This window comes from Cyanobium sp. Tous-M-B4 (genome assembly GCF_024345395.1).
Lineage (GTDB): Bacteria > Cyanobacteriota > Cyanobacteriia > PCC-6307 > Cyanobiaceae > Cyanobium_A.
On the sequence record NZ_JAGQBA010000002.1, the window covers coordinates 435424 to 491309 of the forward strand.

Annotated in this window: 53 protein-coding genes and 1 tRNA gene (1 of these 54 running past the window's edge); 20 read left to right on the forward strand and 34 right to left on the reverse strand. The window is 61.2% G+C overall.

From position 1 onward, the window contains the following. Positions 1-361 precede the first annotated feature (361 nt). Positions 362-2242 carry a carbon-nitrogen hydrolase family protein gene (locus tag KBY73_RS05485; RefSeq protein ID WP_254936068.1) on the forward strand — a complete coding sequence of 627 codons (1881 nt, stop codon included), beginning with the start codon at positions 362-364 and terminating at the stop codon, positions 2240-2242. After that, complete coding sequence (locus KBY73_RS05490) at positions 2239-3576, forward strand: chloride channel protein (RefSeq protein WP_254936069.1); 1338 nt, start codon at positions 2239-2241, stop codon at positions 3574-3576. The genes KBY73_RS05485 and KBY73_RS05490 overlap by 4 nt, the downstream gene beginning before the upstream one ends. Here KBY73_RS05490 and KBY73_RS05495 read toward each other — a convergent pair. Both KBY73_RS05495 and KBY73_RS05500 read right to left on the reverse strand, forming a co-directional pair. Continuing rightward, entirely contained in the window at positions 3543-5159 is a 1617-nt protein-coding gene (locus tag KBY73_RS05495) for a gamma-glutamyltransferase family protein (protein WP_254936070.1), read from the reverse strand. The genes KBY73_RS05490 and KBY73_RS05495 overlap by 34 nt on opposite strands. A gap of 436 nt (positions 5160-5595) precedes the next feature. After that, positions 5596-5718, reverse strand: coding sequence for a hypothetical protein (locus KBY73_RS05500; protein WP_254936071.1), 123 nt, complete (start codon positions 5716-5718; stop codon positions 5596-5598). 176 nt (positions 5719-5894) lie between these two features. Between KBY73_RS05500 and KBY73_RS05505 the strand changes: the two genes are divergently transcribed. Beyond that, positions 5895-6377, forward strand: a complete 483-nt coding sequence (locus KBY73_RS05505; protein WP_254936072.1) for an MgtC/SapB family protein — start codon at positions 5895-5897, stop codon at positions 6375-6377. Here the strand turns inward: KBY73_RS05505 and KBY73_RS05510 are convergent. The 3 genes from KBY73_RS05510 to KBY73_RS05520 form a co-directional block, all read right to left on the reverse strand. Continuing rightward, a complete protein-coding gene (locus tag KBY73_RS05510; protein WP_254936073.1) occupies positions 6359-7282 on the reverse strand; it encodes an LCP family protein in 924 nt (307 codons plus the stop codon). The genes KBY73_RS05505 and KBY73_RS05510 overlap by 19 nt on opposite strands. Positions 7283-7483: 201 nt before the next feature. Further along, complete coding sequence (locus KBY73_RS05515; RefSeq protein WP_254936074.1) at positions 7484-8152, reverse strand: MarC family protein; 669 nt, start codon at positions 8150-8152, stop codon at positions 7484-7486. A gap of 150 nt (positions 8153-8302) precedes the next feature. Continuing rightward, positions 8303-8647: an RNA-binding protein gene (locus KBY73_RS05520; RefSeq protein ID WP_254936075.1), complete on the reverse strand. Its 345-nt coding sequence runs from the start codon at positions 8645-8647 to the stop codon at positions 8303-8305. A 251-nt stretch (positions 8648-8898) separates the two neighbouring features. Between KBY73_RS05520 and KBY73_RS05525 the strand changes: the two genes are divergently transcribed. Next, the gene (locus KBY73_RS05525; RefSeq protein ID WP_254936076.1) at positions 8899-9102 is read left to right on the forward strand and encodes a hypothetical protein; all 204 of its coding nucleotides are present in this window, start codon (positions 8899-8901) and stop codon (positions 9100-9102) included. Positions 9103-9109: 7 nt separating this feature from the next. Here the strand turns inward: KBY73_RS05525 and KBY73_RS05530 are convergent, their stop codons facing one another. From KBY73_RS05530 to KBY73_RS05560, 7 genes are all read right to left on the reverse strand, one after another. Beyond that, positions 9110-9346 (reverse strand): hypothetical protein, encoded by a 237-nt coding sequence (locus KBY73_RS05530; protein WP_254936077.1) that lies wholly within the window; start codon positions 9344-9346, stop codon positions 9110-9112. An 82-nt stretch (positions 9347-9428) separates the two neighbouring features. Further along, a complete protein-coding gene (locus KBY73_RS05535) occupies positions 9429-11324 on the reverse strand; it encodes a DEAD/DEAH box helicase (RefSeq protein WP_396096638.1) in 1896 nt (631 codons plus the stop codon). A 219-nt stretch (positions 11325-11543) separates the two neighbouring features. Then, positions 11544-11909, reverse strand: coding sequence for a phosphomannose isomerase type II C-terminal cupin domain (locus KBY73_RS05540; RefSeq protein WP_254936078.1), 366 nt, complete (start codon positions 11907-11909; stop codon positions 11544-11546). Next, a complete protein-coding gene (locus tag KBY73_RS05545) occupies positions 11906-13483 on the reverse strand; it encodes an ATP-dependent RecD-like DNA helicase (protein ID WP_254936079.1) in 1578 nt (525 codons plus the stop codon). The genes KBY73_RS05540 and KBY73_RS05545 overlap by 4 nt, the downstream gene beginning before the upstream one ends. Beyond that, positions 13480-17259 (reverse strand): UvrD-helicase domain-containing protein, encoded by a 3780-nt coding sequence (locus KBY73_RS05550; RefSeq protein WP_254936080.1) that lies wholly within the window; start codon positions 17257-17259, stop codon positions 13480-13482. Before KBY73_RS05550 ends, KBY73_RS05545 begins: the two co-directional genes overlap by 4 nt. After that, positions 17256-20513, reverse strand: coding sequence for an exodeoxyribonuclease V subunit gamma (locus KBY73_RS05555; protein WP_254936081.1), 3258 nt, complete (start codon positions 20511-20513; stop codon positions 17256-17258). Before KBY73_RS05555 ends, KBY73_RS05550 begins: the two co-directional genes overlap by 4 nt. A gap of 23 nt (positions 20514-20536) precedes the next feature. Next, a complete protein-coding gene (locus tag KBY73_RS05560; protein ID WP_396096641.1) occupies positions 20537-21163 on the reverse strand; it encodes a metallophosphoesterase in 627 nt (208 codons plus the stop codon). Between the two features lie 146 nt (positions 21164-21309). Between KBY73_RS05560 and KBY73_RS05565 the strand changes: the two genes are divergently transcribed. Next, positions 21310-21633 (forward strand): hypothetical protein, encoded by a 324-nt coding sequence (locus KBY73_RS05565; RefSeq protein ID WP_254936083.1) that lies wholly within the window; start codon positions 21310-21312, stop codon positions 21631-21633. On the opposite strand, the gene KBY73_RS05570 is transcribed toward KBY73_RS05565, so the two are convergent. Beyond that, positions 21630-21950 (reverse strand): MgPME-cyclase complex family protein, encoded by a 321-nt coding sequence (locus KBY73_RS05570; protein ID WP_254936084.1) that lies wholly within the window; start codon positions 21948-21950, stop codon positions 21630-21632. The two genes, KBY73_RS05565 and KBY73_RS05570, sit on opposite strands and share 4 nt — an antisense overlap. After that, positions 21947-22696 (reverse strand): pyridoxine 5'-phosphate synthase, encoded by a 750-nt coding sequence (locus tag KBY73_RS05575; RefSeq protein ID WP_254936085.1) that lies wholly within the window; start codon positions 22694-22696, stop codon positions 21947-21949. Before KBY73_RS05575 ends, KBY73_RS05570 begins: the two co-directional genes overlap by 4 nt. 179 nt (positions 22697-22875) lie before the next feature. Here KBY73_RS05575 and KBY73_RS05580 point away from each other — a divergent pair, with 179 nt between their 5' ends. The 4 genes from KBY73_RS05580 to grxD all read left to right on the forward strand — a co-directional run bounded on the left by KBY73_RS05580 (position 22876) and on the right by grxD (position 24736). Further along, positions 22876-23568, forward strand: a complete 693-nt coding sequence (locus KBY73_RS05580) for a 1-acyl-sn-glycerol-3-phosphate acyltransferase (RefSeq protein WP_254936086.1) — start codon at positions 22876-22878, stop codon at positions 23566-23568. Positions 23569-23639: 71 nt separating this feature from the next. Then, entirely contained in the window at positions 23640-24137 is a 498-nt protein-coding gene (locus KBY73_RS05585) for a hypothetical protein (RefSeq protein ID WP_254936087.1), read from the forward strand. Between the two features lie 37 nt (positions 24138-24174). Next, positions 24175-24408, forward strand: coding sequence for a BolA family protein (locus KBY73_RS05590; protein WP_254936088.1), 234 nt, complete (start codon positions 24175-24177; stop codon positions 24406-24408). Between the two features lie 4 nt (positions 24409-24412). After that, positions 24413-24736 (forward strand): Grx4 family monothiol glutaredoxin, encoded by a 324-nt coding sequence (gene grxD / locus KBY73_RS05595; protein WP_254936089.1) that lies wholly within the window; start codon positions 24413-24415, stop codon positions 24734-24736. A gap of 24 nt (positions 24737-24760) precedes the next feature. Here grxD and KBY73_RS05600 read toward each other — a convergent pair whose 3' ends face one another. Next, positions 24761-25027, reverse strand: a complete 267-nt coding sequence (locus KBY73_RS05600) for a DUF6761 family protein (RefSeq protein ID WP_254936090.1) — start codon at positions 25025-25027, stop codon at positions 24761-24763. A gap of 177 nt (positions 25028-25204) precedes the next feature. On the opposite strand from KBY73_RS05600, the gene KBY73_RS05605 reads away from it, so the two are divergent. Then, the gene (locus KBY73_RS05605; protein ID WP_254936231.1) at positions 25205-25966 is read left to right on the forward strand and encodes a response regulator transcription factor; all 762 of its coding nucleotides are present in this window, start codon (positions 25205-25207) and stop codon (positions 25964-25966) included. Here KBY73_RS05605 and KBY73_RS05610 read toward each other — a convergent pair. The 7 genes from KBY73_RS05610 to KBY73_RS05640 all read right to left on the reverse strand — a co-directional run bounded on the left by KBY73_RS05610 (position 25950) and on the right by KBY73_RS05640 (position 33057). Next, a complete protein-coding gene (locus tag KBY73_RS05610; protein ID WP_254936091.1) occupies positions 25950-26486 on the reverse strand; it encodes a hypothetical protein in 537 nt (178 codons plus the stop codon). The two genes, KBY73_RS05605 and KBY73_RS05610, sit on opposite strands and share 17 nt — an antisense overlap. Continuing rightward, positions 26483-26767, reverse strand: coding sequence for a hypothetical protein (locus tag KBY73_RS05615; protein ID WP_254936092.1), 285 nt, complete (start codon positions 26765-26767; stop codon positions 26483-26485). The genes KBY73_RS05610 and KBY73_RS05615 overlap by 4 nt, the downstream gene beginning before the upstream one ends. 27 nt (positions 26768-26794) lie before the next feature. Further along, complete coding sequence (locus tag KBY73_RS05620) at positions 26795-29242, reverse strand: EAL domain-containing protein (RefSeq protein WP_254936093.1); 2448 nt, start codon at positions 29240-29242, stop codon at positions 26795-26797. Positions 29243-29422: 180 nt separating this feature from the next. Further along, entirely contained in the window at positions 29423-30952 is a 1530-nt protein-coding gene (gene crtH, locus KBY73_RS05625) for a carotenoid isomerase (RefSeq protein ID WP_254936094.1), read from the reverse strand. Positions 30953-30979: 27 nt separating this feature from the next. After that, the gene (gene trmFO, locus KBY73_RS05630; RefSeq protein ID WP_254936095.1) at positions 30980-32353 is read right to left on the reverse strand and encodes an FADH(2)-oxidizing methylenetetrahydrofolate--tRNA-(uracil(54)-C(5))-methyltransferase TrmFO; all 1374 of its coding nucleotides are present in this window, start codon (positions 32351-32353) and stop codon (positions 30980-30982) included. 4 nt (positions 32354-32357) lie between these two features. Next, positions 32358-32480 carry a photosystem II protein Y gene (locus KBY73_RS05635; RefSeq protein ID WP_106632785.1) on the reverse strand — a complete coding sequence of 41 codons (123 nt, stop codon included), beginning with the start codon at positions 32478-32480 and terminating at the stop codon, positions 32358-32360. 73 nt (positions 32481-32553) lie between these two features. Further along, on the reverse strand, positions 32554-33057 hold the full coding sequence (locus tag KBY73_RS05640; protein WP_254936096.1) for a gamma carbonic anhydrase family protein: 504 nt from the start codon (positions 33055-33057) through the stop codon (positions 32554-32556). A 97-nt stretch (positions 33058-33154) separates the two neighbouring features. Between KBY73_RS05640 and KBY73_RS05645 the strand changes: the two genes are divergently transcribed. Next, positions 33155-33226: transfer RNA gene (locus tag KBY73_RS05645), tRNA-Lys, on the forward strand. Between the two features lie 704 nt (positions 33227-33930). On the opposite strand, the gene KBY73_RS05650 is transcribed toward KBY73_RS05645, so the two are convergent. After that, positions 33931-34206 (reverse strand): ribbon-helix-helix domain-containing protein, encoded by a 276-nt coding sequence (locus KBY73_RS05650; protein WP_254936097.1) that lies wholly within the window; start codon positions 34204-34206, stop codon positions 33931-33933. Between the two features lie 1014 nt (positions 34207-35220). Between KBY73_RS05650 and KBY73_RS05655 the strand changes: the two genes are divergently transcribed. Beyond that, positions 35221-36063 (forward strand): sigma-70 family RNA polymerase sigma factor, encoded by an 843-nt coding sequence (locus tag KBY73_RS05655; RefSeq protein ID WP_254936098.1) that lies wholly within the window; start codon positions 35221-35223, stop codon positions 36061-36063. A 24-nt stretch (positions 36064-36087) separates the two neighbouring features. On the opposite strand, the gene KBY73_RS05660 is transcribed toward KBY73_RS05655, so the two are convergent. Beyond that, positions 36088-36357 carry a ribbon-helix-helix domain-containing protein gene (locus tag KBY73_RS05660; RefSeq protein ID WP_254936099.1) on the reverse strand — a complete coding sequence of 90 codons (270 nt, stop codon included), beginning with the start codon at positions 36355-36357 and terminating at the stop codon, positions 36088-36090. 475 nt (positions 36358-36832) lie between these two features. On the opposite strand from KBY73_RS05660, the gene KBY73_RS05665 reads away from it, so the two are divergent. Beyond that, positions 36833-37087: a ribbon-helix-helix domain-containing protein gene (locus KBY73_RS05665; RefSeq protein ID WP_254936100.1), complete on the forward strand. Its 255-nt coding sequence runs from the start codon at positions 36833-36835 to the stop codon at positions 37085-37087. Positions 37088-37299: 212 nt separating this feature from the next. On the opposite strand, the gene KBY73_RS05670 is transcribed toward KBY73_RS05665, so the two are convergent. Beyond that, positions 37300-37734 (reverse strand): Hsp20/alpha crystallin family protein, encoded by a 435-nt coding sequence (locus KBY73_RS05670; protein WP_254936101.1) that lies wholly within the window; start codon positions 37732-37734, stop codon positions 37300-37302. Between the two features lie 855 nt (positions 37735-38589). On the opposite strand from KBY73_RS05670, the gene KBY73_RS05675 reads away from it, so the two are divergent. Next, positions 38590-40086, forward strand: coding sequence for a diguanylate cyclase (locus tag KBY73_RS05675; protein WP_254936102.1), 1497 nt, complete (start codon positions 38590-38592; stop codon positions 40084-40086). A gap of 1282 nt (positions 40087-41368) precedes the next feature. Further along, complete coding sequence (locus tag KBY73_RS05680; protein ID WP_254936103.1) at positions 41369-41689, forward strand: hypothetical protein; 321 nt, start codon at positions 41369-41371, stop codon at positions 41687-41689. A 1183-nt stretch (positions 41690-42872) separates the two neighbouring features. Here KBY73_RS05680 and KBY73_RS05685 read toward each other — a convergent pair. The 3 genes from KBY73_RS05685 to KBY73_RS05695 form a co-directional block, all read right to left on the reverse strand. Beyond that, complete coding sequence (locus KBY73_RS05685) at positions 42873-43973, reverse strand: glycosyltransferase family 2 protein (protein WP_254936104.1); 1101 nt, start codon at positions 43971-43973, stop codon at positions 42873-42875. 479 nt (positions 43974-44452) lie between these two features. Beyond that, the gene (locus KBY73_RS05690; RefSeq protein WP_254936105.1) at positions 44453-44674 is read right to left on the reverse strand and encodes a hypothetical protein; all 222 of its coding nucleotides are present in this window, start codon (positions 44672-44674) and stop codon (positions 44453-44455) included. Positions 44675-44714: 40 nt separating this feature from the next. Beyond that, positions 44715-45572, reverse strand: a complete 858-nt coding sequence (locus tag KBY73_RS05695) for a cupin domain-containing protein (protein WP_254936106.1) — start codon at positions 45570-45572, stop codon at positions 44715-44717. Positions 45573-46158: 586 nt separating this feature from the next. Here KBY73_RS05695 and KBY73_RS05700 point away from each other — a divergent pair. Beyond that, complete coding sequence (locus KBY73_RS05700) at positions 46159-48348, forward strand: beta-glucosidase (RefSeq protein WP_254936107.1); 2190 nt, start codon at positions 46159-46161, stop codon at positions 48346-48348. Here the strand turns inward: KBY73_RS05700 and KBY73_RS05705 are convergent, their stop codons facing one another. From KBY73_RS05705 to KBY73_RS05720, 4 genes are read right to left on the reverse strand one after another with little or no spacing between them, the layout of a single operon-like run. After that, a complete protein-coding gene (locus KBY73_RS05705) occupies positions 48349-48819 on the reverse strand; it encodes a hypothetical protein (protein WP_254936108.1) in 471 nt (156 codons plus the stop codon). Next, entirely contained in the window at positions 48819-49388 is a 570-nt protein-coding gene (locus KBY73_RS05710; protein WP_254936232.1) for a triacylglycerol lipase, read from the reverse strand. The genes KBY73_RS05705 and KBY73_RS05710 overlap by 1 nt, the downstream gene beginning before the upstream one ends. Positions 49389-49439: 51 nt before the next feature. Further along, on the reverse strand, positions 49440-49877 hold the full coding sequence (locus KBY73_RS05715) for a molecular chaperone DnaJ (protein WP_254936109.1): 438 nt from the start codon (positions 49875-49877) through the stop codon (positions 49440-49442). A gap of 33 nt (positions 49878-49910) precedes the next feature. Next, positions 49911-50360, reverse strand: a complete 450-nt coding sequence (locus KBY73_RS05720; RefSeq protein ID WP_254936110.1) for a PilZ domain-containing protein — start codon at positions 50358-50360, stop codon at positions 49911-49913. Positions 50361-50472: 112 nt separating this feature from the next. On the opposite strand from KBY73_RS05720, the gene KBY73_RS05725 reads away from it, so the two are divergent. Both KBY73_RS05725 and KBY73_RS05730 read left to right on the forward strand, forming a co-directional pair. Then, complete coding sequence (locus KBY73_RS05725; protein WP_254936111.1) at positions 50473-51114, forward strand: DUF3721 domain-containing protein; 642 nt, start codon at positions 50473-50475, stop codon at positions 51112-51114. A gap of 94 nt (positions 51115-51208) precedes the next feature. After that, entirely contained in the window at positions 51209-51496 is a 288-nt protein-coding gene (locus KBY73_RS05730) for a hypothetical protein (protein WP_254936112.1), read from the forward strand. A gap of 9 nt (positions 51497-51505) precedes the next feature. On the opposite strand, the gene KBY73_RS05735 is transcribed toward KBY73_RS05730, so the two are convergent. Next, complete coding sequence (locus KBY73_RS05735; RefSeq protein WP_254936113.1) at positions 51506-51709, reverse strand: hypothetical protein; 204 nt, start codon at positions 51707-51709, stop codon at positions 51506-51508. Positions 51710-51990: 281 nt separating this feature from the next. On the opposite strand from KBY73_RS05735, the gene KBY73_RS05740 reads away from it, so the two are divergent. Continuing rightward, positions 51991-52704 (forward strand): hypothetical protein, encoded by a 714-nt coding sequence (locus KBY73_RS05740; RefSeq protein WP_254936114.1) that lies wholly within the window; start codon positions 51991-51993, stop codon positions 52702-52704. A gap of 16 nt (positions 52705-52720) precedes the next feature. Here KBY73_RS05740 and KBY73_RS05745 read toward each other — a convergent pair whose 3' ends face one another. Further along, on the reverse strand, positions 52721-54889 hold the full coding sequence (locus tag KBY73_RS05745; RefSeq protein WP_254936115.1) for a glutamine synthetase III: 2169 nt from the start codon (positions 54887-54889) through the stop codon (positions 52721-52723). Between the two features lie 177 nt (positions 54890-55066). Here KBY73_RS05745 and KBY73_RS05750 point away from each other — a divergent pair, with 177 nt between their 5' ends. Next, a protein-coding gene (locus tag KBY73_RS05750) for a glycogen/starch/alpha-glucan phosphorylase (protein WP_254936116.1) crosses the window boundary here: on the forward strand, positions 55067-55886 show its 5' end (the start). The gene runs 1580 nt beyond the window's last position; only the first 820 of its 2400 coding nucleotides appear in the window; it begins with the start codon at positions 55067-55069; its stop codon lies beyond the right edge, outside the window.

Sequence of the window (55886 nt, forward strand, 5' to 3'; positions counted from 1 at the left end):
AGCACAGAAAGACATTCATTAGCTGCTCGGTCTCCTTTGGATCCAGCCAACCAGAAAACTGATGCGTTCGATGTCTATCGCCAGAGCCAGATTCATCAGGCGCACTCCCAGTTCCAGGAGCGCCTGGTTCTGCAAGAGAAGAGCCGGTGGCTGACCGCCTTGCTGCACCCCCTCCAGAGGAAGCTGTCGACATTGATGTCGGTTTCTTGGCCCAGGGTGCTCTGCGTTGAACCATCAGGGACAAATAATTCCTTGCTAAGTGCGAAGAAGTGCCTGATCTCTCCTCCCCCTCGCCTGGCGCCAGGTGATTGCATTCTTAGGTGGGTAAAGCGCCTCTTACTGAATGTCGGCCCGATCTCACTTGCGCCTTGCTACCAGTTCCCTTGGCCTAGTGCTATCCGGCCTGCTGAGCAGTGGGGTGATGCTGCCGGCACGTGCCCAGGTGGACAGAGCCCAACTGGGCAGCCGTCCGGTGAAGGTGGCCGCAGTCGACTTCATCCCCGCCTGGGGCGACCTTGACGGCAACATTCGCCGCCTCGTGCAGGCGGCCGAGCGCGTGGCGGCCGAGGGCGTGCAGTACTCCGTCTTTCCGGAAACGGCGATCAGCGGCTACGACTTCGCCGATCCCGCCCAGTTGGCTCCCTTTGTGGACACCATTCCAGGCAGGGCCACCGACGCATTGCTGCCGGTGCTCAAGCGCACCGGGATGCTCATGAGCGTTGGCATCGCCGAAAAGGACGCTTACACCGGGATTTTTTACAACACTGCTGTGTTGCTGGGGCCTGAGGGGATCATCGGCAAATACCGCAAAAACGGCCTCAATGGTCAGGACGTGCAACTGTTCGGCCCGGGCGACACCGATGTCGGCGTGTTTGACACACCGATCGGCCGCATTGCGCTGATCATTTGCTACGACGACACCTACTGGCAGTACGACCGTTTGGCCGCCCTGCGTGGAGCCCAGATCATCGGTTGGCATTCCGTATCGGATCGGGTGATGCCTGGCACGCCAGCGGCTCAGGCGAAGGGCAATCACTCCACCGTGGCCAGCGTGCAGCACATGAGCGCCCTCAACGGTTTGTGGGTGATCGGCGCCACCCGCAGCGGCATAGAGCGCAATCCGATCAATGGCAGCCAGCTTTATTACAACGGCGGCTCCAGCATCTGGTCACCCCAGGGCCGCAAGCTGGTGCAGGCGCCGGTGGTGCCACCCGAGGTGCTGCCGCCGGGATTGAACGGTTTCTTTGCTACCACGATCATTCCGGCGGAAGCCGATGCGGTGCGCGAGCAGCGCTTGGCGGCCCGCCGGCCTTCGCTCTACAACCCGCTGCTGGCCCTGCGCCGGGCCCCTTTGGACAGCACCGCCACCGCGACACCGCGACCGGTGCAGTTGGCCGCCGCCCAGTGGACGGGTAACGCCTCGCGCCTCAGCAGCAGCCAACCCCAGCTCCAGGAGCTGCTGGTGCTCCCCGAGCTCTCCAGTTTGCCCAGCGGCCTAAACGCCGCTGAGATCAGCCGCCGAGCGGAGCGGCGTGGCGGCGCCTTTGAGCAGCCGTTGGCCCGGCGCGCCAAGGCCGGCAGCGGCTACCTAGTGGGGAGCTATCCCGAGCGGGATGGCTCCAAGGTGTTTCACACCGTGGCCTTGGCCGGTCCGGCCGGCACCGTGCTCGGCCGCTACCGCGCCACCCACCTCAGCGCCGCCGAGCAGACCTGGGCCAGTCCTGGGAATGCCCCCATGGTGTTGAGCACGCCGCTGGGGCGCATCGGCCTGGCCACAGCCGCCGACCTCGCCGTAACCGAGGTCACAGGGCTTTACCAGAGCCTGCGTACCGATGTGCTGGCGGTGCCCTCCGGGGATCCTGCGGCGTTGAAGGTAGAGATCGATCCCAGGCTCTATGCAGTGAGCGATCCCCCCACTGGCCGCGCCGACCTCCATCCCTACCTGGCCGCCAAGCTCGGTCAGTTCTGGCTGGTGAGTGCTGGCCGGCGCGTTGGAGCGTCCACGGCCGCGGGGATCTATGGCCCTGAACCCGTGGTGCAAACCCCCACGCTCACGGCTGCCCCTGGCGCGGATGCGGTGCGGCACCGCACGGTGGTGCCGGCACCGGGCACCTGGATCAACCAGCAGCAGCTTATTGATGGCCAGCGCAACGACCTGTTCAAACCCCTGGTGCTCGATCCCGCCAACCCTTGCTTCCAGAGCTGGAAGCGGGCGGGCCATGGCCCGGTGAGCTGCCCGTGACCCCGGTTCGTGTCCAGGCAGCGGCTGCCCTTGCTGGCTGGTTGCTGCTGGGGCTGCTGTTTGGGCTCCTGATGGGGCCCTATCAGGCCATCTCCGAACTCGGTTTCCGCTTGCAGCGGGGGCTCTGGCTGGCGGCTCAGCCCCAGCCCTTGGTCGGCTGCGTGGTGGTGTTTGCGGCCACGAGCCTGCTGGTGCTGCTGGCCTGGGGGCCGCTGGCCGCGGGCCGCGGTGGCGGCACAACGGCCCTGCTCGCCCTCGATCGCGCACCCCAGGCTGAGCGCAGCGCCAAGGAGGCGCTCTGGCTTCAGCAGCTCAGCCTCGCTACCCAGCTGCGGCGGCTGCCCCTGATGCTGCTCACCCACCTCGCTGGCCTGGCGGTGGGGGTGGAGTCGCCCTCGGTGGCGCTGGGAGCCAGCGTGCTGCTGGCCATCCGCCGTCGCTGGCCTCGTTTTCAGCTGCTGGCTGCCCTGTCGCCCGAGCTGGTGGCAGTGATCGGCGGCGCGGCCGGGTTGGGGGCGGCCTTTCGCTCGCCCCTGCTGGCGGTGGCCTACGGCCTGGAAGAGCTGGGCCAGCGCAGCGGCCTGCCGCTGGTGCTGCCGGCGCTGCTGCTGGCGGGCAGTGGCACCCTGCTGGCCACCACCATGGGCCAGCCGGCCCGTCTGCCTGGTCTGGATCTCGGGGCCCCGGCACCGGAGCTGTGGGGCTGGGTCGTGCTGCTCACCCTGGTGGGGGCTGCTGGCGGAAGCCTGTTTGTGCGCCTGCTGCTGCCGGCGGCGGCCTGGGTAAAACGCCTGCTGGCCAAGCGGCTGCTCGTGGGCGCCCTGCTGCTGGCCGCCAGCCTCACGCTGCTGGCGTTCGTGAGTGGCGGCCTCAGCCTCAATGACGGCTCCCTGTCCCTGGCGCCGGCACTGAGTGGTAACTCAGTGGGCTCTCCGTTCCTCTGGCTCTGGCGCCTGCTTGCCAGCGTGCTCAGCCTGGCCCTGGGGGCTCCTGGTGGCCTGATGCACGACAGCACGAGTCTGGGCGCCCTGCTGATCAGTCCGCTGCAGGGCCTGCCAGGGCTCACCAGCAACGACCTGGCCCAGTTGGCTGCGGTGGGGGCCACGGCCCTGTTCGCAGCGGCCCATGGTGCGCCACTGTTCTGCGCTGCCTTCGTCTTTACACTTCAGGGTGATCCAGCCCTGCTGCCACTGCTAATGCTGGTGGCAGCTATTGCGGCAGCCCTGGGTGAGCGCTGGCGCGGCGAGGGCTGGAATGACCACCAGGTGCGGGTGTTGCTGGAAGCGATGCCCAGCGCCCCTCAGAACCCGAGCGCCACGCCATCGAGCCGGTGATCCACGCCGGCCTCGAGGCTGGTGCACTGGCCCCTGGCGTCGCGATGAATGCGCAGCATCTGGGCTGCCCCTTGGAAGCTCACGAAGCTGTAGGAATCGCCAAGTTGATGGCCGCGGGCCACCAGTTCGTTGCCCACCTCGACGCTGAACTGCGGATCGATGTGCACCTCCCCGCTGTGCATGATCAGCTTGAAGCGCGGCGCGTCCACGGCCTGCTGGGGATTCATGCCCCTATCGAGGGCGTTCACCAGGATCTGGGTGAGCCCCTGGGGGTGGGCATTGCCGCCGATCACGCCCATTAAAAATTCGGGCAGGCCCTCGCGCAGCACCATCGCCGGCAGGATCGAGTGGCGCGGTCGATGGCCGGGCGCCAGGGCATTGGGATGGCCCGGCTGGCTGGAAAACTGCGCGCCCCGGTTGTTGAGTACCACCCCCGTGTCGCTCGCCACCAGCCCCGAACCGAACGGCCCGCAGATGCTGGTCATCAGCGACACGGCGTTGCCCTCTGGATCAACGGCGCAGACATAGCTGGTGTCGCCTGCATTGGCGCCCTGGGGCCGGGTGGCGAGTCGGGCTCGGTTGGTGATGCGGCTGCGGGCGGCAGCCAGACCGGCTGAGCTGAGGGCTTGCCGCACCTGCTCCAGCATGTCGGGGGTGGGCTCACCCACCACGTCGATCGCCAGCTCGAAACCTAGGCGGATCGCCTCAATCTGGTGGTGCAGCCGCTCCGCCTTATCCATCGATGCGAGCGGCAGGCCATCGAGGATGCCGAGGGCATGGAGCGCCACCACCCCCTGGCAATTGGGCGGCATCCCCAAAACCTCTCGGCCGCGGTAGCCCACGCTGAGGGGCTCCACCCACTCGGCGCGATGCTGCTGGGCTGCCACATCCTCAAGGGTGGTGGGCACCCCGCCGGCGCTGATTGTGGTGGCGATCGCCTCGGCCACGGGGCCTTCATAGAAGCCTTGGCGCCCCTCCCGGGCCACACGCTCAATAGTGGCCGCCAGTTGCGGCAGGCGCATCAGCTGGCCGGGCTGCGGGGCGCTGCGATCGGCCAGCAGCAGCTCTCCCAGCTGGATGGGTGCGCCGGGCCCCAGCAATGCGGCGCCAAGGTCCCAGAAGCCGGCGATCGATTCACCCACCGGATAGCCCTCGCGCGCGTAGGCGATCACTGGCTGCCACAGCTGCTGCAGCGAGCGGCTGCCGAAGCGCTCCAGCAGCGCGCACCAGCCATCCACAGCACCGGGGATCGTGATGGTGGCGGCGCCGTGCTCCGGCATCACCGGCACGGAGCCAATGCGATCGAGGCTGGCGCCGCTCGGGGCACGACCGCTGCCATTCAGCCCGAAGACCTTTTGCTCCTTGGCCGACCACACCAGCACCATGGTGTCGCCGCCCAGCCCGCTCATCATCGGCTCGGCCAGCGCCAGCATGCCGGCCATGGCCACGGCGGCATCCACCGCGTTGCCGCCCTGCTCCAGCACGCGAAGACCCACCCGGGTCACCAGCGGCGAGCTGGAGCTGGCCATGGCGCGCCCGGCAAACACGGGCGAGCGGCGATGCAGAAAGGCAGGGCTTGTCATGGTTGTGCAAGTCTTGACGCAAGCTTGACAGCCAAAAGCAGTCCAGGGAAAACACCTCTTTTCGCAGGCAGAGTTGCGTTGGGAAGAGATTTGGTGTCACTGAGCTGTATCGAGATCTCCCTTTCTGTTGATTTGGCGGGAGGCCTGATCGGCTCCTTCCGTGCGCCTCGCTTATGAGAATCAGCAGGTCTCAAGGGGATCTCTATGATTTGCGTCAGGAATTTGTTGACAGATAAACGTCAGCCTCCCTGAAGTAAGTCCCTTGCTTAGCTGAAATATAAGCGCATTGGGAGCAATAGATCTGCCGTTTCTTCTCCGTGTCGATCGAGGAGTAGAAATCCTCCAAGCATTCGCTCCTGCGGCACGCAGCCCACCACGGTGTCTAGGCCGCGGTTGAACACGTACTTTCAGTTGAGGGCGGCGTGGCAGGGAATCATCAGCAGCAACGAAACGACACCAGCACCCCGAACCCACCGCTGAGGGTTGTGTGCACCAGGAAGCTGATCAGGCCTCCCAGCACCGTGCCGGTGATGCGGTCCACAACGATCACTACCGCCATCAGCGGATACCAGAGAAACTGAATGCGCTCGCTCTAGGAGGCGATCGCCGCGGTGATGAATAGGAACTTCAGGGTGTTGCGCAGCAGCAGGTTCTGCACTGTCTGCGGCAACGCTGAGCTGCGTAGAGCTCATCGGTATCAGCCACCTTGCGCTTGGCTGTCATGAGGGGGCTTTCATGAGCTGGCTGCCGGCGCTCACTCCCGATCTGCAGGTCCTGCTGCGCCTAGGCCTGGCGGTGCTGTGTGGTTTGGCTGTGGGCATCAATCGCGCCCACCATGGCAATACCAGCCATCCCAATCGCCTGCGGGTGCATGTGCTGGTGGGCCTCAGTGCCTGTCTGATGGTGCTGGCGGCCGGTGACGACCCCCAGGCCCGCAGCCGCGTCATGCAGGGGGTAGCCACCGGAATTGGCTTCTTGGGGGCGGGCGAGATCCTGGTGCCCCCTGCTGCTGACAAGAGGGGCCTGCCTGAGGTGCGCGGACTCACCAGTGCGGCTTCGATCTGGTTTACGGCTGCCCTCGGGGTGACCGTGGCCGCCTCTACCCCCTTGCTTGCAGGGGTGGCCCTGGTTCTGGCCCTGATCACCCTGTCTCAGCGGAGCAACGGCGACTCGCGGCCAGCCATTGATCCTGCAGCAGATCAGAAGAGGAATCGATAGCGGCCATCGCCGCTACTTTCAGCTCCGTTGGATCCATCCAGCACCGGCTGGGGCCACTCCGCTTCCCAATAGCTGATGTCATCGCGATAGAAGGGCCGTCCGCCCAGTCGCTTGGTTTCAAGCTGGGTCGTGCCCATGGCAGTGATCAGGCCACCCAGCTCCATGGGGCCTAGATCGGTTTTCAGATCCTTACCGGCTGCAGCCAGCAGGATCGGCAGGCGCACCAGATGTTCTGGCCTGGTGAGCTTGCGAAACAGGGCCTGTAGGGCCAGTTGCTGCCGCTCCAGCCGGCCAATGTCGCCCATCTCATCGTGGCGAAAGCGCAGGAAGCCTTCTAGGCCTTGGCCTTTGAGATTTTGCAGGCCGGGTTGCAAGTCGATGTAGAGGCCCTGACTGTTATCGGTGTAGGCCATGCGTTTCGGCACGTCCACCTCGATGCCACCAAGGGCATCGGCCATGCGCCGGATCGCAGACAAGTTCACCACTAGGTGGTGGGTGATCGGTCGACCCAACTTGCGCGCCAATTCCCGTTTGAGCAGATCGGTGCCCCCGAGGCTGTAGAGAGCGTTGATTTTGTGGGGTCCGTAGCCTTCGGCCTCGATGTAGGTGTCCCGAGGTACCTGGGTGATCCGGGTGATGCCCCCATCCACCCGCAGGCTGGCGATCACATCGGTGTTGCCACCACCCACATCGGTGCCGAGCAGCAGGATGTCTTGATTGGTGATGCCGCTCCAGGCCGCGAACGGATTGGTGATGGCGTTACTTGCGCCTGAGGCGGTGTCGCTGAGCAGTTCGGAGAGGGGACCCGCCAGCAACAGGCCTCCGCCGAGGCCGACCCCGATCGCCAGCAGGACGGCACCGCGTTTACTCCGCTTGCGGGGCCGCTTGGCCGGAGGGGTTCTCATCCCCTGAAAGCTATTGCACCAAGCGAACCTTTCACAAATGGGGGCTTGCCGCTGACCAGAGCGGCCAGGCTCGAACGAGTTGATGAAGCTGTTGAGGCAGGCTTGCAGGGGCTGCTGTGGCAAAAAAGCAGAGACCACTGCCAAGAATTCACCCAGCGCCTCAGCCGGCGCGACCATTCGATCGTTACTGCGCCGAAAGGTTTAGATCCTGAACTGGATCTGCCCCAAGATCGTGCTGCTGCCGGTCACGATGAACTGAATGCCGATCGCCAAGGTGAACAAGCCCATTACTTTGATTAGCACTGTCATGCCCACATGACCCAGCATCAGCGTGAGGCGGGCGGCGAACACGAACATCAGCGCGATGATCAGAGCCATCGCCAAAATCGCAGCAAACAGCTCGATGTGTTGATTGAAGCTGGTGGCGCTGTTGGCATAGACCGTGATCGTCGACATCGTGCCGGCACCAGTGGTGAGCGGTAGCGAGATCGGCACGATCGCTGAGGAGGCCATCTGCCCCATATCCATGTGGCTTACGTCGCAGTTCTTCTCGTGTGAGTCGCCCGGAGCTGTTGCATTTAGCATTTTTAGGCCGCTCGCCCCCAGCAACAAGCCACCGGCGATCTGGAATGCGCTAACTCCGATACCAAAGAACTGGAGCACCGCCGTGCCGAGGAAGTAGGCACCCAGCATGATCAGCAAACTTGAGAAGCTGGCAAGCGTGATCACGCGACTTACCTGGCGATTCGGCAACCCCTCGCTGAGGGTAAGGAAGGGCCCTATGGCCGGGAAGTTGTTGGCCACGGCGAACAGCCCCAGCAGGTAGTGCTGAAAGGTGCTGGGTAGAAGTAAATCGTGATTGAGCGCCATGGGGAAAAGCGGTGTAGCCCCATCATTCCGCGAGCCACTGCCGATGATCAACTCTGCAAAAAAATAACCCTGCCGTGGAGCTTCCGCGGCAGGGTTGGTGTAGCTCAGCTCAGAGCCGGAGAGCTTGGCGTACAGGCTGATGGGTTGGTTTTACCAGCGGTTGCCGCCACCACCGCCATATCCGCCACCACCGCCACCACGATTGCCACCGCCACCGCCGTAGCCCCCACGGCCGCCACCACCGCCGCCACCTTCACGGGGAGTGGCTTTGTTGACGCGAATCATGCGCCCCATCCATTCGACGTCTTGAAGGTCGTCAATGGCCTTTTGTTCGGCCGCATCGTCGGCTAACTCGACAAAGGCGAAGCCCCGCTTGCGACCGGTTTCCCGGTCAAGGGGCAGGCTGCACTGGCGCACCTCTCCGTATTGGCCGAAGAGATCAAGCAAGTCCTCGCGTTCGGCTTGGAACGAAAGATTGCCAACGTAGATAGTCATTAATGAAGCAAATCCTGGAACTGATTCGGACGTGGCTGCGGTTCTTAGTGGCCCTAGTGGGAGCTAGGGGTGCCTAAAGACAGGCCGTACCCTTTGAATCATGGCCAACAATACTGGGTGGTTTGGCCCCTAGCTGGCACTCGCGGAGCGTTTCATGGAGAACCGTAAAGCGGTTCTGAAGAGACTCTGAGGTTCAACCGGTGATCCCGGATGTCGTCCCAATGTCAGCAAACTCTGATCAACGCAGACCCATGATCACAGCGCCTGTGCCTTGGAGCCTCGCCTGGCGTGAGGATGGCGAGCTTGCCACCCAGGATCGTTTTGACCTGCTGCAGAGCCTGGTTGCTTGCGAAAGTGCAGAGACTCAATCGACGTTGATCGCGGCCGTGGAGCAGTTGTCGGTTACTGATTTGACCAGCCTGAGTGTGGGAGGCGTGACCAGTCTTTGCGCCTGAAGCGGCGCTAGGTGCTGGGCTTGCTCACGGAGCGCTGGTCCAAGGTCCGCCCGCAGGCGTCATGGGCGTCCTCCACGTCGCTGCCCTTGGCAACTCGCTCACCAACGCAGGCGCAGGTGCGATCGAGTTGGGCAGCGGGGGCAACTTTGCCCTCTCTATGCAGTTCGGCTTGGTAAGCCGACAGGCAGAAGGCTTTCACTACCTCGGCAACGCTGATAGAGCGGCTGGCTGGAACCAAGGACACCAGCCCCAGGCAAAGCAGTCCGATTAGGACCGGGCGCGGGGGGCTGAGGTTCATAGAGCAAAAGGGCGGAAGCCCGAGGCGTTCACCCCTGGAACCTGGAAAGTTGCAGGGGTTTGTTCATCACCCGAAGTTGGCGCAGACCCTGAAAAACGTCCTCGGGCATGCCCTTGGGTAGGTCCACGGTGCTGTGGGTGTCGAAGATCTGGATGCGGCCGATGGCTCGCCCGTTCAGACCAGCCTCATTGGCAATGGCACCCACGATGTTGCCGGGCTTGATGCGGTCGCGCCAGCCCAGTTCCACCCGGAAGCGCTCCATGTGATCTTCTGGCGGACCCACGGGGCGTTCGCCCCTGGGAGCTCCCCGGCCCACATCACGGCCAACCTCCCGACCCATTTCCCGGCCCCGTCCCCGGTCCCGGCCGAAGTCGCGACCGCCATCCCTACCGCCATCGCGGCCTCCATCGCGGCCAGGACCGTTCTGACGCACTTGTTGGAAGTTCTCTTCGCCCTGCAACAGCAGGGGCTTGCCCACCAGGCTCAGCTCGAGGGCCGCCAGGGCTAACTGCTCAGGGCTGGAGCCCAGCTCCTGGCCTACCCGTTGCAGGATTTCGCTGAGTAGGGCCCGTTCCTGCTCGCTGCTGGCTGGCATTTGCAGGCAGTTGGTGAGCTTGGTGCGCATCCGGTCGAGCCGGTTTTGATTGATGGTGGCGTTGCTTGGCACCTCCATCTCTTCGATCGGCTTGCCCACGGCCCGCTCCATGCCGCCCAGGAAGCGGCGCTCCCTCGGGGTTAGGAACAGGATGGCGTCGCCGCTGCGGCCAGCCCGACCGGTTCGGCCAATTCGGTGGACATAGGCCTCCGAATCGAAGGGGATGTCGTAGTTGATCACCAGGCTGATCCGATCTACATCGAGTCCGCGGGCAGCCACATCGGTGGCCACCAGTACGTCGACCTGGCCGCTCTTAAGCCGCTCGATGGTGCGCTCTCGCTGGGCTTGGGGCACGTCGCCGTTGAGCACGGCAACGTCGTAACCGTGCTGTTCAAGCGATTCGGCCACGGTGAGGGTGATCGCCTTGGTCCGGGCAAAAATGATCACACCCTCACTGGTCTCTGCCTCCAGTACCCGCTCCAGGGCTGCTTGCTTGTGGGGCGCATGCACCATCAAGAAACGCTGACGGATGCGGCTGGCATCTGCGGCCTTTTGCTTAATCGTGATCTCAGCAGGAGCGTTGAGATATTTCTGCGAAATGCGCCGGATTTCGGCCGGCATGGTGGCAGAGAACAGCACCACTTGACGCTGCTCAGGTAGTTGTTCGAGCACCCATTCGACGTCGTCGATGAAGCCCATGCGCAGCATTTCATCGGCCTCGTCCAGCACCAGAGCGCGAAGACTGGAGAGATCGAGGGTGCCTTGACGCATGTGGTCCATCACCCGGCCGGGGGTGCCCACCACGATTTGTACGCCGCGCTTGAGCTGATGGATCTGGTCGCGGAAATCAGCGCCGCCGTAGATCGCCAGGGTGCGCACACCAGGTAGGTGGCTGGCATAGCTGTTAAAGGCGTCGGCTACCTGCAGGGCCAATTCCCTTGTTGGGGCGAGCACCAGCACCTGGGGCTTGCGCTGCTCGGGATCTAGGGCCGCCAGCATTGGCAGGGCGAAGGCAGCGGTTTTGCCGGTGCCTGTTTGGGCCTGTCCCACCAAGTCGCGGCCGAGCATCAGCTCAGGGATGGCGGCCTTTTGAATTGGTGAGGGCTCCTGATAGCCGATGGCTTCAAGGGCCTTCAGCAGTTCTGGGCCAAAGCCAAAGCGGGCAAAGCCCGAGGCAGTGGTTGGTTCTGTCTTGATTTCAGCTGTGCTGTTTTCAACTGAAATCAACTCAGCTGAATTGATTTCGGGGGTGTTGTTTTCAGTTGTTTGGGAGGGCGCGTCAATGTCGACGGAGCAAACAAAGTTGCCGCCGTTGGCGTGTTCGGTCACGGGATGCAAAAGGCCTGGTTAATCAGGGCTTGGTGAAGTCCTTGAACGCAGGCCGGCAGAAACCCAATGGAGCCTAGAAATACTGAACGGATGGGCCGTTGCGGGGCAACTGAAGCTGCACTGCTTTACCCGATGTTCAGTTGTTCAGACCCTCAATTAACAAAACTGCCCTGCCCTTGAAAAAGGCTGAAAACAAATATTATCACCTCCCCGTCCGCTTCAGTTGCGGCCGAAGTCGTCCGCCAGGCGCTCGATGTCCGCTTCGCTCAGCCAGCCACCACGCTGCACCTCCACGATCTCCAGATCCGCCATACCTCCTTGGGCCCGGTGAATTGCCCCTTGGGGGATGAAGACGCTGGTCCCTGCCGTTGCGGTGATGGCTTCCTCCCCCACCTGTAGTTCACCGTCGCCGGCCACCACCACCCAATGCTCACAACGGTGGTGGTGGCGTTGCAGGCTCAGCCGCTGGCCGCGGTGGATCAGTAGCCGTTTGACCAGGTATTGATCACCGCTGGCCAGCTCTTCAAACCAGCCCCAGGGACGTAACACCCGACCGGCGGGACTGTGGGGCTCAGGGCTAATCACAATTTCAGGCTGGCAGCCGCCGCCGAGCCGCGCAAGGGGGTGATCAGGCAGGCCCGCTGTCTGGCCCTGGTTAGGGCTGTGTAGAGCAGGCGCCGTTGGGGTCTGCCGGTGTCGGGCATCAGCACCCACACATCTTCGGCCTCACTGCCCTGGGCCTTGTGCACCGTGAGGGCCAAGGCTGGTTCGGCTTCGGGTAGCTGGGCCGGGTGAATCCAGAGCGGCTCGCTACCACCCTGGTTTGCAAACAGCAGGCGGCGTTCGCGCCCTCGATTGGCTTCCCTTTCCACCACCAGCCCCACGTCGCCATTGGCGAGCCCCAGTTCGCTGAGGTTGTGGCGGCACAGCACGGGCGTGCCCACTGGCCAGAATTGGGGCGAGCGGGCCGCCGCCTCCCCCAGCAGGGCCTGGTGGATTGCCTCCACCCCCCAGCGGCCCCGCCGCAGCGGTGTCAGAACTAGGAAGTTGTCCAGGCCCGCAAGCAGGCTGGCGGTGACGGCGGGATCGTCCAGATCGCCTGCCAGGCAGCACTCCTGCAGCTGGTGCTGGTGCTGCCGCAGTCGCTGCAGCAGCTCTGCTGGCAGCTGGCGTGGGTTGGCGGGCAGCCAGCGCAGGTTGTCGTCAGAGTTCAGCGGTGTGAGCAGGTCCTCGAGGGGCTGCTCAGCCTCCCTTAGGGCCGCTGCTACCGCAGCGATGGCCCCGTTGTTGCGGTAAGTGGTGCGCAGCTCGATGGCAACTCCGCCCAGGGCCTGGCGGCGTTCGGGTGCCTGCAGCTCCAGCAGCACTGGCCCAGGGCCTACCGGTGGCAACTGGGCCGCGTCCCCCACCAGCACCAGCCGGCAGCTGGGGGGTAGGGCTTCCAGCAGGGCCTGCATCAGGGGGAGGTCCACCATCGACACCTCATCCACCACCAGCAGGTCGAGGGCAAGGGGGTGCTGGCGGTTGCGGCCGAAGCGCTCGCCGCGGCTCTCCAGTAGCCGGTGCAGGGTGCTGCAGGGAAGTTGCAGGCTGCTGCTGGCTAGGGCTGCCCGCAGCCGACTCGCCGCCTTGCCCGTAGGGGCTGCTAGCTGAATGCGGCTGCCTGGTTGCTGGGCGAGCACCGCCGCCAACATGCGAGCCACGGTGCTGGTTTTGCCGGTGCCCGGACCGCCCTCAAGCAGCACCAGTCCGTATTGCAGCACCGCCGTGACGGCCCGCTGCTGGTCAGGATCCAGCCCGTCGCTGCAGCTTGCGTCGGGGCTCGCATCTGGCAGCTGCAACTGGGCCCGCTCGATCAGAGCCTGCAGCACCTGCTGGCGCTGGCGCTGCCAGCGGCGCCACAGCAGCCGGTCGCCCTCCAGCACCAGGGGACCATCCGGCTCGGCGCCCAGGGGTGAAGCCTCCAGGGCGAGGCGATGTTCGGCGCTGGGCAGGTTGATTTCCAGGCGACCCTCCGCCAGGGCGGCAGCCAGGTCAGTGATCAGTTCCGCCAGCAGTGGATCGGGGCTGCTGCCATGCAGCCGCGGCAGGGCTTCAGCCAGTGCCGCTGCCAGGGTCTGGAGCCAGCGAGGTTGCTCTAGGGGTGTGGGGCTGCTCATGGTGTGCCCCCCAGGGCCTGGTCCAGTTGGAGCAGGCGGGCCAAGGGCGGCTGCTCCACAAACATGCCGGGCACCGCGCTGGCTGTGGTGGGTCCTGGCACCCCGCGCAGGAACACGTAGACGTAGCCGCCCAGGTGCTGCTCGGGTCGGTAGCCGGGCAGGCGCCAGCGCAGGTAGCGGTGTAGGGCTACCAGGTACAGGTGGGCCTGCAGGGGGTAGTGGTTGGCGGCCATCAGCTCTGCCATGGCTGCTGCTCCGTAGTGGCGTGGACCGCAGTGGAGCGGCTGCCCCTGGTCGTCGCGCTCGCCCAGCCAGTTGCTCTTCCAGTCGGCCACCCACCAGCGCTCGCCCTGTCGAAATACCAGGTCGATCGAGCCGGTGAGAAAGCCCCGGCTTTCCACTTTCAGCTGGGCAAGCTGCTCGGCGTAAGCGCTGCCAAACCAGCCTTCGGGATGGTCGGCAAATGGACGCGCCAGGTCTGGGCTGCGCACCAGGCCGAGGGGCAGATCGAAGTTCATCTCATTGAGGCGGGCACCGCGCTCAAGCTGGGCCAAGCTGAAGTCGTTGCAGGGGCCACCCAGGGGCGTGTGCCGCAGCTGCTCCAGCCCAATTAGCACCGTTTCGCCGTGCTGGGCAGCGATACCGGCCCGCTGCAGCTCGCGGCCCACCAGCTCGGCCTGGGCTGCCAAGGGTTGGCAGTAGTCGAGCTGCTCAAGGATGCGGTGCAGACAGTCGCCGGCCTGGGCGCCCCGGGGGAAGGGGGCCAGAGGGCTGTCCTGGGGCCAGGCGCCGGGTGATGCCAATGCCTCGAGTTCGGTGACGATGGCATCGGTTTCGCGGCCCTCCTCCACGGCTGCGGGGGCGGCGCTGTGGCTGCCCTGGGTCCAGCTGGTGTAGCTGCTGCGGCCCCAGCTGCTGTCGAAGCCATGGCTGGGTACGGGGCCCCGCTGCAGGGCTAGGCCAGCGGCTGCCGGGCCTGGTTTTAGCTGGCTGCGCTGGCCGTTGGCGGGAGGCTGCACCAGGGTGAGGGGCAGCTGGCGGCGGGCGATTGCCTGCTCCAGCCGCTCGCGCCACTCCGCATCACTGCGGCCGCTGTAGGGGTCGTGGTCGCTGGCGGGGGGCTGCTCCTGGTCGAACAGCCAGGGGTGCAGCGGATTGCCCTGCTGGCCCAAGGCCGGGCCCCAGGCCAGCACCAGCAGCAGCTTGGCCCGGGTGGCGGCGACATAGGCAAGTCGCTCCCGCTCCTGGAGCTCGGCCCCAAGCTGCTGCTGGCTGGCGCTCTGGCCTGGCCCCCAGTTGTTGTTCAGGTGTAGGTCGAGCACGGCTTCGGCCTGCCCGCCTTCAGGTCCGCCCGGGTGCCAGCGCACGCCGATGGACTGGCCGCTGCGGCTCTCAGCGCCGGCTTGCCAAAGGTAGGGACAGAGCACCACTGGATATTCCAGACCCTTGCTGCGGTGAACCGTCAGCACCGATACGGCCTCATCCACCACGTCGCTGTGGGGCTGGTGGGCTTCGGGGATGTCCCGGTCGGGATCGAGCCGTAGACGCCGCAGCCAGTCGGCTGCCGCTGCGGGACCCAGTTGGTCGGCATGGAGCCGCACGGCTACCAATTCACCGCACTGCTGTAAGTCCGCCAGCAGCCGGCCGCCGAGGGATAGCTGGGCCAGCCCCTTTTGCTCCAGCAGGCTCGCCAGCACCCCAAGCAGGCCGCGGCGGGGTAGTTCAAGGGCCAGCTGGGCTAGGCGTGCAGCCAGGTTGCTCCAGGCTTCGGGGCTTGCGGAGGCGATTTGCTCCGCGCTCCAGCCCAGCAGGGGAGAGGCGGCCAGCAGCCGCAGACGCTGGGTCCGGCCTGGTTCGGCCAGGGCATCGAGCAGTCGTTGCAATGCAGAGGCGCCGGCGCTTTCAAGCACGTCCCCCTGGCTCACCAGCTTGCTGGCTATGCCGCAGCGATCGAGGGCGGCGCGCAGCGCTTCGGCCTGACGGTGGGTGCCCACCAGCACGCATAGGTCGTTGGGGCCCAGGGGTTGGCGCTGCTCGCCCCGCTGTTGCATCAGCCCCTGGTTGAGCAATTCGGCGCTGAAGCAGGCGATCTGGTCGGGAAGTTGCCGCTCCAGGGCGCTGCGGCTGGGTGGTTTCTCACCAGCCAGCCGGCTGCCGCCGAGCCAGAGCAGCTGCAGGGGGTGCTGGCCGGCCGGTAGGAGCAGTTTGGAGTCGGTCGCCTGGGGCTGCACCTCCGGTACGGGCAGGTCGCTGCGGCGCAGCCCCGGCCCCATCAGGCCGTTGAGGCCGGCGACCAGGGCCTCGCTGGAGCGGTAGTTGTCGCGGAGGCTGCTGATGCCGCCAAAGCTGGCGGCGGCCTGACGGGCCCGCAGGTAAGTGCGCAGGTCGCCGCCGCGGAAGCGATAGATCGCCTGCTTGGGATCTCCCACCATCACCAGTCGGTGCCGCTCAGGCTGGAAGGCCCGCGCCAGGATGCGCCACTGGATCGGATCGGTGTCCTGAAATTCATCGATCAGGGCAACGGCATAGCGGGCTCCCACCGCCTCTAGCAGGGGGGTACTGGCCTGCTCGCCCGGATCAAGACCCTCCAGCAGTTGGGCGAAACCAAGCCTTCCGCTCTGGCGCCGCCGCCGGCCCAGTTCAGCCCGGCCCCAGTGGCAGGCATGCAGCAGCAGGGCTTCTGCTGGTCCATCTAAAACCTGGGCGATCGCCTCCTGCAGGGGGCGTACGGGCAGGGAGGAGGGGCCGGGGCCTTCCCCATCGCCAGGTTCGAGGCTGCGGGCAACTTTGAGAAAGGCGCCGGGGTGGAAGTAATCGCGCAGCAGGCCCTGGCCGCCGCCCTGGCTGCCTGCCGTGGCGCCGTAGTCGCCGCCGATGGGCTGGGCAGCGATCCAGCCCCGCACCAGAGCGCAGCGGTCCTTGGTGGGTTTGGGAACGAAGGGGCTGGTGGTTTTGAAGCCCTGGCCGCGCCATTGGCTGGCAGCGGCGCAAAAGCCGGCCTCCAGTGCTTGGCCGTGGCTGGCCCAGAGCTGCTGGAAGTTGTGCCACGCCTCGTTCCATAGGGCCTCGAGCTGGGGCGCCAAGGGGGCGTCGGCCCGCAGGGTTGCCGGCAGGGAATCCAGGCCTAGGGCTGGATCGCCGTCTAGCTGGCGCAGCAGGCCCTCGAGGCTTTCGGGGCCGCCAACCTGTTGCTGTAGCCCGGCCAGCAGGTGGCTTGGCAGGGGCAGCACCTGCTGTTGCCAGTAGTCGTGTGCCACCTGGCGCACCAGGGTGCCCTTGTCGGTTTCGAGCTGCAGCTCCGGTGGCAGGCCCGCTTCCAGGGCGTGGCGCTGCAGGGTGCGGCGGCAGAAACCGTGGATGGTGGTGATGTCGGCGGCATCCAGTTCCTCTAGGGCCAGCAGCAGCCGGGCCCGCAACTTTTCGGCCCGCGGTCTTTGCTGCTCCAGCCAGGTGGCCAGGGTGGGATCGGGCGGCTCCAGATCTGGATTTTCCAGCCCTGCCAGGGCCCGCTGCAGGCGCTGGCCGATGCGATCGCGCAGTTCGGCGGCGGCGGCCTCGGTGAAAGTCACCACCAGCAGCTGGCGCAGCCCTAGCTCGGCCTCGGCCACGTAGCGCAACACCAACTGGGCCAGGGCGAAGGTTTTGCCGGTGCCGGCGCTGGCCTCCAGCAGCCGCAGCCCGGGATCCAGGGGAAAGGCATTGGCATCAAATGGTTGTGGGAGTGGCAGGGGCTGTTCAGGCGACCAAGCCTGCTCGCTGCCGGCAGACAGGTTCATATCAACCGCTCCCGCAGGGGACCAAGCAGCTCCCCAGCCCGGGCGGCTAGCTCACCGCTGGCCAACAGGGCGGCGCCGCTGAGTTCAGATCCGAAGCAGAGGGCCTGCTCCGGATCAAGCCGCTCGCCGCGTCTCTGAAAACCGCCCTCCCAGGTTTCGATGGCCCGTGCTTCACCCTTATCGAGCAGGGCCCAGCCGGTTTCCGGTGGCACCGGCCAGCAGCTCTGGCGCCATTGCTGGCGCAACTCCAGCAGCCGCAGTAGTTCGGCCCGGGCGCTCTCTACCTGCGGCGCCTGCAGCCGCAACTGCACGCCGAAGTCCTTGGCACCCCGGGCCACCAGCACCCCATCCAGCGGCCCTTGGTCGGCGGCGGCGGCCAGCAGCAGCGCCAGCCACAGCTCCAGCCGGTGGCGGCTGCGCGGTTTGGCGGTGTGCAGCACCAGCACCGAGCTCCCCCGCCACTGCAGCTCCTGCTGGCAGTTTTGCCAGAGGGCTAGCTGGCGGCGCTCGGGGCCCAGGGCCTCGAGGCTGGCGTGCAGGCTGCGCCAGCGCTGGCTGAGCCCGCCGGCCTCCAGTTCGCCTGCCGCCAGAGGAGGTAGCAAGCCCTGGCCGCGGTGGCGAGCCAGCCAGCCGGCGGGCCCATCGAGGGCTGGGTCGCTGGGGCTTTCGAGGGCCTGGCGCAACAGCAGCGCCCGCCTGCGCTCATCGAGGCTGAGGGGCTCGAGGTCGTCGAGGCCGTCGGCCCATTCCAGCGGCCTTAGCCCCAATTCAGCCAGCCAGCTGGCCTGGGGGGCAAGCAGCCAGTCGCGCAGATCCCCGTAGGCATCGCTGGGCTGGGCAGGGGGCGCGCTAGGGGGTTCGCTGGCCGCCAGGGGCCGGGGCGGTTGCGGTGAGCCACTCTGCTGGCGGGGTTGATCGAGCAGCAGGCGGGCCTTCAGCAGGCGCTCGTCGCAGCTGCCGGGCGGCCGCTCGCCGCTGGCTTGGAAATTGGCCCGGTCGAGGGGGTTGGCGGGGTGAGTTATCACCAGTTCGCTACCGCGACAAGGCAGCTGTCCCTGCAGCCACTCGAGCCACTGGCGCACCGGGGTGGCCGGTGGCAGCTCTTCGCCGCTGCGGGGGTCGCGGCTGCTCCAGGTCACCAGCAGATGGTCGCGGGCTGAGAGCAGGGCCTCCAGCAGCACGTAGCGGTCCTGGTCGGCCGGATTGGGATCGCCGAGGCGGCGCTGCTGCTCCAGCAGGTGGAAGCCGGGCCGCTTGCTCTGACGGGGATAGGCGTTTGCATCTAGCCCCATCAGCACGATCACCCGATGGGGAATCGCCCGCATCGGCTCGAGGGCGCTGATGGTGAGGGCGCCGCTGCGGTGGCCAAACCGGCCCGAATCGGCAGCCAGGCGCTCATCGAGCACTGCAGCTACCACGGGTGCGGCTAACTCCAGGTCACAGCCAGCGGCGGCCTGCTGCCAGTCGTCAATGGCGGCTAGCACCAGGGGTAGCTCCCAGTCCTGGCCACTCCCGCCAACCTGGTCGCCGTCGCCGAATAGGTCGCTCAGCAAGGCCCTTAGGCAGGTGTTCCAGGCCAGGCAACAGCGGGGTCGCCGCAGCTCCACCAGCCAGTGGCGCAGCCGGGTGAGCAGGTGCAGCCAGCGGCCCAACAGCTCGATGCTCTCGCCACTGGCCAGGGGGGCGGTGGCGGCCGGGGCCAGGCCGGGGTCGCAGGGCAGCACCAGACCCAGCAGCAGCCGATCGATCACCCAGCTGAGGCTGCCGCTGCCCAGGCCGCCGCGCTCCTTTGCATCGAGGCCCCAGTGGAAGCCGCCCCGCTGCAGCAGGGGATGCAGGGCCGCCATCTCGGCACCGCTGAGCTGGAAATGCCCCTGCAGCGCCGGACTCTCCAGCAGGGTTTCCAGGGCGGAGGCGGTTAGCCGCTCCCCCGCCAGCCGCAGCAGCTCCAGCAAGCTGCGGCTGAGGCTGGCTTCGCTCTGCTGGCTGCGGTCGGTGAGGCGCCAATTGAGGGGCACCCCAGTGGCCTCCTGATCGCCAAATACGGCCGCCACCAAAGGCGCTAGGCCATCCACCTGAGGCGTCATCACCAGCACATCGCGGGGCTGGAGCGTGGGATCGGCGGCCAGCAGCTGCAGGATGCGGTCCCGCACCACCTGCACCTGGCGCAGGGGGCCGGGACAGCGGTGGAACTCCAGGGAGCTGTCTGCCGGTGCCCGCTGCAGCAGGGGTTGGGCAGCCGGATCCGCCAGTTGTTGCTGCAGCTGATGCAGCAGGGGCGCTGGCCCCTGGCCCCGATGGCTGCTGGCTGGGGCCACAAACAAATCCTTTTCCCGCCACTGGCCCTGGAGGCTCTCGCCGCTGCCTTCGAGCAACTGCTGAAACTCGCCGCCGAGTCGGCCGAAGCGGGCCTCCAGGCCAGGGGCTTGCAGTAACCAGTCCCCATCAAGGGGCTGCTGCAGTGCGATCGCCTCGCTGAGCAGCTGGCGGCGGCTGGTGCAGCGCTGCCACAGGTCGCGGCAGGGGGTGAGCAGGTAAAGGTCCACATTTGTGTGCACGCTCAGGGCCTGCAGCAGCTGCACCTGGATCGGCGCCAGGCTGCTGAGCCCAAACAGGCGCAAGGGATCGGGCAGGCTGCCGGCCGGCGGCGCCTTGATCTGCAACTGGGCTATGGCCTCCAGCACCTGCAGGCCGAAGGGCTTCACCCCCAGGCGCTCCCGTAGCCGCCCCACCAGCAGCCGCTGCCACTCCTGCTCCGGCGGCAGGGGTGGGCCGTCCTCCCCACACCACCAGGCGGCGAGCATCTCAGGGCGATACAGGGCAAGGTCGTCTAGGGCATCGGCGATGCTGCGGCCCAGCTGCCATTGGGCCAGCTCGAGTTTGCTGCCGTGCTGGGGGTAGCGGCCTAGCCAGTGCTTAAGCGAGGTAGCTTCTGGCTGCTCCACAAGCTGGGGGAGCAGCTCCAGCACGGGCCACACCAGCTGGCTGGCACGCCAGGGATCCTGGTCAGCGCCGTTTTCGCCCAGCACCCCATTAACCATTTGGCGCAGCTGGCTGCCAGGAAATGGGTAGCGGATGTTGGCGGCGATGCCGCCGAGTCCCGCGGCCAGCTGTTCACCAAGCCAGCGGCTGGTGGGCCAGGTATTCACCACCACCTGCACCGTCTCGAGCGGCCCGGGAGGTGTGAGCAGCAACTGGGCGGCCAGGAGTTCGGCTAGATGTTCGGCCCGGTTGCCCCGGAAAACTGTGAGCACAACAGATGCTCAGCGGTGGGTCATCAAGGCAGGCAGCCTGCCAGCTCCTGGCTGAGGGAGGAGAGCCGGCGCTCTTGCAAGCCGTAAACGGCCTGAATGGCTCCGGTTTCGGGGCAGTAGGCCGAAAGCTCCCCGCCGTAGCAGGCGCCGGTATCCACCATCACGATCTGGCCGAGGCGACGCACTTGGTGCCCGGGGGTGTGGCCGATCACTACCTCACCGAAGCGACCGTCGTAGGCCTGCCAGAAGGGCATGCGGATGCTGAGGTCGGGTTCCCAGGTGTCGGGATTGAAGCCAGCGTGGGTGGCGAGCCAGCCTTTGCCGGCGTAGGTGAGGGGCAGCTGCTCCAGCCGCTCCTGCCAGATGCGGCAGTGGCGATCCCCGAGCTGCCGATAGGTGTCGCAGCCGGCCAAGGCCCGTTGAGCGGTCCAGTCGCCCTGCCGCAGGGCGGCCACCAGATCGGCTTCGTGATTTCCCATCAACCAGATGGCCCGACCGGAGCTCACCAGGCCCCAGGCCAGCTCCATGGTGCGGCGGATCTGGGGTCCGCGGTTGATCACATCACCGCAAAGCACAATTTTGTCGCCGGCTGGCAGACGAGCAAGCAGCCGCTCAAGCGCGTCGGCACAGCCGTGGACGTCCCCGATCACCCAGTGGTGGCAGGAACGTGAAGGGGGCGTCATCAGTCCATCGCGTTGGTTCCAGTCTTGCCTGCCTGACGGCCACTTGTCAGCCCCCCAGCAATTCATGTCGACCGGCCAGCGCTGGTACGGTCGCCCCACCCAGTGACAGTCAGATGAATCCAGCGTCGTTGTCGGTGGTCCAGCGGGTAAACGCCCTGGTCAAAGCCCTAAATGGGGCTAAACGCACCAATGAGGCCTTGGCCCGCTGCGGTAACGGTGAGGAGATGCTCGACGTTCTGCTCGATGCCTCCGCCAAGCTCGGTCTGGGGCTCAGTCGCCAGCAACTTGCCAATACGCCCCCAATCCGCGATTGGGTCTGGTGGAAGAACAAGGAAGCCCTGCTCACCATTGGCGACGACAAGCCTCGCTACCAACAGGATGGCGGTCAAGGAGCCTCCGATGACGGGCCGCGCAAACGCTTTCTGGGGCTTTTTTAGGACGCGCTGGCCAGGGCGTCGGGGATGGCGGCACTGGGGGCTTCAAAGCGACCGGTGGCCACAAATTCCAGGCGCAGCTTGAGAAAGGTGATGAATTTCTCATCGGTGGACACCACCGCCGCCGCCGGCCGCGGCACGGCGCTGCCGATCGGTTCGAGTTGGGGTGCCTCGAGAAAGGCCGGCCGTTTCACCAACCAGAAGTCGATTTCCTTGCCCTGTTCTCCGTAGTGGCGCACCCTTTCGCGCAGCACCTCCTCAAGGGGCTCCTCAACGGTGAGGAACGCTTCGCTGGCGGCGATGAAGTGATAGGTGCTCATAGCTGGCGGCTGCCGAACAGGGGGTCGCGGCGCGGATTCTGTATCAGCGCCTTCATCTGCCGAACAGCTTCTTCTAGGCCCACCGCCAAGGCCCGGGCCACGATTGTGTGCCCGATGTTGAGCTCCTCCATGCCTTCGATGGTGGCGATGGGCTCCACGTTTTGGTAGGTGAGGCCGTGGCCGGCATTTACCCGCAGCCCGAGGCTGCGGGCGATGAAGCTCCCCTCCGTGAGCCGGGCCAGCTCGGCTGGCTGCGAACTCCAGTCGGCTTCGGCGTAGGCGCCGGTGTGCAGCTCCACCCAGCGGGCGCCGGTGGCGCGGCAGGCCTCCAGCTGGCTCGCCTCAGCGTCCACAAACAGGCTCACGCCGATGCCGGCGTCTTGCAGCGCACCCACCAGAGCGCTGAGAGCTGGCTGCTGGCCCGCTACATCGAGGCCGCCCTCGGTGGTTACCTCCTGACGCTTCTCCGGCACCAGGGTCACCATGTCCGGCTTGAGGCGTAGGGCGATCGCCTCCATCTCAGCTGTGGCGGCCATCTCCAGATTGAGCCGGCTGCGCACGGTTTGACGCAGTAGCTCCACATCGCGGTCCTGAATATGGCGCCTGTCTTCCCGTAGGTGCACGGTGATGCTGTCAGCCCCCCCCAGCTCGGCCAGCAGGGCATAGCCCACTGGATCGGGCTCCACCGTGCGGCGGGCCTGGCGCACATTGGCGATGTGGTCGATGTTGACGCCGAGGCTGGCCATGGCTGGGGAGTGGTTGGCAGGCGGTGAACTCGCCCAAATCCTATGGATACTGCAACCTGCGCCGGCTCGGGACGCCAGTCCAACTGCCCGCGCTCGCGCCGAGCTCCATTGGCTAGCCCCTAGTTTTGAGGTTGCTCGCAATTAACTGGTTGTTGGCGGTTCAGTCCGGCCCATCGGCGTTGTCCACCCAGGCCCCCTCTTCCAGGGAACAGGGGCTCTGCAATGGCATCAGCCCCTGGCTGGCACCGCTCGCCATGGTGGCTAGCCAGGACATTTGCCTGCGCTTCTTTTTCCGCAGCGTCCAGGTGCTCGGTAGCGAAAATCTGCCTCTCAGCGGGCCCCTGCTCCTAGCTCCGACCCACCGGGCCCGCTGGGATGCCCTGCTGTTGCCCCACGCCGCAGGCCGCCGCGTCACCGGCAGGGATTGCCGCTTCATGGTCACGGTTGATGAGATGCGCGGGCTGCAGGGCTGGTTTTTGCACCGGTTGGGCTGCTTCCCCGTGAGTCAGGGGCGCCCCTCACTGGCCAGCCTGCGCTACGCCGTTGACCTACTGGCTGCCGGCGAGCAGCTAGTGGTTTTCCCGGAGGGGCGCATCGTGCGCGAGGAGATTCCCATGCGGCTGCACCAGGGCCTCGCCCGCTTGGCCATGTTGGCCGCTGGCCAGGGCGTGACGGTGCCGGTGGTGCCGGTGGGCATCGCCTACGGCCATCGCCCCCCCCGCCGTGGGGATGGGGCCGTGCTCTGTTTCGGCCCACCTCTCAGCTTGGAGGGCCAGGGAAGGCAAGCTGCTAGCGCTTTCACCGCCCACCTCGCCGCAGCCATGGCCGTGGTTGAAGGCCAGGCCCAGGAAGCCCTGGGCCTGGCCCCCTAAAGTTGATTCATATTCGTTTGCTGGTTGTGCGTAGGCCATCCCGCTTGATTTGCGGCTCTGCTTTGGCCTTGATGGCCCTCGCTGCTCCCCTGGCTCCGGCCCAGGTGCAGGCTCAGCAGGAGCCCCAAAAGGCCCTGGAGTCCACCGGCAGTCCGTTCAATCTTGAGGCGGTGCGCGCCCTGCTGGTGCGCGGTGACGCCGCAGTTGCCAAGGGCAATCTGGCCGAAGCCCGCAAGCTCTACGACCAGGCCCGAGATGCCTGTCGCCGCCTGCTCGGCTTTTATCGCGACCTGAGCGGCTCCTTCCGCGGACTCGATGCCCGCATCCCCCGCGAAATGGATCAGAAGGGGCGGGAAGCTTTGGAAACCATGGCCCAGGCGAACCTGCGCTTGGCGGCCCTGTTCCGTCGCCAAAACCAGCCTGAGGTGGCGGTGCCCCTGCTGGTCGAGGTGGTCAAGGTGATGACCCCGGCCAGCCCAGAGGGCCGCAAGGCTTTCCAGAGCCTGGTCGAGATTGGCTTCGCCGCCACTCCCTACACAGCAGGGGCCGCGGCAACCCCTGGCAGCTGACCACTAGATTTCCCCCGTTCGCTGCCTCGTCGCTTCGATGGTGCATCCAGACCAGGTGAAGGCCGCAATCACCTTGGCCATGCCCGATGCCCAGGTGGAGGTTGAAGACCTCACCGGGGGTGGCGACCACCTGCAGGTCACGGTGATTTCCGCAGCGTTCGACGGCCTGACCAGGGTCAGGCAGCACCAGCTCGTGTACGGCGCCCTACGCCAGGAATTGGCCAGTGAGGCGATTCACGCCCTAGCCCTGCAAACATCCACTCCCGCCTGAGTCCATGGACGCCACCACCCGCCAACGCATCGAAGAACTCCTGGCCAGCAGCCCGGTTTTCGTTTTTATGAAGGGCAATAAGCTCATGCCCCAGTGCGGTTTCTCCAACAACGTGGTGCAGATACTGCACTCGGTTGGGGTGCCATTTGAAACCTTTGACGTGCTCTCGGATGCCGAGATCCGTAATGGCATCAAGTCATTTTCCGACTGGCCCACGATTCCCCAGGTTTATGTGAAAGGGGAATTCATCGGTGGCTCCGACATCCTGATCGAGATGTACAACTCCGGTGAGTTGCGCGAGAAGCTGGAAGTGGCTCTGGCTAGCTGAAAGGGGCAGCTAGCCCCCAGTGAGTCAGTAGCGCTCGCTTTCGTAAAGGCTGCGCGGGTCACCATCGGGACCCACAAAGCTGGAAGGATCGCGAATCCAGCGGTCGGTGAGCTCCTCTAGTCGCCGCTGGGAGATCGGATCGAGAACCGCAGTGCGGCGCAGGGCGTGGATGTAGCCATCGGCGTAGAGCCGCAATTCCGCAGGGCTGTGGAAGCGATGGGCCAGTTCCTGGCAGGCATCGCACAGCGACTGGAAGTGGCGGATGGCGTCTGGGTGTTGAAGCGAAGTCATGGGGTCGGGAGACCTTTATCCATTTTGCCCCTTGGAGCCAGAAGCCGCGATTGGGTGGTCTCCGCATAGTTGGTGGAGTCCACACAAACGCAGCGACTGATACGCGGATCCCCTGGCGGCTGCCGTTAAGGTGAATTCAACACAGTTGTGGACTCCATCAACTCCTCTAACCCGCCACTGCCGGCCTCTGGGGCCGCCAATCAGGCCGGAAGCCAGCCCCAGCGGGTTTTGGTGGTTGATCCCCACGCGACCCTGCGCACGGTGCTGGCCCAGCGCCTGCGGCAGGACGGCCATCTTGCGGCGGCGGTTGCTACGGCTCGTGAAGCTCTGGAGGTGTGCCAAGACCAATCTCCCGACCTGCTGATCAGCGCAGAATTACTCGATGAGAGTTCCGCCCTGCGCCTGGCGGCCCAGCTGCGCTGCTCCGTGATGGTGCTCACGGCCCGCACCGGTTCCGAGCCGGTGGTGAGCCTGCTTGATGCGGGCGCAGATGATGTGTTGCGCAAACCTTTTGGCCTGGAAGAACTCGCAGCCCGCTGCCGCACCCTGTTGCGCCGCGGCGGCACCGGTCTGCAGGAGCGGGTCTGCGTTGGTCCGCTTGAAGTTCACGTATTGCTCCGCCAGGTAACCCTGCGCGACCAGCCAGTAGAGCTGAGTCCACGGGAATTTGCCCTGCTTTGTGCCCTGCTGATGCCACCTGGGGTTGTGCGCAGCCGCCAGGAGCTACTGCGAATGGCCTGGCCTCCCTTCAGCGGTGGTCCCCGCTCGGTTGACACCCAAGTGCTCACCCTGCGCCGCAAGTTAGAGCAGGCTGGCTTGGGTGAAGGCGGCGGCATCGAAACGATGCGCCAGCAGGGTTATCGCTTCAGTCTGGAAACCCTGCCCGAAGCTTCTGCCGAAGAGGAGCCGGTGCGTCAGCAGCTCAACTCACTGGTTTAAGAGCCCAAACCAACTCTCCAAGCAACATGGCGGCACTCAGGCCGGCTAATAGTTGGTAGGTCCAAGGTGGGCTGATCCGGCCGATTGAGCTGGTGTTGATGCCCGTTTCCTGGCTGAAGCGGCCCAGAAACTGCTCGAAGGCTGCAACCCGTTGGGGCAGCAGGTAGGCCGATCCGTCTTCTCCCCTCACGTAAAAGACCCGGCCCCCCTGGCTTGTGGCTACTGGTGTGAGCCCGCTGATGGATTTCCAAGGCAGGCTCCAGCCGCGGCGCAGCAGCCAAGCACACCAGCTGGGATGGCCAACCCGAATGCCATCGGCGTTTAGCTCAACGGCTTCACTGGTGGCTGCCACCACCAAGCCCAGCCCCAGGGGTAGGGCCAGCCACAGCAGCAATTTGAGCTCTGCTGGTGCCAGTAGGGGCAGGGGCGCCACCATTGCCAAGTAGAGAGCGATCAGGGTGAAGCGAATCAGGGCCGCCATTGGGTAGCGGTCGCTGCTTACGGCCAAGGCGCCGGTCATCGATCTTCGGGGGAGCCGGGTAGGGGTTCGATCAGACTTGCTGGCTGGTAGCGACCGCTAAAAACTTCCTGCTCGCGGCCTTTCCAGAATTCGCCAAGTCGCATCAGATCGGCGTGGGCCTCCTGCAGGCTGGCCATGTAGGCATCCGGGTCCATGCTGTCTTTGGCCTCCTTGAGCTTGGTGAGCCGCAGTAGCTGCAGCATCCAGGGCTTACTGAGCTCGCCGCGTTGCTCGAGGTAAGTGGCCAGCTCGGCGGAGCTGGGGGTAGGGGAGCCGGCCATTTCTTGCTAACGCATTACTAGAGAAGTTTATGCAGCGGGAAGGGAGATTGTGAGTCGGTTTCCACCCACAAGCTCAACCAGGTCGGCGATGTTTAGGGGCTCCGAAAATAGATATCCCTGGAATCGTGACACACCCATTTGTTGCAGTCGCTGAAAGCTTTCCTCGGTATCCACTCCTTCAGCGATCAGGGTCATCGACACTGAATTCGTGAGCATGGGCAGCAGTTTCACGATTTGTTCCGCATAGGCATCGTCTAGAACTCCGACCACAAAACTGCGATCGATCTTCAGTTCGTCAGGCTTCAGCGATAGCAGCAGCCCCATGGAGGAGAAGCCCGTTCCAAAGTCGTCGAGGGAAATCCGCATTCCCGCTTCTCGACACTGGCGCAGATTGGTTTCAACCGCTGCTGTGGAATTGAAGATGGCAGTTTCAGTCAGTTCAAGATTAATGCTGTTGAAAGAGAGTCCTTGGGCTGCAATGGCATCGATTAATTGGCCTGAAAAAGATACGTCAGTGAGTTGGGATGGGCTGATGTTGATCGCCAGGTTGAGCTGGTTGGGGGTGATCGTTAGGGCCTGGATCAGCTGGTTGAAGGCCCGCAAAGTGGCTTCGATGAGCTGCCAGCCAACGCGACCCATGATTCGATAGTGTTCCGCTACCGGAATGAACAGAGTTGGGGGAACTTCTCCCAGGTCTGGGTGATCCCAGCGGGCGAGAGCCTCAACGGCCAGGACATCGCCTGCGGCGTTGACAATCGGTTGAAATAAAATCCGGAAGGAGTCGGGCCTCGATGGCTCAAGTGATGCTTCGCAGGCCTGTTGGAGTGCGTTATACAGACGATAGTCGCTGAGCGGATTGGACTCGTTTTCCGCTGTGAGCAGGTGAATGTGTTCCCCCTGGGAGGCCTTTGCCTTGTACATGGCCAGGTCTGCTTTGCGAATGATGTCTTCACTGCAGAAGTGGTGTGGATCGCTAATCGTGATCCCAATGCTCAGGCTGAGTCGGTAGGGCGAGGCGGAATCAACTTGACTCTTCTCAAACGATTCAAGGATCCGGTGGGCTGCCTGTTGAGCCTGGAGGGTCAGGGATTCATTGCTGGCTTTTGGACTGTCGCCCGGATTTAGAATCAGAATGAATTCGTCGCCGCCGTAGCGCGCTAGGAAATCACCCTGGCGGCAGAGGGACTGGAGTTGGTTGGCCACCTTGCAGAGGGCTTGATCGCCGATGCGATGGCCATAGGTGTCGTTGATGCTTTTAAATTTGTCGACATCGATAAAGAGGAGGCTAAGCAGGGCTTGTTTTCCCTTGAGGCGAACGATTTCTCTTTCAAGGTGTTCGATGCAGTAGCGGCGGTTGGGCAGGCCGGTGAGCGCATCGTGCATGGCCAGATCTCGGGCGGAGCCAAGAATCTGTTCAAACCGATTGGCAATCAACTGGATGTCTACGCGTTGGCGACCAGCGGGTTTGGTGCCGGTTGTGGTCGACCCATCGATAGGTTGGCTGGCGCGTGGCGAGGCAAGGTGGCGCCGTTCCTCCTGCAGCATTCCCCTGAAGATCAAGGTGCTGTCAGGGAGTGGCCTAGCCGGGCTTTGATCTGCTGAAGAGACTGGCTGGGGGGGCTTGAAATCAAGGATTTCAACCAGGGCACGGTGACTCCGGCGGATGCGTTGGGTGGCCGAGCGTTCCTGCTGGCGCATCAGCAATCTCTGCTTTCGCTCGTTCAATTTCCAGCGAAGGCGCAGGGCCAGGGCGATCAGTCCCCCGCCGCTCAGCAGTAGCAGCAGATCGGTTAGTTCCCGGAGCTGCTCCGCCTGGCTACTAGCGGGTTTGACACCCATCAGGCGCCCGTTGTTGCCAAAGGTCTTGGGTTGGAGCGGAACCACGGGGCCTCCCGTGGCGATGGCGCCAGCTGGCGGCAGGGGCTGCAGCTGATCCTGAATCCGGTTGAGCTCCTTCTTCAGGTGGTTGCCGAACTGGGGTTCAATCAGCGGGTTGAGATAAATGAGGGTCGCTGTTGTCGAACGGCTGTTGTCGCTGGTGCTGATCGTGGTGGCGAAGCCGACGTAGAGGTTGTTGGTTTCGCCTGAGCAGATCACCCGGATGCCGGCGAGGCCCAGGCGGCGACGGGTGCGGGCGGTGGAGTCCATGCAGCGCACCAACCGTTGATCAGGGGGCCGGTTTGGGCTGCTCAGGCCCACCTGAAGGGCGCGGCGTTGGGCTTGGGCGTCGTAGAGACCCATGGCAGCCCCGTCCTCAAAGAGGCTGCTGGTTGCCAGGTCTTGGGAGGGAAAGGAGGGGTTATTTCCCTTGATGAAGGCATAGCTGTCATCCCACCAGCCCCAGTCCCTCGCCGTTCGCTGGGCGTCCCGGAATTCGGCTTCGAGTTTTTCCAGGGCGATGGTCTGGTTGGTGACGCTTCGCTCCTTGGCCAGCTGACTCCTCCGGAGCGCTTCAATCCCAACCAGGGTGACCATCACCAACAGGATCACGACCGTCCGCGAAGGCCCACGCCTAAGCCAGCTGATGCGCTCTTCGTTGAGCCACGAACGCCACAGTATTCGGGGAGTCTGTCGGCTTGTCCGCGCAGAAGGCTGGGAGATCGCGTTGGTCGTGCCGACTTTCACTGGGCCACCGTTTTGGCCAATCACATGATCTTAGGCAGGCAGGTTCCAAGGATTGAGTCCCAGGTCGGCGCCGATGCGGTGGGCGCAGGCAAAGCCGCTGAAGGCCACCGCATTGAGGCCTTGGCCGGGGAAACAGGAGTCGCCCACGGCGTAGAGCCCCGAAATGCCGGTGCGGTTGAAGGGCATCGGCAGCAGCCCCGGCAGGCGCAGGGCGGGGATAGGCCCGTAGCTGCCGCCCATGCGGCCCAGGAAGCGCCGGTGGCTGCGCGGTGTGCCCACCTCGCGGTGACGAATAGCGCCGCTGATGCCGGGCAGGATCGCTTCGAGCCGGCCGATCACCCGGTCGGCATCCGCCTGTTTTTTGGCGCGATAGGCCGCTGGCGTCAGCCCCTGCCAGTGCTCCATGGAGCTGGGGGTGAAGGCATGCACGATGTGCCGCTCAGCCGGGGCCATCTCCGGATCCAGCAGGGTCGGCATCGATACGAACACCACCCCCTGCTCGGCCTCCATCTCCTCCCAGCGCTCCAGCAGCAAGTGGTGGCAGTGGTAACCATTGGGCACGATCTGGGCATCGATGCCTAGGTGCAGGGAGAGAAAGGAGGGGGAGGGCTTGTAGCGGCGCCGCCAGGTGGTTTCGGCCTTGGGGGTGTGGGCTGCATCCACGAGAGCGCCAAAGGTGTCCCAGCGGGTGGCGTTGCTCACCACGCGGCGGGCCCGCAACTCTTCACCACTGGCAAGTTTCACCCCCACCGCAGTGTTGTTCTCCAGCAGCACCTTGGTCACACGCGCCTTGTAGCGAATCGCGCCGCCATGGCTCTCCAATCCCGTCACCAACTTTGCCGCGATTACACCAACGCCCCCTTTGGGGTAATTGATGCCGCCGGCATGACGATCGGAGAACACCATGCCGGCATTGATCATCGGCGTGAGGTCGGCGGGCATCACGCTCCAGCAGAAACACTCCATGTCGATGAACTTGAGCAGGGCCGGATCGCTGATGTGCTGCCGCGCCACGTCGCCCACATTCACCGGCAGCCAGCGGGCCAGGCCTAGGCAGGCCAGGGGGGCTTTGAAGAACACCTTGGCCAGATAGGCCGGATCCTCGAGCGACAGCAGCGGCATCGCGTCGAGGCAGCGGAACACCTGCCAGCAGGTGTCGTAGAAGGCGCGGATGCCCTTCGACTCGTGGGGAAACAGGGCACTGAGATCGCTGAGGAAGTGCTCGTAATCTCTGTCCACAGACACATTCAGCCCACCGGGTAGGTGATATTCGAGCTGGGCTGGATCGGGGATGGTGTCGCAGTGCTGGCCCACATCGGCCAGGGCCCGGGTGAGCAGGTTGGTGTGGCCCTTCTCCCCGAAGCCAAAGATCATCGAGGCGCCCACGTCAAATGTGTAGCCGTCACGCTTGAAGCTGCCGCCTGAGCCCCCCGGAATTAAGTAGCGCTCCAACACCAGCACTTTTGCGCCCTTGGCGGCCAGCTGGGAAGCGGTGACCAGGCCACCAACGCCGGCACCGATCACGATCACATCCCAGATGGGGGCAGGGTTGCTGGTCACCGTTGGGCTGGAGAAGCTGTTGCGACCCTAGGCAGCGGCGCTGGCGTCGTGCAGTTGTAGGGGCCGAGTGAAAGGCTCAAGATCCGCTAGGGCCCGGTCGCGGTAGGCGCCGTAGCGGGCCCGTTTCTCGCGGACGCGTTCGGCTAGCTCGGGCAGTAAGCCGAAGTTGGGCGGCATGGGCTGGAACTTCTTGCTGGGCGCTTCGGCGATGAAGTGACTAAGGGCGCCCAGCATCGTGGTTTTTGGCAGGCTCAGAGGTTCCAGGCCCAGGGCCAGCCTGGCGGCGTTGGTGCCAGCCAGCCAGCCGCCAGCTACAGCGGCTGCGTAGCCCTCAGTGCCCGTAATCTGGCCCGCGGCCAGCAGGGTGGGGCGGCTGCGGAACTGCAGGGTGGCATCGAGCAGCTGGGGCGATTCCAGGAAGGTGTTGCGGTGCATCACGCCGAAGCGCACAAACTCGGCGTTCTCCAGGCCTGGGATCAGCCGCAGCACCCGTTTCTGCTCGCCCCATTTCAGGTTGGTCTGGAAGCCAACCAGGTTCCAGAGGCGGCCGTCCTTGTCTTCCTGGCGCAGCTGCACCACCGCGTAGGCCCGCTTGGCGCGGCGCACATCGCGATCGTTCACATCGCCCCAGCGGGGATCCCAGAGCCCAATTGGCTTGAGCGGGCCGTAGCGCATCGTGTCTTCGCCGCGGCGGGCTAGCTCCTCGATGGGGAGACAGCCCTCGAAGAAGTGAGCACTCTCCTTTTCAAAGTCCTTCAGCTCGGCCTGCTCGGCCACCAGCAACGCCTCGCGGAAGACCAGGAATTGCTCCCGGTCCATGGGGCAGTTGATGTAGTCGGCATCGCCCTTGTCGTAGCGGGAGGCGCGAAAGGCGATCGACAGATCGATGCTCTCGCCCTCCACGATCGGGCTGGCCGCATCGAAGAAGTGGCAGTCGGCCCGGCCCGTGAATTCCCGCAGCTGCTCCGCCAGGGGCTCGCTAGTGAGCGGGCCGGTGGCCAGCACGGCGATCTCACCGGGGCCGGGCAGCTCGGTGTGCTCCCGCCGCTCCACCGTCACCAATGGGTGCTGCTCGAGGGCGGCGGTGAGGGCGGCGCTGTAGCGGCCCCGATCTACGGCCAGGGCACCGCCCGCAGGCACGGCGTGGTCGTCGGCGGTGCGAATCACCATCGAACCCAGGCGCCGCAATTCCTCTTGAAGCAGGCCTGCGGCCCGATCGCTACTTAGGGCGCCGAAGCTGTTGCTGCAAACAAGCTCGCCAAATTCAGAGCTGTGGTGGGCTGGACTGCGGCGCACTGGCCGCATTTCCACCAAGCGAACCGCCAGGCCAGCTTGGGCGATCTGCCAGGCAGCTTCCGTACCCGCCAGGCCAGCACCGATAACGAGCAGCTCAGAGCTCAAATGCTCAGGCGCGGGCGCGCTTGAGCAGCAGTTGCAGCTGTCCTACGGCGGCACGACCGATATGGAAGACGGCCCAGCTCGCGGCGAGCAGGATCGGAGCAACCACCAAAATCAGCCGACCGTCCATGGGAAGCCAAACAAGATTTGATGATCTTACGGACTGAACCTCAGGATTCGCCTGTCCAGCCCCGGATCTGTCGTCATCCGTTCGCCTGGGCATGCGCATCAGCGAGCTGGCGGTAGCGGCGGGCGTGCTGGCGCTGCTCGGCCCGGGCCTCAGCCGTGAGCTCTCGCTTCACCTGGGCCGGGGCTCCCATGACCAGGACTCCAGCTGGTACGTCGCGAGTCACCACCGATCCGGCGGCCACCAGGGCCTCCTCTCCCACGGTGACGCCATTGAGCACGATGGCGCCGATGCCGATCAGGCAGCCGTCTTTCAGGGTGGCGCCATGCACCACAGCCCGATGGCCGATGGTCACATCGGCGCCGATGATTACAGGCTGATCGGGGTCGCCATGCAGCACTGCTCCGTCTTGCACGTTGCTGCCCTCACCCACCACGATCGAACAGACGTCGCCACGGGCGACGGCAGTGGGCCAAAGACTGACTCCTGCCGCTAGCTGCACATCGCCGATTACAACGGCCGTTTCGGCCACCCAGGCCTCGGCGTGGATCTGGGGTTTGGGCCAGGGAAAGACGCTCATCCGCTGGGGCCAGTTGTTAGGCCATTCTCACGGTTGCCTGGGCCCCCTTGGAGGAGGTCGCCCCTGGGTGATACGTTTCCTAAGTGCCCAAGGGCGCGGGTCGCTAGCTCAGCGGTAGAGCACTCGGCTTTTAACCGATTGGTCCTGAGTTCGAATCTCAGGCGACCCATTCTTGTCAGGGCCTTGGATCCAGGTCCAGAAACAACGTCTTTAATTAGCAACGGAAGTAAGACGCTTGGCCATCAGCCAATTAACTTTAGTGGCCTCGTGGTAACCGAATCCTAGTTTTCACGAAAGACAATTATCATTGAGTCCGCCGTTATTGGAACCGTTGGTTCGAATTAGATCATTGCAGTTGTAATAAGCGACCCAGGGTGCAACTGAATGCTCAATGGGCTGATCTGCTGCATGGGCTATGGCGCTGGTAGAAGCCACAAAATTATAGTTCGGCGGCGACGTGATTCATTGTCTGAATTCTTCTAGCTTTGCTGGGCCACCAATCTCCTATTTGAGCCGAGCCCGACTTATGCTGATTGTCATTCCGGCAAGCGATGGGGATTGCTAAATGCAGCTACTTCGTCGTTTTAATTTATTAAAGACAGGGGTTTTAGGCGTATTTGAAGCTAGCTAGCCTGGCGGAATGTTGGTAATCAATGCAACTACCGCGCAGTGATTTTAGTCTGGTTGCCTGCAAACAGCAGTTCAACCCCAGGCGATCGCCGTGTATTGAACTGCTCTTCTGTGGGGTACTAGGATGGCTATGCGACCAATCGCTGTAAGACGTTTTCCGGATTAATTGATGTTCTCTGGATTAAAGAGCCAGGGAGGGTTCAGCCGCCTAATGCAAGTAGGAGGCAATGGGGGGACAAGAGCCTATGTCGACCTTGATGGCCTGGCTGGTAAAAGTGAAGATTGTGACTGTATTGCTCTTCTCGAGCTTCCGCAATCCTTTTGTTCTGAGGCGATTGCCATTTCCAGCAGAAAGGCTGCCAAATTGGAGACCGAACGACCTTGCCGATTGCTGCATTCCAGAATCTGGCGATAGGTTTGATCGGGGACTGTTACTGAGATGCGCCTGGGTTTGCGGAAGGCAGGTCGCGTGCCACTGTCTTGGTCCCAGGGTCCAGAATTACGGGTTTGAAATGTCATCGTTTCAACTCGATAAGGTTTATGGTCTTCTGGGCCAGCTCAGGGTGCAGTGAAATCGCTTCCTGCGCTTCACTCTAAATATCGCGCGAAATTGCGCTTTTGTGCAATATCGCGTTTAGTTATGTTAAGACCTGCTCCTGGGCTAGAAGCTCCTTTGAGTTCCTCCTCCCGGCTGGCCGTGGCGGCCAGCTTTGTCGAGTCGTTCTGGTAGGACATCATGCCTCGAAATCTGGCTGGTTGCAGCGGCTGGAATTACGCACCAAGTTGCTCAATGCCTTCCGAGCGTGATGCGACGCCTACTCAGTGCGAGCCGGCAAGGGAACCAGCGCTAGAGGAGCGTGCTGCTCAATGCACGCCTGCTGCGAAGGTGGAGGCTTGCTGCCCTGACCTACCCTGAGGCGCCTAAGTGAAATTTAACTGCTACTTGGAGCGAATCATAATATGATCATCGAGGCATGTATTTGCTAGTCTTCAAATCCTCCTAGTACCGTTAGATATTTAGCCTGAGCGCGGAGTTGGCTTAGGTGAAACCAAGCCGTTGATAAGATGAATACAAATGAGCAGTATCCCAATGTGTGCCTAGCTCCGAGCCACTGACCCGGATTCAATCTGGATCTGCCGCACAATGTGTGTAATTTTTGGCAAAAAATAAGATTCCGAGTTCATGTTGCTAGTGGCTTGTCTACCGCTATTGGAATTAACTAATGCGATCGCCGCGGCCTAGGCATTCTTCGCATCTTAAGGCAGTTTAATGTATTAGTTGAATGGTGCTTGCGGAGCAATGCTTAACAGAGCCCGGTCACTGAGAATACGGGTTCATCAAAGTCATGCTTCCTTAGAGATGCGCCATCAATAGGGATAGACTAGGGAGTTGATAGACACTTATAAATAATCTTCCAGGCAACAGGGCGATCTAATGCTGCAGCATGCAGTATTAGATCATCAAATATGCTGTTTTGGACCTGGAGCGGGGGCGCATGGTGGAGCATTACCTAAGTTGACTCGCTGAACCTTATGTCGGATTGTCTCGGTGATTACCTCAAAGCCATAGGTCGTATTCCGCTGCTGAGGGAGGAAGAAGAGCTGGAGCTAGGCAGAATGATTAGACAATGGCGAGATGATAACAACTTGCCAAGAGCAAAACAGCAAGGTGGACGTCGAGCATTCGAGCGCATGGTGAATGGAAATCTAAGACTAGTCGTCAGCATTGTAAAGCAATATAAGCGTCGCATTCAGGGCAATGCAACCGATATGATGGATCTTATTCAGGCGGGAAACCTCGGGCTCATAAGAGCTGTAGAAAAATATGATCCAGCCAGGGGATATCGATTTTCAACTTATGGCTATTGGTGGATAAAGCAAGCCGTAAGTAGGTTTATGCAAGACCATGGCCATGCAATTCGTGTTCCACATTCTTTGACGATGCAGGCATCAAAAGCAACACGCCAAAAAGAAATAAAAAGCTGCTGCCAAGATGCTGAAGGACTGGTAAAGCCGGACACCCTGCAAGATAAAATAGTTGCAAGAGTCAGGCTGCTAAACTTCTATAATAAGATGGTTTCATTAGATCAATGTTTCAGTGGAGGTGAGACCGGAGAGCTGAGCCTAAAAGATCTGATCCCTGGGCCCAACGAAAATGAGATTAACGACGACTATCAATGGATACACCAATATCTTATCCAGCTTTCACATGAAGAATTAGAGGTTTTGATGCACCGTTTTTTTGGTGAAAAGCGAATCTCTCTTCTTGATATCTCAAAATCGATGGGGAAGACCAAGCATCGCATACAGGGAGTGGAACGGCGTGCTCTTAAGAAACTAAGAGCAGTAATCGAACCAGCTGTAAACCCGAAGTGATGCTTGGCAGTATAGAATTGGGTGTTACGATCGCCGATGAAAACGATTAGGAGCGGTTTCTCCGTCAAACATCAGCTTGTTGAGTGATAGACCATCAACTACATGGTCTTTGCTGAGGATGCTCGCAAATTCTCTTTGATCCTTCAATGAATCCTCAAGCAGGAAGGCACAAAGGTTGGAAACTGAACGCCCTTCCTCGTCTGACCTTCTTATTAAAGCTTCGTGGACATGGTAACTCAGGGTAATTGATATTCTACGTGGCTGTCGCTGAAGAATCCGAATCTGATCATTCATTGTACTTTGCCTTTGATTGAAACGTGGTTTTTATGGCCAACTCAGGTACACCCTGGGTCGCCAATAGAATCATATAGGCGCATTCATGGGAGAGAACGCACTATATGGGCCACACGTGATGCCAACGAGATACATGCTGATTCACATATGTTTCACCATGATGTTTAGTGCAGCACTTTGCTGTAATCGTCACAGCAAAAGACAGTGCAGTAATGGGCCAAAGTGAGACCCTTTTTGCTCAGGCTTGGAGAACAGCGAGCGAAATTCAGCTCGCCCTCAGTTGCGATTCCTTCCAAAGCCAGTTCTCTCCAGTACCGTATAGAGCAGGTTAAGGGCAGAGGGTGGGGTCCAACTACCATTCCGCGCCAGTAAGGTCAGCAAGCCATTAAGAGAAGCTAAGATTTGTCGATTTAAATGAAATATGGCTTTGCGCTAAGTAACGCTTTAATATTATACCCCTAGCATTTTTTTCGATGTGGATAAGATCGCATTTCGCAAGCCACGGCGTATTTCTATTACGGTGCCTGAAAATGTCTATAATAAATTAGCTGAGACCAGCGCCCTCGAGGGACGCTCCGTATCCAATCTGGCGGCATATTTGCTAGAAAATATTCTTTTACTTCAGTCAATCACGGCCGAAAAGGTCGATAAGGTTGACAGGAGAAGTCAAAATCGAAGAAGCTCGGAAATGATAAAGACAGAGTTTACGCCTACGTTCAAGCAGCTCTGAATCTGAGGCACTCATTGTTAGCAGGCTTGCCTCAGTATGGAGAATGATGCACCAAGGCCTAGCAAGCTGGTGTTGATCAATAGAAGAGTATCATCGGTAGGCATTCATGCCTTTATAATACAATGCAAGCTCCCGAAACATCTTGATGTTCCGGGAGTAAAAATAAGACAAGAAAAATCCTGCCTAGACCGATTTAGAGCTGTGTCTTTGTGTTATTCGATCTGGATTTGGGTGGCGTTTGGGCTGAGGGCACCATCTTTTTTGGCGATGCTGATAATCAATTCGCCATCTGCGCATTTTGCATGAACAGAATTAAGGTCTGCATCGTCTGGTAGGGAGAATCTACGGCTGAATCCCCCATAGCTTCGTTCCAAACGGTGGAAATGCGGTTTGTTTTCCTCCTGTTCATGTTGTCGCTGGCCCTGGATCACCAATGTATCACCAACAAGTGCGACTGAGATATCATCTTTCTTCATTCCAGGTACATCAGCTTGGAAGCGATAGGTTCCGTCGCTTTCACTTATATCAACTTTTGGAGCCCATTCCCCAAGCGTTAATGGGGAGGCATTACGTAGTACAGGCCAGTTAAATGCCTTGTCTACCATGGCTTCCAACTCGTTCAAAGGTTCCCATTTGATCAGGCTCATTTTGAGACCTCGTATATGATTGACTCCTAAAGAGTAAGCAATAATTAGGCTGTCCCGTCGAAAATAGCCTTATCTGCGGTGTATGTGCAGTAGAGCTGCTTCGTAGGGGCTATGCTATGGATAGAACCTAGTTTTGCAGAGTCATAATTTTTCACCATCGATGTCAATGCTGTTCAGTGAATTATCCCAAAACTATTTATTGCATCCCCCGCGTGGTGCCTATCTTTCAGTAGATGGTGAATCAAGACCCTTGTTTATGCAAGTAGCTGAAGGGAGCTTGATCTTTGCGGCCGCTCATTACTATGGAATTATCTCTATTGGCTGCGAATAGGAAAACCTATGATCTTCGCCAAACATAGCATGTAAAAGGTTTTCAATTTTCTCCATATTTTATCTGTATTGGCGTTGACCGAGTCAGTTGATTCAAGGATGTAAGCTTTCAAGTGATTTGGACAGTCATCGTGGCTGTGTACTATGTTGGGTTTGGCTAAATCTAAATTTCCAGGATACATGGTATGCACTGGGTCTATCAATTAATTTCTTCCTGGCAATGATATTCATGTGCCACTTTCAGTCCTTGTCTATTTATTCCCTTATATCATTGCCGATTTAGGACTCCTCCTGTTCGCAGCTGGATTAGCTCACTATGGCGTATTTTCTCATTATTTGGCCCAGATGTACTTGAGGGGAATCTCTGCTATCTCTGTCGTGAGCTAATTGCCTTATTCATTAATTTCTCGTTCGGCATCATTTTGCGGCAGATCTGCAGTGATTACTATGCGGAAGCAGACTCTTCTTGGGTAGCGACTAGACAATAGATACTGGCACCTGCCTCACACCCAAAAACTATGAACCATGGCCATCCGAGTAAGAAGGGCTTGGGATCACTCATTAGGGGGCATGGGTGCGCTAGAAGAAGGAAGAAGTCCTGTAGCAGATCGTCCTGCGACTTCTGCTACTTGCAAAGTTGAAGCGACCACACCAGTATCCAATAATGGTGAGTGTGCCAAGATAATTCTCAGGGATTCTAGCTTCCAGCGATTAATATATTTACGCCATCAATATCTAGCACAGCATGTGCTAGATGTTATTTGGACAATGGATTTCGAAGGAAGGTTTACTTATATTAGCCCTTCTGTACGTGTTATTCGTGGGTGGAGCCCTAAAGAACTTATGAATATGCCGCTGGATCGGCAGCTAACGCCAGAGTCGCTAAAGACCTTAAGAACTCATCTTTTGCGAGCTAGAAATCTAGCTGTCATCGGATGCCCAGTCCGGATAGAAACTCAGATTGAAGAGTACTGTAAGGATGGCAGCACAGTGTGGATGGATATCAAGGCTGCCTATGCCATTGATAGGTTTGGTAAATGTTGCGAGCTTGTGGGTATATCTCGTGATATCACCAAGGAGAAGCAACTGAAAGACGAGCTTCTGCTTGAAGAACAGCAGCACATTCTGCTTGCTGAGGAAATTCCTCAAGCAACATGGACTATGCTTGTAAATGGAAAAATTAAGTTTGTCAGTCCTTCAATTAAAAAGCTATGCGGTATTGCCCCGGCTGAGTTTACACGGAGAGGATTGGCTCAAATTCATCCACCAGATTCTCTGCAAAGAATACAAGATTATCTAAGTAAGATTAATGGATTGAACGGTAAGTGTAATTCTTTGGCGACCTATCGCGGCGAGCTGGAGTATTGGTGTAAGGATGGATCTACTGCCTGGGCTGAGGTCGTTGCCATCCCCATCTTAAACAGAGATGGTCGAATTAAGCACCTTTTGGGTGTTAGCCATGATATTACAAAACGTAGGATGTATGAAGAGCAACTTCGTCTTTCTATCCAGAATCTTAGTGACTTGGCCCTAAAAGATGGCCTGACAGGCGTATGGAACCGCCGACATCTTGAATCTTTAATAGGTGAGGCTGTTGCCAACTCAGATCGCTATGGCGATATCCTTACACTTGTGCTTTGTGATATAGATTGCTTTAAGTCTATAAATGATTGCCATGGTCATTTGGTTGGAGATCAGGTATTGATGGAATTTGCCCAGCGAATTTCTTCCTGTCTGCGAGATGGTGATAGCTTTGGTCGTTGGGGTGGCGAAGAGTTCTTGGTCTTGCTTCCCCGTGGCGATTACCGTGGTGCAAGTATTCTTGCAGAGAAGCTTCGCCGTTGCATAGCTGATGACCAATTCTCGGGCGCTGGCAAAGTTACTGCAAGCTTTGGAGTGGCTCAGCGGTATTTGAATGAATCTGCGCTTGAATGGTTTAGACGAGTAGATGAACAATTGTATAATGCTAAGCGTTCAGGTCGTAATTGTGTAATGGCTGCACCAACATTCGCTAACCATTGATCTCGACTTGCTTTTTGTCTAATTCATCATTAGTCGTTCTATGCCCCTCTTTGTTGCTGCCTGGTCACTGTGAAATATGCTGTGAACTTGCTGCAGACGCATTGACTGTATTAAAATGGCAATATGAATATTGGGTTTCCCTTGGCTTAAAATGCTTCGTTGCTATGCACTTTGGAACCCTTTTCTTGAAGTGCTCATAGTACCAGAGTCGTTGACCCGGCTTAACTTAATTGGCTCACCAGCCGCCAATGTAAATTTGACCGATTGGAAGAAGCCACTGCTTTGCGATTGGGAAGTTTTTGCTAGTCCAAGGTATTGTTCAGCTTGGATGTCGTCTGTCGCGCAGTGCTCTTTTAAAACTGCTATCGGTGTAAGGTTGTTGCATCAAGAGTTGCTACCGACCATGGTCTCAGCATGGGGTGGCCTCAAGCCGTGAGGCCTAGCTGGCCTGCCTCTCTCAAAGAGGCAGGGATGCTGGATGAGCTTTAGGTCCCCGCCCGCTATTACCCCAAATTGCTCCTGCGTCGTTTGAACCACCGGGTAAAGCAAGTTGTCGGCTGAGAGGCAAGCGGCTTCATAACTCGCGGCACTCGATCCAGAGCGTGTTCGGCCTTAACACAAACGCAGACTGGAGTGGCGGATCAGCCTTCGGCGCTTAGCCATGGTTCAGCAGTGCTCGGAGAGCGTTGCAGTATAACTGGATACTAAGCCACAGATAGTTAAAGCAGTGTTTTTGGCGGTATTTAAAACTGGTAAGAATAATTCAGCTATAGGGCCAAACAAGCTTCATGTCTTCGATCAATCAAAAGTGTAACTTCAGCTAGTGCTACAGAGATATCTTCTTTTTGCTCCTTGCGCCTCAGTGGTTGAGCAGTCGTCGCCATTTCTTTGGCTTGTATTCGTTATGGCCGCTAATTCTCTCTCCCCTTAGCTCGAAGCATTTTTTTATTTTGATTTATCATGCCATCTGTTGTTGTCTGTTTCTAAGTTTTTGGATAGATCTTTTTTAAATAAATCCATTCCTGCGCTTTTCAGCTCTTTGGCTCACTAGGGCTAGATGTTTCTGCTTGATGTTGGTTGTGGACGCTCATGTCTACAGTGTTTCTCTTCGTTTTGCTTGATGGCTTGCCATCTGATTATTGATCGTGGTGTAGAAAAAGCTATTTGTAAGCATGCTGCAGACTGATGTGTATCAGCGGCATCAGGCTGTAAAGTTACTGAATTATTGGCTAATCATTAATAGCTCGCTTTTAATGTAGTTGTTCTCATGCAATACCTGTGCATGGCGCTTACACATCAGCAGTCTCGGCAGCTTGCCTGTTTCAAGCAATTTTTTATAAATGATCAGCCAGCTAATAACTGCGCTGCGAGTTTGGATGATCAGCAGTCATTGGATGACTCCATTCAGTCAATTCGAACAAGTCACTCTTCTGGTTCTGCTCGCCAATTTGCTTTGCTTCGTTTGTCTGATTCTCTTGATGATGCTTTCGTTATTGTAGATACAATGATTCAATCTGCTGAAAATCCTTTTCAGCGTAACCAGTTGGCTCATCTTGCTCGCTGCCTCTTTAAGGCAATAGATGCATCTAGTGTCCTGGACTAGGAAATGTTGAGCAGGCTTTGTTTGTGGTAGATCAAGCCCAAATTATACTTGAGACAATTATTTTGCTATGTTTATGCCTGGGTACTCGCTGCCGAGGTGAGAGTGTATTGTGAGTCCATTGTTATGTAAGATTTCGTTTATTCTCCGGTGGCCTTTGTGTTGTGATTTTACTTGGTTTGCTTCAGCTTCATTCCTGGTTCAAATGGCTTGTATTGGTCCATTTTAGCTAATGTATAAAGCCTCATTGTCGCAGGCGCCGCCTGGATTTAGTTTTTGAAGTTTGTAATGGCTGGCAGTGCGCTCACCGCAGATCTCGATCATTTATTGAATCTGCTTGTGTCATCAGCGGCATTTTTATCAAGAACCTTCTCGTCCTTCTTTGGGTTTCGCCTTGTGTGAATGGCCTTCTTTTTGCCTTCTTTTGGTTCAACTTAAGTATGGCAGTATTCCTCGGCTTGGCTTAACCGATTGCTACAAAATGGCTTCCTCAGTGTCCCTCAAGTGTCAAATTCAGCCTTAGTAGCTATTGAGAAGCCGGTTTCCCGTTCCGTCAACTTTTTGCAGTCTGTATAAACTTGTTTGATTTCCTTGTCGACACTTTCGGGGGGATGTATTGCGCCCTACTTGGCTGATTCTTGGGGAAGCTTGGCTAGTTATTGTGGCGAGACAGGTATGTCAAAAATCCCTGTACTGCTATGTCAGTTTAATGCTGTATGCGGCTGCAGAGTGCGATGCTGTGCTGGTATGAATGCTTATTCGATTTTATTGTAGAGCTGTGTCGAGGAGTATGTATATTCAAGTTTTCTTTTCTTCTGTCCACTATTGTGGCTTAAGTTATTGCACTGCCTCGATTGGCGGCATTCCGCTGCTGCGGCTCGACTGCTACCACCGCCGATCAAGCCTCCCCCTCTAGGTTGCTGGTGAGGCGTCCATTGATATAAAAGGCACCGACCTGGAAGCAGGTGCAATTAATGGGTAGAGTCCAAAGGCTTGCCCAGAGTGTTTTCACCCCCTTATGGAGCCTCTGACAACTCGGGTTCAGCCTCGATTTAGAGATGCCGCGGGTTTAATCTTCAATAGACTGCCCAGTATTAGAATCTGGCCTAAGATGCTTCTCGTTCCCACTTTGACCAGTGCTAGATATTTGACTTGCAGCAATGTTGTTCCTATCGACGCGGAATATTCACCGGGTTTTAAATCGCCTTCCCTTCCATTCAACATGCCCTCGCTCGAGCTTGAAGATCGCGACGATGAACACCCCTAGAAAGAAAAGCACCGGGATCGGAAAGATCAGGTTGATCCAATGGAAGTGTCCTACCCGGCGGCTGAGCAGCAGCAACTGCACGGCAAAGGCTCCATAGATCAAAGCATTTGGGCCGATCGCGTGGGTCCCCACCAGTGGCCAGCCCAGCAAGGCGGCAGGCAGGCACCAGGCGGCCCAGAAGAGACCAGACAGCCACAGCAGCACCGCCAGCATCCAGGGCCAGCGCACTTCTCCGGCGGCCGTTGCAAAGTTCTTATCGAAGCCGTCCACCATGTCGGCCAAACCGCCCGGATACATGCGATAAGCGATTGAATCGCTGCCGAGCCAGGCGCTCACGGGCAGGCCCAGCTGCTCGTAGCGATGGGCTAGGAACCAATCCTCCACCACTTTGTCAGCCACTGCCTCATGGCCTCCGACCCGCAGATAGTCGGCCCGGCTGCTCACCATCGCCGGACCGAAGGCGACCCCACAGCTCGGCCCCAGCCTTACCGCCATTAGCCCCACCAGGCTGAAAAGCAGAGAGAGCTGTTCGTAAGGCTTCTCGGTGCGGTGATATGGCTGTACCGACAGCAGCCCTCCTCGCTGCTCGTGTTGGGCGAGCAACCGCTGCAGGAACTGCGGGGCAGGCTCGGTGTCGGCGTCGAGAAAAACCAAAATATCCCCCCGGCTGGCCTGCACACCGTGGTGCAGAGCCCAGGTCTTTCCGCACCACCCTTCGGGAAGAGGAGGTGGCTGAATCACCTTGATCGCAAGCGTGCCAGCGCTCTGGCGGGCGACGGCGGCGGTGCCGTCGCTGGAGTCATCGTCGACCACGATCACTTCATCGGGTCTGAGGATTTGGCAGCTAAGAGCCGCCAGCAGATTTGGCAGGGTCGCTGCCTCGTTACGGGCAGGTATCAGCACAGATACAGTCAGCTGCTGTAACGATGTGCTCGCCGGGAGGGACGGCAGGCTCAAGGCCAGAATCCAGCCCAACAGCCAGCGCACTAGCAGCGACACCTCCAGCCAGCCAATTAACACCCGGTGACCTGATGAGATTTTTCAGGTTAGGGAGAGGGGCTGGAACAAACCACCATTACCTGTCCCGTGTCAATCAGGTTGATGGGTGTCCAGTACCACTTTGTCGCTGGGCGCCCCACCTCGAGGCCCAACTCAACCATTAATTGCCCTCCTCCTGATGAACCGGTAATGCTCGTGGTTGGTAGATCTCTCCAGACTGCGGATCCGATCGGTTTTGTTTAAAATAAGATGGCGGAAACCAAATCAGCTACTACCGATGGATGGAAAATTATTTGTTGGCGGCTTGCTTTTGATTTTTTTATTCTTGTATGTAGGAGTTTATCTGTTGACCAGAGGCCTTGCCCCACCCGTCTAAATCTGCTATTCGCCATGCTCTTAATTGGCTTCTGTCGTTGAGCTTGCTCAGCGATCGATTCTATTTATTAGGTGTGTCTCGCGGTGGGCAGAATTTAGCAGCTCTGCGCGAACTTCAGCATGAGCTAAAAGGTTTGCTTAGCTCTGCGGCGTTGCTGCCCGGCAAACAGCGCTGCACCCGTGGCAAGGAACACCAAGGCTTGCAGCAGTAGCAGAATGATCCCCAGTGCTGAGAAGGCAGTGATCCGGATCTTGGCCTTGATCAACTGGGTGAGCAGCAATGCGATCGTGGCCTTTAATCCGAGAATCTGGGTTGTACTAAACACATAAAAGGGGTTTAAAAGCATGGCGGTTCTGCTGATGCTCCCATCCTGCAGACCTTAGTGGCTATTTGTGGCCTGGTGCTGCACAGGTTGGTGCACCCGGTGCGCTTCCGGCCTTGCCTGGAGGGGCGTGCAGCTCCACGTGCTCTTGCTCGTTGGCATCGTTGCGGGCCACGATTGCAATGGCCTCCTCATTGGCGCTGAGATTCACCGGCATGTGGATAACGCCCGCTGGGATGAATATGAAGTCGCCGGTTTGGTTGACCACCGACCTCTCCAGGCACGGCCCGTAGAAGGTTTTAACGCGGCCAGCCAGCAAAAATATCGCCGATTCCGATCCCACATGGCTATGCGCTGCTGCCTGCCCACCAGGGGGAATCACCACCCTGTTCATCGACAGGCCGCGGGCACCGCTGTTGGCGCCGGAAATACCCACAAACTGTTTTAGTTTCTGCTTGCTGCTGCTGCTTGTCAGCGGCCGCACGGTGACGATCTCGTCCGCCGCCTTGTGGGGCTTCCCGTTGGGGGCAGAAGCCGCTGGCACCGTGATGGGGCTGCCCTTCGGTGCCACGTAAACCACCACGACCACCGCTGGCTCAGGACCCAGGCTGACTCCCCGGTGCACTTTGTTCACCATTTCGATTAGGGCCTGGCCCGCTTGCAGCGATTTGCTGGCGCCGTCGTCGCTTTCGACTCGCAAGTTTCCCTGCAGCAACACGCCGGCATTGATCACCGGATGGAGATGGCGGGGCAGGGTTACCCCGGCAGGCACCGTGATGCGCAGCACGGTTACTTCGGCTTGGATATCGTTGAGCTTGGGTAGTAGATCCCCATTCCAGGAGCGATCGCTGCGGATTAAAGTTTCTACCTTCACGCCCAGGGCAACAGCGCTATGGCCGTCATCGGCGCGCGCATTTCCCATGCCCGTGCAAGTTGCCCAAGCCGCCAAGAACACCAGGGCCAGCAGCCCCAGCCTGGATTGTCTCTTCAAGGGTGCCGAAGTAGCTGGTCTTAATCCTCGGCCCTATTGAGCCTCAGATGTGAAGCTGCCTTCATGAAGTCTGATTTCCGCGGATGAAGAGCCATTGCGGCGGTGGTGTGGATAGTTGCCCTTTTGGCTTGGCCGAGAGATCGTGTGGACATCGGGATTCGGAGGCTCCACTGATGGAAGACACCCCCCCTGAGCATTTGCCAGGAGCGCGCTGACGATCCGGCCCCTGCTCCAACACTCTCGACGGATCTCTGACGTCTCTTGGCTGAAAAGCCTCCACCGCACCGCCCTAGGTGCCCCGGATTAATCGAGACGTCCCCCTAGTCACCTGGCCCCAGGTGCTTGCGTCAGCAGCTCCGCAGTACAACTGAAGACACCCGGATCTCACGATCTGATTGCTAACTAACTTGCGCCCAGCCGCGCCCCACCCCTTGGGCAGGCACCACGGCTGGGTCAACAGAAGCCCGGGGCTCGCGCTCCGGGCTTCCTAGCTTTTATGCCGCTGGGGAAGAAGGCCATGCCTGCGCCACCAGAGACTCACCAGCAGTCGATTGAGCGCCGGGCCCAAGAGCTGCTGGCCCAGGTCAGCCTTGCCGAGAAGCTGGCTCTTCTGGAGGGCGATACCGACTTTTGGCCAGGCATGGTCGATATCGCTAGCCGTGATGCTTCCCACGTCCATCCCTGGCCGGCGGGGGCGGTGCCGCGCCTGGGGCTAGCCGGTCTGCAGTTTGTTGATGGCCCGCGGGGGGTGGTGCTCAAGGGTGGGGCGACTACCTTCCCGCCGCCGATTGCCCGCGGTGCCTGCTGGGACGTGGATTTGGAGGAGCGGATCGGCGAGGCTATGGCCCGCGAGGCCCGCAGTTTTGGGGCCAACTGGCTTGCGGCGGTGTGCGTCAACCTGCTCCGCCACCCAGGCTGGGGCCGGGCCCAGGAGACCTACGGCGAAGATCCGGTGCTGCTCGGCGCCCTAGGGGCGGCGATGACCCGAGGCATCCAGCGCCACGCCGTGGCCTGCGTCAAGCATTTCGCCCTCAACTCGATTGACAGCTCCCGCTTCCTGGTGGACGTGCAGGTGAGTGAGCGGGTGCTGCACGAGCTCTACCTGCCCCACTTCCGCGCCTGCGTGGAGGCCGGGGCCGGCTCGGTTATGAGCGCCTACAACCAGGTGAATGGCGAGTGGTGCGGTCAGCACCCCGCGCTGCTCAACGAAATCCTCAAGCTGCGCTGGGGATTCAGGGGATTCGTGGTCACTGACTTCATCTTCGGGGTGCGCGATGGCGTTGCCGCGGTGCGGGCCGGCCAGGACCTGGAAATGCCCTTCCGCATGATTTTTGCCGGTTGCCTGGCGGCTGCCGTTGCCGATGGTCGGCTGCCCCAGCAGCGCTTGGATGACGCCGTGCTGCGCCAGCTGCGGGCGCAGCTCGCCGTGCCCCCGGGTTCCTATCCCATCAGCCTGCGCGGCTGCGCCGAGCACCGGGCCCTGGCCCGGGAGGCTGCCACCAAGTCGATCGTGCTGCTCCAAAACGAATCTGCAGCTGCAGGCCCGTCCGCCCCCCCCCTGTTGCCCCTGGATCCGACCCGCTCGCTGGCGGTGATCGGCAGCCTGGCCGCTGTCGCCAACCTGGGCGATCGCGGCTCTTCCGACACCCGGCCAGAGCCCGGCGTGGTGGTCACGCCCTTGCAGGGGCTGCAGGCAGGGGCTGCACCGGGGGCTGTGCGTTATGCCAGCGGTGAGCGCCTGGCTGAGGCCACTGCCCTGGCCGCCAGCTGTGACGCGGCCCTGCTGGTACTGGGCCTCGACTGGCGCCTGGAGGGGGAGCACATCCATCCCGGCGACATCGCGCCGATCCTGCGCCAGATACCGCCCCCCCATCCCCTGCTGGGGCGCTGGTGGCCGCCGGTGGCTCGGGCCATTGCCGCCATCACCAGCTACGGCTCGGCGCGTCAGGGGGGCGATTTCGCCGCCGGCGACCGCACCAACCTGGAGCTGCCCGCTGAGCAGGTGGCCTTGATCGAGGCCGTGCGGGCGGCAAACCCCCGCACAGTGGTGGTGTTGATGGGAGGTGGGGCAATCTTGATCGAGGCCTGGCGCCGTGCTGTGCCGGCGATCCTGCTGCTCTGGTATCCGGGTGAGCGGGGCGGTGAGTCCTTGGCCGACGTGGTGTTCGGCCAGGTGTCGCCCAGTGGCCGCCTGCCCTTCGCCATTCCCACCAGCGCCGACCACCTGCCTGATTTCGAGCCCCGGGCTCCCCAAGTGCGCTACGACCTCTGGCACGGCTACCGCCGCTTGCAGCGAGACGGCAATCCGGCTGCCTTCCCCTTCGGCTTTGGGCTCTCCTACTCAGAGCTGCGCCTCAGCCAGGCGGAGGCCGAGCTGCAGCCAAATCAAATTCGGCTGGCTGTAACTGCCCAAAATGCCGGCCTGCTGGCCAGTGAGGTTGTGGTGCAGGTGTACGCCGAACCGCCTGGGGTAGTGCTGGAGCGGCCTGAGCGCAGCCTGGTGGGCTTCGCTAGGGCGGCGCTGCAGCCAGGCGCCTGCCGGCGGCTTCAGCTGCTGATTCCGCTGCGTCAATTGGCCTATTTCGATGAAGTATCGAGCCACTTTTGGCTGGAGGCTGGCTGCCATCGCTTGCGGGTTGGCCAACACAGTGAAGATGGGGGGGTGCTGCTGGAGATCAATTGCGAGGCAAAGGATTTGGGCCCCTGATCAGCCTTTGCCCAACAGGCGCTGCAGCCGCAGGCGGTTATAGCGCTGCACCCATAGGCAGGGCAGATTGAAGGCGGTAGCAAAGGCGAGGTTGATCAGCACCCCCGCCGGCGGTAGCCACAGGGGCGTGATGGTCCAGAAAAGCCACAGGGCCAGATGCACCAGCTCGGCTCGGCGAGTTTCCAGCACCAGCCGCTCCAGCTTGCGGCGCTCGCGGCTCACCAGGCTTGCCTTGGCGATCCCATTGGGCAGGGCGTGACCGGCATCGGGTAGCCAGGGCTTCCAGCGGCGGATCGCCAGCCGCTTTTCAAAGCCCTGTTGCTGTTCGCGCCAGGGCCGCCGCATAAACCAGTGCTCCCGCTCCAACCAAGCGGCTGGCAGCCTGTTGGCCAGGGAGCCCACCAGCAGGCTCCAGAGCAGCCAGCCCAGGGCGCTGGAGGAGGCTGTCATCAGCGGAGAAAGGTTTGTCATCAGGGCCGCAGCAGTTCCTGGGCCAGTAAGTGCACCGATTTGGGAGCGCGCAGCAGCTGGGGATGGGCCCACACCGGCAGCATCTGGGTGCGGCCCACAGGCAGCACGGCCCGCCAGCCGGGCAGCACGGCTAGGTCGATGGCCGAATAAAAGCTGCAGCAGTCGATCCCGGCCAGGGCTTCGAGGTTGCCGTTGAGCTTGGTGAGCAGGGGGCTGCCCGATTTGAGGTCGGCGATTCCCGCCAGCAGGCGGCCCGGCCAGGGTTGGGCGGTGAGGGTGCCTTGCTGGGGACTCCCCACGCTGATGAAGCGCCTGGTGCGTCGTTGGCCGCCCAGCAGCTGGATCCAGGTGCGGGCGATTACGCCGCCGATCGAAAAGCCCAGCAGATCAATGGGTTGCTCCAGCCCGAAGGCCGCTTCGATATGACAACCGAGTAGTTCGGCCGCCTCGGGGACGGGGGTGAGGCCAAACCGCAGCGGTAGCTCGGGGATTAACAGCGGTTGGCGCTTGTCCCCCAGGCAGCGCTTAAGCGCATTGAAAACCGCGGGGCTGTCGAGCAGCCCGTGCACCAGCACCAGCGGGGTTGCATCGGCGATGGGACCACCATCCGATTCACTTACTCAATCTGACCTTTCCACCACGGTGCTGCGGCCTAGCAGCAGATCCCGCGCCCCATTTACCCGTTGCATCGTGTCGTGACTGCCACCGCGGTCTGGGTGGTGTTCGGCGGCGGCGCTCTTCCAAGCCCGGTTGACGTCGTCGGCGCCGATGCGCCCGGCCAGGGGCAGGTGCAATCGCTGACGCGCCACGATCGCATCAAGATCGGGATGCTTACCCAAAGGGCCCCAGTCCGCTTTGCTCAGCGCGGGGCTGCGCTTTTTGCCTCCTTTGCGTCGTGCCTTGCTTTGGCCCGATCCACCGAATCCCCGCTGGGACTGGCTTGTCTCTTCTGCCGGCGCGGCGGCGGCCCGCGGCGATCGGGTCGCCACCAGACCGGTCAAATTGGCTTGCATGGTCTGGGGCATCAGCTCTGCCGCGATATATCCACTGTCCTTCATGGCCGGCTAGCCCCGTAGTGGCCTAGGCGACGCTCATCGCTGGCTAGGGGCGAGATAACGCTCGTAAAAAAGGCCAGATTCAATCGGCGTTTCAAAGGCCAGTCCGAGAAAAAAGGTGATGCCCTCCTGGGTGCGCCAAGCCAGCCGGGCTTCCATACGGTGGTCGAGACGTTCGTAGTGATCAAAAATTGTCAGCGTGAAGCTGTCGCCCGTTAGGCTTTCGATGGTGCTCTGGGTGAAAACGCACACTCCGCCTTCCCCCAAATCCCAGACCTTGATAATGCAGCGCACCCCGTCGCTGCCCACTAGCTCCCCTTGGAGAGCGCCACTTCCAAGGGGGGCAGGACGGCGGACGTAGGCCCGGCGGGGAGTGCCACGACGGTCCGAACCCTTGCTGGCATCCCGGCGTGCTGCTCGGCGATCGCTTTCGCCGCGGCGGTCCCGGCCCGGTGCTCGGAAGGGAGGTTGGCTGTCATTGACCATTGGTCTGCGCCACCTGGCTTTGAGAAATAGCCATCTTTATCCTCGCAAGTGGTGTTGCTGAATGGGGTGTCGCCTCAGCCAGCCGCCCCGACTTGTTGATTAGTTTGCCGAGATGCGCATTGCTGTTGCGATTTTGGTGGTCAGCGGCTTGCTGGCGGGGTGCTCCGGGGAGCGACCCACTTGGAAGGCTGCCAATGCCCTGGTGGTTGACTGCACAACAGACAAGCAGCGCAGTTTTCACGTGCATCTTGCCGCTGACAGCCGCAACGCCACCGTGCTCAACGAGTTCAAAGACTCTGGAGACCACCTCAACGACATGCGCGATGCCAGGCGTTCAGCAGGGACCTACCAGCTAGCGGGTTACCGCATTCAGATAGATCTTTTTCTCAAGGACGGTGCATTTGGTGAGGCCCAAGGGGAATTGGTGAAGCTTTTTATTGACCAACCCTCGATGGACTTCCAGCTGATTGCCCTGTCACCCGGGGGTGGACGATCCCAGCAGGCCAGGCTGCTGGCCCTAGGCCGTTGCGTCACCAGCCCCTACTCAGGCCTGGACGCCCACCAGCTCCACCCCAGTTCAGACAAGTTCACAACCAAAGCTTTGGCTGAGCAGCGGGCCCAGGCGCTCGGCTGTGAGGGCGCCCATGCCATGGGCTCGATCTGGATGCCTTGCGCTTCTGGAGCGTCTTATGACAAGGCTGCAGGCACTGCGGCCCACCCAGTGTCAGATGGGTCTAAAATTAAGAAGAGGTGAGGCGCGCTTGGCGCGATCGGTCTGCTCTGGCCTGCGTTGTGGGGGTTTTATGAGATCGGTGACCAGATTTCGCCTGCGAAACAGGCCTCTGGCTGTGTTCTTCAACCTCCGCGAGGGTCAGCGTTGGCCAGTAGAGCTCCCCATGGAGGGTTGGTTGCAGTGGGAGGGAAGGGTGCTGCCTGTCATTCCCGTTGATATCGCCAACTTCAGTGCCGGTGGCGTGGCGATATGGGTTGACCCAAAGCTCGATATATGCCCCGGCGGCCATGGCGTCTTAATTACCCAGGCCCATGGCCGTGGCTGTGGCTACCGGCCGGTCAAGGGCTGCTGGCAGGTCAAGGGTGCCAAACGTTCTTTAGTGGGCCTTGCCTTCGAGCGCTGAGGCTGGCTTTCAGTCTTCAATCAGTCGCCGAATCCGGCTGGATTGGGACCCGGCCACGACCCCCTGGCCATCGGGGCTAAGACTGGTTTTAGGCAGCCGGCGACTCGGTTTTACCTCTTTCACCCGTACGGCGTAAACGTGTAGGCCGATGGCCACCCCAAGCAGTAGCAGCAGGCTGAAAGCTGTGCGATGGCTGCCGTCGCGGCTCGGCATCGGTGGAGGTGCTGGATTGCTGATGACCCCAGTCTCTCAGGAGCAAGAGATGTGAAGACCTCCCCGATCCCAATCCAGGGCCAGCCAGCGCTCCTAGGATTTGCTTAAGAATTGAACGGCAAAAAAAGTCGATGCGTGTGCCATCCCTGCTAGCTCTGGCGGCCCTTGTGGGCTTTGTGATCGTGGAGTTAGTGCTTTGACCGGCAGCCATGAACACCGCTTTAAACGCTAAGGGCTTCTAGGGTCCGCTTTTACTGCGCCCCTGACCTGTGCAGGCACCCATGCTCCATTCCCTAGCCTTTCTGCTGTCCAGGGGCCAGGAATTGCCCGAAGAGGGCGTTGATTGGGAGGCTTTGGTTGCTGCCCAAGGCCAACAAGGTCCCGATCGCGGCCGGGGTCTGAGGCTGTTTCGGATGCCAGATCAATGGCAGGGCAGCCTCGATGAGCTGGTAGCTAGTGGCTGCGCCACCATCGCCGGCGAAGATCCCCTCGGCTCAGCGCCAGAGCGACGTTCCCTGATCTGCGATGCCGTGGTGACTCACTTTGACGTGCCCTCCCTGTGGATCGGCGTCTACGCCGTTAGAGGCCCCGCCGACGGCTCCTGGCTGCAAGTGCAGGAGGTGGAGCTGCTTGATCGCTTCCCCCTGGCTGAGGCAGCCAATGAAACCTGCTGGTTTTATCCCACTGATAACGGCTCCTACCTGTGTTGGGAAAATCAGACTGGCCTGACCCTGGCGCCGGGATGGTTGCCAGAGCAGGGGGGGCAGGAGCTTCCGATCGCCTATGACCGCGGCGAGGTGCATGTGCTCTGGTCTCTGATGGCCGATGACCAGGCGCTTACCTGTGTGGGCCTCACCTATCAGCGCCGGCGTATCGAGTGGCCGTTGCTTGAGCGCAGCCCTGAACCCAGCGCCACCTGGACCAGCTTTGAGGTCGACACGATGGCTGACCCCAGCTATCTAGAACGCGCCCGCATCAGCGTTTTTCCCCAGTGAGCGGGCGCAGCCTGGCTCAACGCACGAACAGCATCTCCTGGTAGGTGGGTAGGGGCCAGAGGTTGTCGTCAACCAGGGCCTCCAGGCTGTCAACCACCACGCGAAGGTCGCCCATCAAGGGCACCAGGGTGTCGGCCGAGTAGCGCATGTGGGCTTCGGTGCCGTGGGGGGGATTGTCGATGGCGCTTTGCAGCTGGCCGCTGATGTTCATCAACGACTGGCATAGTCCAGCCACTTCCTTTGGGGTTTCCGGCGATACCTGGATGCCTAGGGAACTCTGCAGTTGCAGGGACTCAGCTAGTTCGCCGAGGTAGCGGATCGCCGCCGGGTACACCTGGGTGCGGGCGATCTGGACGGCCAGCTTGGCTTCCACATCGATCGCCAGGATGTACTGCTCGGCGTAAACCTCAAAGCGGCTCTGCAGCTCCACGGCCGAGAGCACGCCGGTGCGCTCGAACAGCTCGCGCATTGATTGGCGCTCCAACACCGGCAGGGCATCGGCGGTGGTGCGCAGGTTTTCCAGGCCCCGCTCCTCCACGGCCATGCGGTGCCACTCATCGGAGTAGCCGTTGCCGCCAAACACGACGGCGCCATGCTGTTCGATCAGGGTCTTGAGGACGGCCAGAGCCCCTTCTTCCAGGCCGTAGCCACTGGCCAGCTTGGCCTCCAGCTCGCTGGAGATCCAGTCGAGGGAATCGGCCAGGATGGTGTTCAGGGCCACAAGCGGGCCAGCCACCGATTGGTTGGAGCCGACGGCGCGAAACTCGAAGCGGTTGCCAGTGAAGGCGAACGGCGAGGTGCGGTTGCGATCGCCGGCGTCCTTGTCGAATTCCGGCAGGGTGTCCACGCCGAAGTCCATCACGCCGCCGAGGGCCGAGCCGGAGAGCCGGCCCTCGCGGATCTGGTTGAAGACATCCTCCAGCTGGCTGCCCAGATACACCGAGATGATTGCCGGGGGCGCTTCGTTGGCGCCGAGGCGGTGGTCGTTGCTGGCGGTGGCGATCACGGCCCGCAGCAGGGGGCCATACATGTGCACGCCGCGGATCACCGCTCCGCAGAACATCAGAAACTGCAGGTTTTCATGGGGCGTCTTGCCTGGATCGAGCAGGTTCCCCTGGGTGGCGTTGCCGATCGACCAGTTGACGTGCTTACCAGAGCCGTTGATGCCGGCGAAGGGCTTCTCGTGCAGCAGGCAGGCCAGACCATGCTTCTTCGCCGTGCTGCGCAGAAGGGTCATGGTGAGCTGCTGGTGGTCGGTGGCCACGTTGGCGGCCTCGAAGAAAGGCGCAATCTCAAACTGGGATGGGGCCACCTCGTTGTGGCGGGTTTTGGCCGGAATCCCCAGGCGGTACATCTGCCGCTCCACCTCCTGCATGAACACCTGCACCCGCTCCGGGATGGCGCCGAAGTAGTGGTCATCAAACTGTTGGCCCTTGGCCGAGGGCCGACCAAACAGGGTGCGACCGGCCAGCAGCAGGTCTGGCCGCAGGGGCACGTAGGCGCTGTCGATCAGGAAGTACTCCTGCTCGGCGCCGCAGCTGGAGTTGACCGGGGCAATGGTGGTTTCCCCCAGCAGGCTGAGCAGCCTGTGGGCCTGTTTATTTACGGCTGCGATCGAGCGCAGCAGGGGGGTTTTTTTGTCGAGGGCCTCGCCGGTCCAGGAGACGAAGACGGTGGGGATGCAGAGGGTTACACCGTTGGGCGTCTCCATCAGCCAGGCGGGGCTGGTGATGTCCCAGGCGGTATAACCGCGGGCTTCAAAGGTGGAGCGGATACCGCCATTGGGAAAGGAGGAGCCGTCGGGCTCGCCCTGCACCAGCACCTTGCCGGTGAATTCTGTGAAGACCGTGCCGTCGCCCTGGGGTGAGATGAAGCCGTCGTGCTTCTCGGCAGTGGAGTTGGTGAGCGGATAAAAAACGTGGGAGTAATACAGGGCACCTCGGGCGGTGGCCCATTCCTTCATCGCTTGGGCTACCACGTTGGCTACCGACACATCGAGCTTGCTGCCCTCCTTGATGGTGCGCTGCACCGATTTGAAGATCTCCTTCGGCAGCGCCGCCTTCATCTTGTCGAGGGTGAATACGTCGCTAGCCCAGAGCTCATCGAGGGGCTGAATCGGAGCTGTTGGGGCGGCGGGGCGGCTGAGAATCTTGTCGAGGGCTTGAAGGCGTGGTTGGGAGGGCATGGGGAGTTCGCCACTGAACGTCACTCCACCTACCCAAAGCTGTTCCTCCCTCCAAGCTTTGCTGCGGTTGATACCAGCGGCGCGATTGGCCCCGGCTTGGCGTGTGCGGTAACCGTGACCACGCTCCTGCGAATTTGAGGTGCCAGCCCCAGACTTTCTTTTTGTAGGGAGTCAGGTATGGCCTCAGCTGATAGCCAGGCTCTGAAGGAGTCGATGCAAAGGCATCTCTTCTTCAGTCAGGCCAAGTCCAGCTCCCTGGCCACCAGCCACGACCACTACCGCTGCCTGGCTTTAGCGGTGCGTGATCGCCTGCTCAAAAACTGGGTCGACACCGCCGACACCTACACCCGCGAGCATGTCCGCACGGCCACCTACCTGTCGGCGGAATATTTACTGGGCCCGCACCTGGAAAACAACCTGGTGAATCTGGGCTTGGTGGAGGCAGCCCGGGAGGCCTGCACCAGCTTGGGCTTGAGCCTCGAGGAGCTGATCGCCGAGGAGCCCGAACCCGGTCTTGGTAATGGTGGCTTAGGTCGACTGGCCGCCTGCTTCCAGGAGTCGATGGCGACGCTGGAGCTGCCAGCGATCGGTTACGGCATCCGCTACGAATTCGGCATCTTCCGCCAGCAGATCACCCCCCACGGCCAGGTGGAGAGCACCGATCCCTGGCTGGCCCATGGCAATCCCTGGGAGGTGATCCGGCCGGAGTGGAGCTATCCGGTGCAGATCGGTGAACACACCGTGATCGGCGTCGCCTACGACACGCCGATCCTGGGCTACGGCGTAAACACAGCGAACACCCTGCGGCTCTGGTCGGCGGTGGCTCCTGAGGCCTTCGATTTCGCTTCCTTCAACGCCGGCGACTACACCAGGGCCGTGCTGCGCAAGATGCAGGCGGAGACCCTCTCGAAGGTGCTTTACCCCAACGACGAGCTGGACCAGGGCAAGCGGCTGCGCCTCTCCCAGCAGATCTTCTTCGTTAGCTGCTCCCTGCAGG

Excerpts from the sequence above, each read along its gene's own strand:
- KBY73_RS05495 (WP_254936070.1), bottom strand. The coding sequence starts at position 5,159 with ATGACAAGCCCTGCCTTTCTGCATCGCCGCTCGCCCGTGTTTGCCGGG.
- KBY73_RS05500 (WP_254936071.1), bottom strand. The coding sequence starts at position 5,718 with ATGGCGGTAGTGATCGTTGTGGACCGCATCACCGGCACGGTGCTGGGA.
- KBY73_RS05505 (WP_254936072.1), top strand. The coding sequence starts at position 5,895 with ATGAGCTGGCTGCCGGCGCTCACTCCCGATCTGCAGGTCCTGCTGCGC.
- KBY73_RS05510 (WP_254936073.1), bottom strand. The coding sequence starts at position 7,282 with ATGAGAACCCCTCCGGCCAAGCGGCCCCGCAAGCGGAGTAAACGCGGT.
- KBY73_RS05515 (WP_254936074.1), bottom strand. The coding sequence starts at position 8,152 with ATGGCGCTCAATCACGATTTACTTCTACCCAGCACCTTTCAGCACTAC.
- KBY73_RS05520 (WP_254936075.1), bottom strand. The coding sequence starts at position 8,647 with ATGACTATCTACGTTGGCAATCTTTCGTTCCAAGCCGAACGCGAGGAC.
- KBY73_RS05525 (WP_254936076.1), top strand. The coding sequence starts at position 8,899 with ATGATCACAGCGCCTGTGCCTTGGAGCCTCGCCTGGCGTGAGGATGGC.
- KBY73_RS05545 (WP_254936079.1), bottom strand. The coding sequence starts at position 13,483 with ATGAGCAGCCCCACACCCCTAGAGCAACCTCGCTGGCTCCAGACCCTG.
- KBY73_RS05550 (WP_254936080.1), bottom strand. The coding sequence starts at position 17,259 with ATGAACCTGTCTGCCGGCAGCGAGCAGGCTTGGTCGCCTGAACAGCCC.
- KBY73_RS05565 (WP_254936083.1), top strand. The coding sequence starts at position 21,310 with ATGAATCCAGCGTCGTTGTCGGTGGTCCAGCGGGTAAACGCCCTGGTC.
- KBY73_RS05570 (WP_254936084.1), bottom strand. The coding sequence starts at position 21,950 with ATGAGCACCTATCACTTCATCGCCGCCAGCGAAGCGTTCCTCACCGTT.
- KBY73_RS05575 (WP_254936085.1), bottom strand. The coding sequence starts at position 22,696 with ATGGCCAGCCTCGGCGTCAACATCGACCACATCGCCAATGTGCGCCAG.
- KBY73_RS05585 (WP_254936087.1), top strand. The coding sequence starts at position 23,640 with ATGGCCCTCGCTGCTCCCCTGGCTCCGGCCCAGGTGCAGGCTCAGCAG.
- KBY73_RS05590 (WP_254936088.1), top strand. The coding sequence starts at position 24,175 with ATGGTGCATCCAGACCAGGTGAAGGCCGCAATCACCTTGGCCATGCCC.
- grxD (WP_254936089.1), top strand. The coding sequence starts at position 24,413 with ATGGACGCCACCACCCGCCAACGCATCGAAGAACTCCTGGCCAGCAGC.
- KBY73_RS05600 (WP_254936090.1), bottom strand. The coding sequence starts at position 25,027 with ATGACTTCGCTTCAACACCCAGACGCCATCCGCCACTTCCAGTCGCTG.
- KBY73_RS05610 (WP_254936091.1), bottom strand. The coding sequence starts at position 26,486 with ATGACCGGCGCCTTGGCCGTAAGCAGCGACCGCTACCCAATGGCGGCC.
- KBY73_RS05615 (WP_254936092.1), bottom strand. The coding sequence starts at position 26,767 with ATGGCCGGCTCCCCTACCCCCAGCTCCGCCGAGCTGGCCACTTACCTC.
- KBY73_RS05620 (WP_254936093.1), bottom strand. The coding sequence starts at position 29,242 with ATGGTCACCCTGGTTGGGATTGAAGCGCTCCGGAGGAGTCAGCTGGCC.
- KBY73_RS05635 (WP_106632785.1), bottom strand. The coding sequence starts at position 32,480 with ATGGACGGTCGGCTGATTTTGGTGGTTGCTCCGATCCTGCTCGCCGCG.
- KBY73_RS05640 (WP_254936096.1), bottom strand. The coding sequence starts at position 33,057 with ATGAGCGTCTTTCCCTGGCCCAAACCCCAGATCCACGCCGAGGCCTGG.
- KBY73_RS05650 (WP_254936097.1), bottom strand. The coding sequence starts at position 34,206 with ATGACATTTCAAACCCGTAATTCTGGACCCTGGGACCAAGACAGTGGC.
- KBY73_RS05655 (WP_254936098.1), top strand. The coding sequence starts at position 35,221 with ATGTCGGATTGTCTCGGTGATTACCTCAAAGCCATAGGTCGTATTCCG.
- KBY73_RS05660 (WP_254936099.1), bottom strand. The coding sequence starts at position 36,357 with ATGAATGATCAGATTCGGATTCTTCAGCGACAGCCACGTAGAATATCA.
- KBY73_RS05670 (WP_254936101.1), bottom strand. The coding sequence starts at position 37,734 with ATGAGCCTGATCAAATGGGAACCTTTGAACGAGTTGGAAGCCATGGTA.
- KBY73_RS05675 (WP_254936102.1), top strand. The coding sequence starts at position 38,590 with ATGGCCATCCGAGTAAGAAGGGCTTGGGATCACTCATTAGGGGGCATG.
- KBY73_RS05680 (WP_254936103.1), top strand. The coding sequence starts at position 41,369 with ATGGCGCTTACACATCAGCAGTCTCGGCAGCTTGCCTGTTTCAAGCAA.
- KBY73_RS05690 (WP_254936105.1), bottom strand. The coding sequence starts at position 44,674 with ATGCTTTTAAACCCCTTTTATGTGTTTAGTACAACCCAGATTCTCGGA.
- KBY73_RS05695 (WP_254936106.1), bottom strand. The coding sequence starts at position 45,572 with ATGGGAAATGCGCGCGCCGATGACGGCCATAGCGCTGTTGCCCTGGGC.
- KBY73_RS05700 (WP_254936107.1), top strand. The coding sequence starts at position 46,159 with ATGCCTGCGCCACCAGAGACTCACCAGCAGTCGATTGAGCGCCGGGCC.
- KBY73_RS05705 (WP_254936108.1), bottom strand. The coding sequence starts at position 48,819 with ATGACAAACCTTTCTCCGCTGATGACAGCCTCCTCCAGCGCCCTGGGC.
- KBY73_RS05715 (WP_254936109.1), bottom strand. The coding sequence starts at position 49,877 with ATGAAGGACAGTGGATATATCGCGGCAGAGCTGATGCCCCAGACCATG.
- KBY73_RS05720 (WP_254936110.1), bottom strand. The coding sequence starts at position 50,360 with ATGGTCAATGACAGCCAACCTCCCTTCCGAGCACCGGGCCGGGACCGC.
- KBY73_RS05725 (WP_254936111.1), top strand. The coding sequence starts at position 50,473 with ATGCGCATTGCTGTTGCGATTTTGGTGGTCAGCGGCTTGCTGGCGGGG.
- KBY73_RS05735 (WP_254936113.1), bottom strand. The coding sequence starts at position 51,709 with ATGCCGAGCCGCGACGGCAGCCATCGCACAGCTTTCAGCCTGCTGCTA.
- KBY73_RS05740 (WP_254936114.1), top strand. The coding sequence starts at position 51,991 with ATGCTCCATTCCCTAGCCTTTCTGCTGTCCAGGGGCCAGGAATTGCCC.
- KBY73_RS05745 (WP_254936115.1), bottom strand. The coding sequence starts at position 54,889 with ATGCCCTCCCAACCACGCCTTCAAGCCCTCGACAAGATTCTCAGCCGC.